A 56,636-nucleotide genomic window follows, 5' to 3' on the forward strand; every position below is an offset into this window, starting at 1 on the left:
AGCATCTCTGCCGATCCCTTGCCGCCGTCGCGCTTCTCAGCGGCCCCGGCGTCGTGGGAGCCGGGTTATAGGCCGGTCGGACTAGCTCGGCAAGAAGTTTTTTCACCGCAAAGCGTTTTTCCTCGGCGGGGTCGGACGGCCGATGGTGGAGATCGACGACGCGGCGGCGACGACCAGCGGGGCGAAACGCTCCTCCGCCTCCTGCGGGGTGAAGCGCGAGCGCGAGACGGCGATGTTGATGGCGCCGATGGGCGTGCCCGCCGGACCGACGACGGCCGCCGCGATCGACAGGTCGCCATGGTAATATTCCTCGAAGGCGGTGGCGTAACCGAGATCGGCGGACCGCTCGATCTTCGCCAGCAGATCCTCCCGCTTCCAGGTGGTGTTCGGCGTGTAGGGGTGCAGGTCCATGCGGTCGATCAGGGCGACGACCTCCTCCATCGGCATCCGCGACAGCATCGCCACCCCCGGCGCCGTGCAATAGGCCGGCATCCGCATCCCGATGACGACGTCGGTGTTCAGCACATGGCGGCTCATGAAGCGCGACACGAAGACGATCTCCGTGTCGTCCAGCATGGTGAGATTGATCGTCTCCTCGGTGGTCTTGCTGAGATGCATCAGGTAGGGCATCGAGCGTTCGAGCAGCCCGTTGCCGCGCAGGTAATGATGGCCGAGGTCGAGCGTCTTGACCGTCAGCTCGAACCGCTTCGTTTCCGGGTCCTTGTGCAGGTAGCCCAGCTTTTCCAGCGTGTGGGTGAAGCGTTGCGCCGCGCTCTTGTCCAGACCGACGATCGAGGCGATCTGGGTCAGGCTCATCGTCGGTCGCGCCGCGTCGAACGCGTTCAGCACGCGGAACGCCTTCTCCACGGACATCACCATCAGGGGATCGCCGGCGCGCGCGGCGCCGCCCTCCTTCACCGAGGCGTCCGCAACGGCGGTTGCGGATTCCGTGTCTGACTGTCGGGAAGACGGACGGCGCGGAGCCATGGCGATCGGTCCTGTGGTTCGTGTGCGAGAGATACCGTTGACAGGTCTAGCAAAGCAAGCCAAGCTATTCAATACCAAGTATCGTATTGCAATACGACGCGCCGCCCCGAGGGGCGCCGGAACGTCCGCAAGGCGCGCGAAACGCCCCGCTTACAGGAGTGGTCCCGTGTTCAAATTCATCCTCACCGAGGTCCGCGGCCCGGTCGGCATCATCACGCTGAACCGCCCGGAGATCCTGAACGCCTGGAACGCCGCGATGCGCGACGAGCTGGTCGTCGCCTTCGAGCAGTTCGAGACCCAGGACGGCGTGCGCGCGATCATCCTCACCGGCGCCGGGGACCGCGCCTTCGGCGCCGGGCAGGATCTGAACGAGACCAAGACCTTCGACGCCGACCGCGCCGAGGAGTGGGTGGCGGAGTGGGAGCGCCTCTACCACCGCATGCGCACCCTGTCGAAGCCGCTGATCATCGCGCTGAACGGCGTCGCCGCCGGCTCCGCCTTCCAGGTCGCCCTACTCGGCGACTTCCGCATCGGCCACGCCGGGGTGCGCATGGGCCAGCCGGAGATCAACTCCGGCATCGCCAGCACCACCGGCCCGTGGATCATGAAGGAGATGATCGGTCTGGCCCGCACCATGGACCTGACCCTGTCCGGCCGGCTGATGGACGCCGAGGAGAGCCACCGCATCGGCCTGATCAACCGCATCGTCCCGCAGGACCGCGTGATGGCCGAATCGCTGGCCCTGGCCGAGGAGCTGGCCGCCAAGCCGCCGGTCGCCATGCGCCTGGACAAGCAGCGCTTCCGCGAAATGACCGAAGCCGGCTTCCGCGACGCGCTGGCCGCCGGCGTGCGCATCCAGCGCGAGGCCTACGCGTCCGGCGAACCGGCCCGGATGATGGAGGAGTTCCTCGCCAAGCGCGCCGCGAAGCGCGCGTAACGCAGACATCTGAGTCCAAGGGCGCAACGATCCGCCCACCCGCGCCGCCACGGCGGCGCTCAACCACCGGGGCAACAGAGACGCCCCGGCCGCACAGAACAGGGAGTTTCACATGAGCAAGACCTCCGGCTTCTCCATGGGCCGCCGCAGCCTGATGAAGGGAGCCGCCGGCGTCGCGCTGGGCGCCACCCTGCCCGCCGGGCTGCTCCGCCCGGCCTTCGCCGCCACGCAGCAGATCACCGTCGCCGATCCGGGCGGCCCCTACAGCCCGGCCTTCCGCAAGGCCTTCTACGACCCGTTCGAGAAGGCCACCGGCATCAAGGTGGTCAACGTCGCCCGCGAGGCGGAGCCGACCGCCCAGTTCAAGGCCATCGTCGAGACCAAGTCCTACACCTGGGACGTCTGCACCCTGACCCTGTCGGCCCGCGACATCCTGATGACGCAGAATCTGCTGGAGCCGCTGAACTTCACCGCGGCGGACGCGCCCGGCCTGATGCCGGAGTCGCTGACCAGCCATTGGATGGGCACCGACGTCTATTCGACCATCCTCGGCTACCGCGCCGACAAGTTCGCCTCCAACGCCCCGCAGAGCTGGGCCGATTTCTGGAACGTCGAGAAATTCCCGGGCCGCCGCTCGCTGCGCAAGAACCCCATCGACACGCTGGAGCAGGCGCTGCTCGCCGACGGCGTGCCGCTCGACAAGCTCTACCCGCTCGACGTCGACCGCGCCTTCAAGGCGCTCGACCGCATCAAGCCGCACGTCGCCGTGTGGTGGACCGGCGGCGCCCAGTCCAGCCAGCTCATCCAGAGCGGCGAGGTCGACATGATCGCCCTGTGGAACGCCCGCGCCCAGGCGGTGATCGACGGCGGCGCCCCGGTGAAGATCAACTGGAACCAGGGCCTCTACTCGATCGAGGGCTGGGGCATCCCGCGCGGCAACCCGCGCGCCGACGCCGCCCGCCAGTTCATCAAGTTCTGCGCCGATCCGTCCCGTCAGGCCGTCTTCACCGAGGTGCTGGCCTACGGCCCGACCAACCTCGACGCCTACAAGAGCATTCCGAAGGAGCGCGCCCCGGCGCTGCCGACCTTTGAGGACAACCTCAAGGTGATGACCATCGCCAAGGAGGATTGGTGGGGCGCCAACCGGTCGAAGATGAACGAGCGCTTCAACGCCTGGATCCTCGGCTAAGCCCGCCTGTCGGAAAGGAGACCCGCCGCCATGCTCTCACCGCTCGCACAGGCGCGGACTGCGCCGGTCCAGGCCGGAGCCGCCGCCACGCCGAAGCTGCTGGTCGACGGCCTGACCAAACGGTACGGCGCCATCACCGCGCTGGAACCCACCCGCCTGGAAGTCCCGGCGGGCGAGTTCCTGACGCTGCTCGGCCCGTCGGGGTCCGGCAAGACCACGCTTCTGCAGATGATCTGCGGGCTGGTGGAGCCCAGCGGCGGGCGCATCCTGATCGATGGGCAGGACGAGACCCGGACGCCCGTGCACAAGCGGGACATCGGCCTCGTCTTCCAGCATTACGCCCTGTTCCCCCACCTGACGGTGGCGGAGAACATCGGCTTTCCCTTGCGCATGCGCGGCGTCGCCCCGGCGGATCTGGCGCGGCGCGTGAAGGAGGCGCTGGAGATGGTCCATCTCGGCCATCTTGCCGGGCGCTTCCCCAAGGAGCTGTCCGGCGGGCAGCAGCAGCGCGTCGCCCTGGCGCGCTGCTTCGTCTACCAGCCCTCGGTCATCCTGATGGACGAGCCGCTGGGGGCGCTCGACAAGAAGCTGCGCGAGCACATGCAGTACGAGATCAAGCGCCTGCACCGCGAGACGGGCGCCACGATCATCTACGTCACCCATGACCAGGAGGAAGCCCTGGCCATGTCCGACCGCATCTGCCTGATGAACCACGCCCGCATCGAGCAGCTCGGCACCCCGCACGACATCTACGCCCGCCCGAAGACCGCCTTCGCCGCCGACTTCATCGGCGTGTCGAACATCTTCCGCGGCCAGGTCCGGCGCGACGGCAGCGGGGCGCCCATTCTGGTCACCGGCAACGGCAGCTTCCGCCTGTCGGCCGACACCCCGGACCGTCCGGACGGCACGCTGGTCGTCCGTCCCGAGCAGCTCGACATCGACGGCGACGGCGACAACGAGGTGCGCGGCGAGGTGGTCGACACGGTCTATGCCGGGTCCGAGACCCGCGTGCTGGTGTCGCTCGGCGGCGAGGAGACGATCACCGTCCGGCTGCGCCGCGGCACCGCCCCGCCGCGGCTGGGCGAGGTGGTCGCGGTGCGCTGGCGGGCCGACGCCGGGGTGCTGGTGTCATGAGCGCCGCCACTCTGCATCACGACGGAGCCTTCGCGGCGGCGCGGCGGCGGCTGCGCTTCGGCCCGCTGTGGCTGGCCGCCCCCGGCCTCGCCTTCCTGGCCATCTTCTTCCTGTTCCCGGTGCTGCGGCTGCTCGGCCTCAGCGTCCAGGACCTGGAGACCTCGGCCTGGACTGGCGACCACTACGCCCGCATCGTCGCCACGGACGTCTATTTCCGCGTCCTGATGAGCACCTTCCGCATCGCCGGGCTGACCGCCCTGCTGTCGCTCCTGTTCGGCTATCCGCTGGCCTACTGGCTGGCGCAGCTGCCGGAGCGGCAGCGCGGGCTGGCGATCCTGGCGGTGATGGTGCCCTTCTGGACCAGCTATCTGGTGAAGACCTTCGCCTGGATGGTCATCCTGGGGCGGACCGGCGTCATCAACCAGATCCTGTCCGGCACGGGGATGTCCCCCCTGCCGCTGCTGCACAACGAGTTCGGCGTGATGGCCGGCATGGTCCACGCCATGCTGCCGCTGGCCGTGCTGACCATGCTGCCGGTGATGACCACCATCGACCGCCGGCTGGTCCAGGCGGCGGAAACCCTGGGCGCGCCGCCGGCCAACGCCTTCTGGCTGGTCTATTTCCAGCTGTCTCTGCCCGGCGTGGCCGCGGCGGGGCTGCTGACCTTCATCTCCTCGCTGGGCTTCTTCATCGTGCCGGCGCTGCTCGGCGGCCCGCAGCAGACGATGCTGGCACAGCTCATCATCACCCAGATCCAGGAGATGCTGAACTGGGCCTTCGCCGGCGCGCTGGCGACCTTCATGCTGGTGGCGGCACTGGTCACCTGCTGGGTCTACGACCGGCTGTTCGGCCTGTCCTCCCTGTCGGGAGAAACCTCCGGGCGGGCCGGCGGCGGCCAAGGGCACCTGCGCAGCGCCGGGATGAAAATCCTGTCGGCGCTCGCCAAGGCGTCGTCGGCGCTGGGCGGACCGGTCGGGCGCGCGCTGGGGCCGAAGATGATGGACCGGCTGCTGCCGCTCTACTCCGCGGCGGTGATCGTCTTCCTGGTCGCCCCGGCGCTGGTCGTCGTTCCCATCGCCTTCACCACCTCCCCCTTCCTCGATTTCCCGCCGCCGGGCTACGGGCTGGAGTGGTTCCGCGTCTACTTCAACTCCGACCTGTGGGTGTCGGCGACGATCCGCTCCTTCGCGGTGGCCTTCGCCACGGCGATCCTGGCGACGCTGGTGGCCGGTCTGGCCGCGCTGGCGCTCGCCCGCTCCTCCTCGCGCTGGCGGGGGGCGATCTTCGCCTTCTTCCTGGCGCCGATGATCGTGCCGCGCATCGTCATCGCGGTCGGGCTGTTCTACCTGTTCGCCCAGATCGGGCTGGTCGCCACCGACCTCGGCCTCATCATCGGGCACACGGTGCTGGCCCTGCCCTTCGCCTTCGTCGCCATCTCCGCGGTGGTCAAGGGGCACGACTGGCGGCTGGACCAGGCGGCGGCGACGCTGGGGGCGAACCGCTTCCGGACGCTGATGCTGGTCACCGTTCCGCTGATCCGCGGTGGTCTGGTGGCAGCGTTCCTGTTCGCCTTCATCACCTCCTTCGACGAGCTGACCGTGGCGATCTTCGTCAGCGGCGGCGTCAAGACCACGCTTCCCAAGCAGATGTGGGACGACATGATCCTCCAGTTGAACCCGACGTTGGCCGCCGTGTCCGTCGTGGTCTTCGCGATCGTGATGGCCCTGCTGCTGATGGCGGAGTGGCTGCGCCGTCCGGCGCGGTGATCCGCAACCCCTTTCGGCCGTAACCAACCGACCAAACGCATTCGAGATACGCATCATGTCCGATTTCGAAGAAGGGTTCGTCCGCCTGTTCACGCAGGCGGCCCGGACCGGACGCGCCCGCCTGTTCGCCCGCTTCAACGGCGAGGCGCTGAGCTTCGCCACGCTCGACCGCCAGTCCGACGGCGTGGCGGCGGAGCTGCGGCGGCTGGGGCTGAAGCCCGGCGACCGCGTGGCGCTCATGCTGCGCAACAGCCCGCTGGTGCTCTCCACCCTGTTCGGCCTCGCCAAGGCGGGGCTGGTCTGGGTGCCGATCAACGCCCAGCAGCGCGGCGAAGGCCTGCGCTACATCCTGGAGCATTCGGACCCCGGCGCCATCATCGCCGAGGCCGAGTTCCTGCCGGTGATCGCCGAGACGGGTGCGGTGCCCGCCGGCACGCCGCTGATCGTCCAGGGCGACCCGGCGGCGGCGCTGCGGCTGGAATCCCTGCTGGAGTCCGACGCCGCCTTCGAGGAGGCGCCGCCCGCCCCCGACGACATCTTCGCCATCATGTACACCTCCGGCACCACCGGGCGGCCCAAGGGCGTGCTGGTGTCGCACCGCATGATGCGGCTGGCCGGCGAGGCGGTGGCCCGCGTCTCCGCCGCCCGCGACGGCGACGTGCTGTTCGTGTGGGAGCCGCTGTACCACATCGGCGGCGCCCAGATGATCGTCATGCCGCTGATCCGCAGCGTGTCGCTGGCCATGGTCGACCGCTTCAGCGCCAGCCGCTTCTGGGATCAGGTGCGGGAGTACGGGGCGACCCACATCCATTACCTGGGCGGCATCCTGCAAATCCTGCTCAAGCAGCCGGTCTCCCCGCGCGACCATGACCACCCCGTGCGCATCGCCTGGGGCGGCGGCTGCCCCAAGGAGACCTGGACGCCTTTCGAAGAGCGGTTCGGCGTGCAGATCCGCGAATGCTACGGCATGACCGAGGCGTCGAGCATCACCACCTGCAACGACGAGGGCGTGGTCGGCGCGGTCGGCCGCCCGATGCCGTGGTTCAGCGTGGAGCTGCTGGACGGCGCCGGCCAGCCGGTGCCGAAGGGCGAGCGGGGCGAGATCGTCGTCCGCACCGACCGCCCCGGCGCCATCTTCGCCGGCTATTTCCGCAACCCGGAGGCGACGGCCCGCGCGCTCAAGGACGGTGCCCTGCACACCGGCGACCTCGGCTCGCTCGACGACAGCGGGACGCTGCTGTTCCACGGCCGGATGACCGACAGCGTGCGCTGCAAGGGCGAGAACGTCTCGGCCTGGGAGGTCGAGCATGTCGCGGCCACCCACCCCTCCGTCGAGGACTGCGCCATCATCGGCGTCGCCGCCGACGTCGGCGAGCAGGACATCAAGCTGTTCGTGAAGCCGAAGGCCGGGGCGGCGCTGGACATCCCGTCGCTGTCCGGCTGGCTCGGAAAACAGCTCGCTCCCTATCAGAATCCGCGTTACATCGCGGTGGTCGAGGAGTTCGAGCGCACCCCCAGCCAGCGCATCATGAAGCACAAGCTGTCCCCGGCCTTAGACGGCTGCTGGGATCGGCTGGCCGGCTGACGACGCGTCTCACCTCCCCCCGCACGCCGCAAGGCTGCGGGGGAATTTTTTGGAACCGGCTCCCGGCGCCCCTGCCGCCCCACCGATCGAGCCTGCTTTACTGGAAAGCCCTGGACATGCCGCTGCACCGCTGGTTCTCGAACCGCAAGTTATTGCACAAGATTCTCGTTCCGGTTCTTGTTCTGCTGATCGTCATCGCCAGCCTCGTCTGGACCGCCCGGAGCGCGATCTCCGATCTGACAAGCTCCACCGCCCGCATCACCGAGCTGGTCGCCGACCGGCTCGGCGCGACCATCGCCGTCCAATCGGCGCTGGGTGACGCCATGGACACCGAGGCGAACGCCATCGTCGCCTCGTCCCGCGAAGCCATCGACGCCGCCAACGCGCAGCTCACGGCCAACATCGCCAAGGCCCTGTCCGCCATCGACACGCTGGCTGAGGCCTATGACGATCCGGCGGAGCGCGAGAGCATCCAGGCCATCAAGTCGATCGTCGGGGAGTATGAGCGGGTCGCCCAGACCACCGTGCAACTGGCCCGCGGCTTCGACACCGACGGCGCCATCCGCGTGTCCATCGACGTCGGCCGCCCCGTCCGGCAGAAGCTGACCGCCGCGCTGGGCGAGCGGGTGGAGCAGAGCATGGCCGAGACTCGGGAGGCCGAGCGGCGCGCCACCGCCCTGTCCCAGCAGGTCATGACGCGGCTCTACACGGTCGCGGGCGCCGGCCTGCTGTTCGCCTTCGGCCTGCTGGGGTCCATCCTGCTGTTCTTTGTCGTTCGTCCGCTGCACCGCCTGACGTCGGAGATGACCTCCATCGCCGCCGGCGACCTGACCGTCGCCATCCAGGGCACCGGGCGCACGGACGAGGTCGGCCTGCTCGCCCGCGCGCTGCAAGTCTTCAAGAACAACGGGCTGGAGATGCGGCGGCTGCAGGAGGAGAGCGACGCGCAGAAGCGCCGGATGGAGGCCGACCGCCGGTCCGCCATGCTGGCGCTGGCCGACCAGTTCGACGCCAACGTGCAGGGCGTGGTCCAGGCCGTCTCGCAGGCCGCCCGCCAGCTTCAGAGCAACGCGCAGACGATGACCGGCGCCGCCGAGACGACGACGGAACAGGCCTCCTCGGTCGCCGCCGCGACGGAGCAGGCGTCGGCCAACGTCGCGACGGTCGCCGCGGCGTCGGAGCAGCTCGGCAGCTCCATCGGGGAGATCGGCCGCCAGGTGAACGGCGCCGCGACGGTCGCCCGCGACGCCGTGGCCGAAGGGGAACGGACCAACGCGCTGGTCGAGCGGCTGGCCAGCGCCGCCCAGAAGATCGGCGACGTCGTCAACCTGATCCAGAACATCGCCAGCCAGACCAATCTGCTGGCGTTGAACGCAACCATCGAGGCGGCGCGCGCGGGCGAGGCCGGCAAGGGCTTCGCCGTGGTGGCGGGCGAGGTCAAGGCGCTGGCCACCCAGACCTCCCAGGCGACCGAGGAGATTGCCAGCCAGATCACCGAGATCCAGGCGATCACCGAAGGCACCGTGACGGCCATCCGCAACATCGCCCGGACCATCGCCGACGTGGACGCCATCGCCGGCGCCATCGCCGCCGCCGTGGAGGAGCAGACCGCCGCCACGCACGAGATCGGCCGCAACATCCAGCAGGCGGCCCAGGGCACCCGGCTGGTGTCGGGCAACATCGGCGGCGTCAGCCAGTCGGCCACCGACGTGCGCGAGGCCGCCGCCGAGGTGCTGGATGCGGCGAACAGCCTGTCCCGCGACTCCGACCTGCTGCGCGACGAGATCCACGGCTTCATCGCCCGCGTCCGCGCCGGCTGATACCTCTGCACGAGCGTGACCCCCGCGTGACCATTGTCGCATCACGCGGGGGTGGCGCCCCCAACGGCCAAATTCGTGGTAGCATGACGCTCCACAGTCGGAAGCCTTTGGAACCCCATGCCGAGCCTGTCCAGCGGCCTCAACGCCCTCATCGCCACGGTCCTGCGCAGCCACCCGTCGCTGCGGGTGCTGCCGGTGTCCCGCTACACCCGGGATCAGGCCGCCGCCTACGCCGCCGTCAACGGGCGGGCCATCGCCCACGCCGTCGACGAGCGGGGGCGGCAATCGCTCCTGGTCGCCCTGACCGGGCTGGATTACGTCAGCGTCTGCGACCTCGACCACGACCTGACGGTCCCCGCCGAACAGCCGGTGTCGCTGATCGTGCCCGAGCTGCGCGGCGGGCTGCTCGCCCGCTTCACCCCGCGGACCGCCGGGGACGTGTGCCGGATCGTCGAGGCCGTCTGCCCCTGATCCGGTGAGACAGCTCTCGCGTCAAGCCCCCTCCCAGCCCTCCCCCGCTGCGCGGGGGAGGGCATCGCAACCTCAGACCGGCTGCATGCTGCCCGTCTGCTGGTAGCGCTGGTGCCAGGAGAAGGCCTCCTCCAGCAGATGCGGCGTGTGGCCGCCGCGCTGGAGCGCCCGGTGGTGATAGTCCAGCGCCAGCTCGCGGTAGCTGGGATGGACGCAGTTGCGGATGATCGTCTCGGCCCGCTCTCGCGGCGCGAGGCCGCGCAGGTCGGCCAGACCGGTTTCGGTCACCAGGACATCCACGTCATGCTCGTTGTGGTCGGTGTGGGTGACCATCGGCACGACGCTGGAGATCCGGCCGTCCTTGGCCAGCGACTTGGTGACGAAGATGGCGAGATGGGCGTTGCGCGCGAAGTCGCCGGAGCCGCCGATGCCGTTCATCATTTGCGTGCCGTTGACGTGGGTCGAGTTCACGTTGCCGTAGATGTCGCACTCCAGCGCCGTGTTGATGCCGATCACGCCCAGCCGGCGGATGACCTCCGGGTGGTTGGAGATTTCCTGCGGGCGCAGCAGCAGCCGTCCTTTGTAGCTGCCGATCTTCGGCAGAACCTCCGCGTATTTCCCGGCGCTCAGCGTGATGGAGGAGCCAGAGGCGAAGGTCAGCTTGCCGGCGTCGAACAGGTCGAAGGTGCTGTCCTGCAGGACCTCGCTGTACATGGTCAGGTCGTGGAAGGGGCTGTCGATCATGCCGTGCAGCACGGCGTTGGCGATGGTCCCGATTCCGGCCTGGAGCGGGTTCAAAGAGCGGCCCAGCCGGCCCTGCCGCACCTCGCGGTCGAGGAACTCGATCAGATGGCCGGCGATGTCACGGGTCTCGCCGTCCGGCGGCAGGATGGTGGCGCTGCTGTCCTGCTTGCGGGTCACCACGATCGCCGCGATCTTCGACGGGTCGATGGGGATGCAGGGCAGGCCGGCGCGGCTCTCCGCCGTCACCACCGGGATCGGCTCGCGGAAGGGGCGGCGCGTCGGGATGTAGACGTCGTGCATCCCCTCCAGGTCGAGCGGCTGGGTCAGGTTCAGCTCGACGATGATCTTCTCCGCCAGGATGGCGAAGGTCGCGGAGTTGCCGATGGAGGTGGTGGGGACGATCCCGCCCGTTTCGGTGATCGCGCAGGCCTCGATCACCGCCACGTCCACCGGCCCCATCTGGCGGGAGCGCAGAAGCTCGACCGTCTCCGACAGGTGCTGGTCGACGAACATCACCTCGCCGCGGTTGATCGCCTTGCGCAGCACCGGGTCGGCCTGGAACGGCAGGCGGCGGGCCAGAACCCCGGCCTCCGTCAGAATCCGGTCCACATCGTTGCCGAGCGAGGCGCCGGTCATCAGCGTGACCTTCAGCCGTTCCGTGGCGGCGCGTTCGGCCAGCGCCAGCGGAACCGCCTTGGCGTCCCCGGCGCGGGTGAAGCCGCTCATGCCGATGGTCATGCCGTCGCGGATCAGCAGGGCCGCCTCTTCCGGCGTCACCACCTTCCCCCACAGGGACTTCAGGCGAATACGGTCGCGGTACATGGTTATCCTTTGCACATTCTCGGGCGGGCGTTCGGCGGACGATTCACTCGTTTTATCGTTGAGGTCCGTCATAGGCCCCGCTTTCGCAGCGCTGCAATTGCCGGTCGGTCATATCAGGGTGTCCTAATGGGCATGAATGGCCGCCTTGCGCCGTCGCCCCTCAAACGCCCGGTTGTGCCCCGGCACCGCCCTGGGGCATATGGATGGGTCTTCCGCCGTGACCCTTGTCCGGCCAACGCGAAAGCCTGCCAGGGAGTCTCCGCCGATGCGTTTCTCGTCCCTCACCGACCGCATCCGCGGCGACCGCGTCGCCGCCTGGGACATCCATTTCGCCGCCTGGACCGCCAAGGGGCGCGGCGAGGACGTGATCGTGCTGAGCGTCGGCGACCCGGATTTCGACACGCCAGCCCCGGTGCGCGACGCTGCCATCGCCGCCTTGCACGCCGGCGACACCCACTACACCCCGATTCCCGGCCGTCCGGAACTGCGCGCCGCGCTGGCCCGCGACGTCGGCCGGCGCACCGGCCTGCCGGTCGAGCCGGAGAACGTCATCGTCTGCGCCGGGGCGCAGAACGGCCTGTTCAACGCCACCCTCTGCCTCGTCGAGGCGGGGGACGAGGTGCTGGTGCCGGAGCCGATGTACCTGACCTACGAGGCCTGCGTCCGCGCGGCGGGCGCCACGCTGGTCCCGGTGGCCCCGGACGCCGCCACGTTGCGGCTGGACCCGGCGGCGCTGGCCGCCGCGGTCACCCCGCGCACCCGCGCCATCTTCTTGGCGACCCCCGCCAACCCCACCGGCATCGTCATGTCGCCAGAGGAATTGGAGGCGGTGGCCGACCTCGCCCGCCGCCACGATCTGTGGGTGGTCGCCGACGAGGTCTACGCCAGCCTGACCTTCGACCGAACCCACGTCAGCATCGCCACCCTGCCCGGCATGGCGGAGCGCACGGTGACCATCAACAGCCTGTCCAAGTCGCACGCCATGACCGGCTGGCGCGCCGGCTGGGTGGTCGCCCCGGCGCCGCTGGTCGCCCATATGGGCACGCTGGCGCTGTGCATGCTCTACGGCCTGCCGGGCTTCGTGCAGCAGGCGGCGCTGGTCGCCGTCGAACAGGGCGACGAGGCGGTGGCGGCGATGCGCGAGGGCTACCGCCGCCGCCGCGACATCGCGCTGGAAGCGCTCGGCTCCGTTCCCGGCCTGCGCTGCCTGAAGCCGGAGGCCGGCATGTTCATGCTGGTGGACGTGCGCGGCACCGGCCTGCCGACCATGGAGTTCGCGTGGCGGCTGTTCCGCGAGACGGGCGTGTCGGTGCTGGACGCCGGCGCCTTCGGCCCGGCGGCGGCGGGCTGCGTCCGCCTGTCCTTCGCGGTCGGCGAGGCGGAGCTTGCGGAGGCCTGCCGCCGCATCGCCGCCTTCGTGACGGGGTTGCAGCCGGCGGCGTGAGTCAAGCCCGCCGCGCTCACCCGCGCGGCAGGTAACCGAGCTGGTGCGAGATCGCGTCCGCCGTCTCCACCACCTTGGCCCGCAGATGGTCGAGCGTGGCGGGCTGGTCCATCACGGCGCTGGGGCCGGACAGGTTGATGGCGGCGATGACCTCGCCCCGGTGGTCGCGGATGGCCGCCGCGATGGCAACGATCCCCGACACGAAGGAGGAGCGGTTCATCGTCCAGCCGCGCTTGCGGTCCTCCGCCACCTCCTGGATCAGCGAGGTCAGCGTGACCGCCGTGGTGTCGCTGTAGCGGTCCAGCCGCACGCCGGTGTAGAGCTGCGCGATGGCCTCGTCACTAAGGCCGCTCAGCAGCATCCGCCCCATCGCGGTGGCGTGGGCCGGCAGGCGGTAGCCGACCGCGATGTTGCTGGACAGCGTCATGTGCGAGTGCGCGCGGTAGACGTAGACGATCTCCGTCCCGTCGCGCACCGCCATGTGGGCGGAGATCTGCGTGCTGTCGCGCAGCCCGTCGATGTAGGGGATCGCCACCTCGATTCCGTCCAGCCCAGACAGGTAATGGTAGCCGAGCTGCATCGACCGCGGCGCCAAGCGGTAGGACTTACCGTCCCCCGCCCGCCCGATGTAGCCGAGATGCTCCAGCGTGAAGACCAGCCGGTAGGCCGAGGCCCGCCCGATCCCCAGCGCCTTGGCGATGTCGGTCAGGGACAGGGTCCGGCGCTGCGGCGTGAACAGCTCCAGGATGGCCAGCCCGCGCTGCAGCGCCGGGGCGATGTAGGTGTTCGGATCGGTCTCGCTCATGTGTCCCGGCGCAACCCCTCGATGGCGCGCCGGTAGGCGGCCCGGATGGCGTCCTCCCGGACATGGCGGCCCTCGCGCACCACGGTCCGCCCCGCCGCGACCACGTCGCGCACGGCGTGCCCGTCGCTGGCGAAGACATAGGCGTCCAGGAGGCTGTCGTCGGTCCGACAAAGCAGTTTCGGGTTGTCGGCGTCAAGCACCACGAGGTCGGCGGGCTGGCCCACCCGGATGCCGCCGCGGGTCACCGGCTGGCCCAGCGCCTGCGCGCCGCCGGCCACCGCCGCCCGGTAGAGGCCGCCGCCGATGGACGGTCCGTCCCCGGCGCGCAGCACGTTGCGCCGCCGCTGGACCAGCCGCTGGCCGTATTCCAGGACGCGCAGCTCCTCCGCCGCGGACACGCTGATGTGGCTGTCCGAGCCGACGCCGAACCGCCCGCCCTGCGCCAGGAAAGGAATCGCCGGAAACAGACCGTCGCCCAGATTGGCTTCGGTCGTCGGGCAGAGGCCGGCCACCGCGCCGCTCGCCGCCAGTCCGTCGACCTCCACCGGGGTCAGGTGCGTGGCGTGGACGAGGCACCAGCGCGGCCCGACCGGCGCGTTCTTCAGAAGCCATTCCACCGGGCGCTTGCCGCTCCAGGCGACGCAATCGTCCACCTCCGCCGTCTGCTCGGCGATGTGGATGTGAATGGGCGCGCCGGGGTCAAGCGAATCGAGGCCGACCAGCGCGTCGCGCATCTCCTCCGGCGTCACCGCGCGCAACGAATGCAGGGCGAGGCCGACGCGGCGACCCGCCCGCTCCGCGCCCATCGCCTTCTGCATGGCGGAGACGATGGACAGCAACCCGTCCACGTCGTTGATGAAGCGCTTCTGCCCGTCGGACGGCGGCTTGCCGCCGAACCCGCTGTGGGCGTAGAGCACCGGCAGATGGGTCAGCCCGATCCCCGCCGTGTCGGCGGCGGCCAGGATGCGGCGCGACATCTCCGCCCGGTCGGCGTAGGGGCGGCCATCGGCATCGTGGTGCAGGTAGTGGAACTCCGCGACCGCCGTGTAGCCCTGCTTCGCCATCTCCATATAGAGCAGCGCCGCGACGGCCTCCGCCGCCTCGGGCGTCATGCGGCGGACGAAGCCGTACATGGCGTCGCGCCACGTCCAGAAGCTGTCTTCCGACGGGCCGGCGTGCTCGGTCAGCCCGGCCATGGCGCGCTGGAAGGCGTGGCTGTGCAGGTTGGGCATGCCGGGGATGACCGGACCGGCGGCCTGCGGGAGGCCGTCCGCGGAGGCGTCGCGCTCCACCGCCGCCAGCGTGCCCCGCGCGTCGAAGCGCAGCGCCACGTTCGAGGCCCAGCCCTCGGGCAGCAGCGCCCGCTCGCAGAACAGTCCGCTCATGCCGTCCCCCGTCGCGCTGTCCATCACCGCCTCCGTCACGCCCGGTTCTCCGCCCAATCGGCCATGGCCCCGATGAAGCGCCGCAGATGCGGGCGAATCCGCGCGGCGCGCGCCTCGTCGAAGGCGAAGGGCGTCTCCTCCTCCATGTAGGTCACCTGCGCCATTTCGAGCTGCACGGCGTGCCAGCCCTCGGCCGGGCGCCCGAAATGGCGGGTGATATGACCGCCCTTGAAGCGCCCGTTGAGGACGTGGGTGAAGCCGTCGACCCCGGCGTCCGCGCCGACCGCGACCAGCCGGTCGCTCAGCGTGGGGTCGGCGCTGCGCCCGTCGTTGGTGCCGATGTTCAGGTCGGGCAGCCGCCCTTCGAACAGCCGCGGCACGACGGAGCGGATCGAATGGGCGTCGAACAGGACCGCCCGCCCGAACCGGTCGCGCAGCCGGGTCATCTCCGCGGTGATGGCGTCGTGGTAGGGCGCCCAGTAGCGGGTGACCCGCTCCGCCACCTCCGCCGCGTCCGGTTCGGCGCCCGGCCGGTACAGCGGCGCCCCGTCGAACAGGGTGGTCGGGCACAGGCCCGTGGTGGCGCCGCTGTAGAGCGGCGTGTCGTTGCTGGGGCGGTTCAGGTCGACGACGTAGCGCGAGAAATGCGCCTGGATCACCCCGACTCCAAGCTCCTCCAGGAAGTCGTAGAGCCGCGGCAGGTGCCAGTCGGTGTCGGGCAGGCCCTGCGCCTCCGGCACCAGCCGGCCGATGAATCCATCCGGCAGCGCCGTGCCGACATGGGGCAGGCTGACCAGCACCGGACGGCGCGCGGCGCGAAACCCGAAGACGTCCATATCCTCTCTCCCCTGCGACATCTGTTTTGTCAGCAAAACTTTTTGCATCCCTGTTGTGGCGCCCATGGCCGTCGCGGCGATCGCGGCGCGCAACCGCATCAGCGGCGTTGCCATAAGGCGTCCGTCATGCTCCAGTATGACAAACGGCGTTGACGCGGCTGTTTTCCCTGGGCAACATATGTTTTATAGGCAAAACACGGCGCTGCCAAGCCGGTCGCTGCGCCGGGGGTCTCCCCGGCTTTCGAACCCGGCGCCGCGGGCGCAACGAACAGGGAAATTCCAAGCCATGAAGTCCTTCGGTAAGTTTCTCGCCGCCGCCTCCTTTGCCGCCGCCGCGGTCGTCACCATGGTTGGCGCCGGGTCCGTCCCGGCCCGCGCCGAGGACGCGGTGATCGCCTCGATCAAGCAGAACGGCACCTTCCGCGTCGGCGTGGACGCCACCTTCGCGCCTTTCGAATTCTCGCAGGACGGCAAGAAGACCGGCTTCGACATCGAGCTGGTCGAGGCCATCGCCAAGGAGCTGGGCGCCACCAAGGGCGTCGAGTGGGTGGACATCGACTTCAAGGGACTGATCCCCGGCCTGATGGCCAACCGCTTCGACATGATCGCCTCGGCCATGTACATCACCGAGGAGCGACGCAAGGTCGTCGCCTTCTCCGACACCTACTATCCGGGCGGCCTCGTCATCATGGTCAAGGCGAACAACGCCGCCGTGAAGGGTCCGGCCGACCTCGAAGGCAAGACCGCCGCCGTGCAGATCGGCACCAAGTCGGTCGTCCATCTGAAGGAACATTTCCCGAAGACGAAGATCGTCGAGGTCGAGACCAACGCCGAGATGTTCGGGCAGGTCGAGACCGGCCGCACCGACGTCGCGGTGACCGGCAAGCCCGCCGCCAAGCTCTACGCCCAGACCCATCCGACCGTGAAGGTGCTGGACGAGCAGCTCACCACCGAGGACTACGGCTTCGCCATGCGCAAGGAGAACACCGAGCTGGTCACCAAGGTGAACGCCGCCATCGCCAAGCTGAAGGCCGACGGCACCTACCAGAAGCTCGTCGACAAGTGGTTCGAAGCCAAGAAGTGATCGCTCTTTTTGTGAACGGAGGACCCCTCCCGTGACGCTCGACTTCGCCCCCGTCTGGGGAGGGTTGCCGGAGCTGCTGAAGGGCACCGTGGTCACCATCGAGGTGACCGCGGCGGCCTTCCTGCTCAGCGCCGTGCTCGGCCTGCTCGTCGGCATCATCCGGCTCAACCCGGCGCGGCGCGTGCTGTACGGCATCGCGTCGGCCTACGTCGCCTTCATCCGCGGCACGCCGCTGCTGGTGCAGCTCTTCCTGCTGTTCTTCGGCCTGCCGCAGTTCGGCATCCTGCTGCCGGCGTGGCTGTGCGGCGTGATCGGGCTCGGCATCTACAGCGGTTCCTACGTGTCGGAGGTGGTGCGCGGCGCCATCCAGTCGATCGACCGCGGCCAGATGGAGGCCGCCCGTTCGCTCGGCATGTCCTACCGCGAGGCGATGTGGGAGGTGGTGCTGCCGCAGGCCTTCCGCCGCATGCTGCCGCCGCTGGGCAACGAGACCATCGCGTTGATCAAGAACTCGGCTCTGGTGTCGCTGCTGACCATCGACGACGTGATGCGCGAGGGCCAGCGGATCATCTCCACCAGCTTCCGTGCGCTGGAGGTCTACATCGCGGTGGCGCTGATCTATTTCGTGCTGACCAACGCGGCCACCTGGATCCTGCGCCAGATCGAGAAGCGCATGACCGTGGAAAGAGGGTAAGCCGGTGATTGAGATCCGCAACGTCTACAAGAGCTTCGGCAGCACCGAGGTGCTGAAGGACGTCAGCCTGACCGTACAGCCGTCGCGCACCACCGTGGTCATCGGCCCGTCCGGTTCGGGCAAGAGCACGCTGCTGCGCTGCTGCAACTGCCTGGAGACCGCCGACCGCGGCGAGATCCGCATCAACCACCGCACCATCATCGCCGACGGCAAGCCGCTGCCCGACAAGGAGCTGAACGCGCTGCGCGCCGAGACCGGCATGGTCTTCCAGTCCTTCAACCTGTTCCCGCACATGACCACGGTGGAGAACGTCATGCGCGCCCCCGTCGTGGTGCGCGGCATGGCCAAGGCCGAGGCTCGGGAGCTGGCCATGGGGCTGCTGCGCAAGGTGGGGCTGGACGACAAGGCCGACGTCTACCCGTCCACCCTGTCGGGCGGGCAGAAGCAGCGCGCCGCCATCGCCCGCGCGCTCGCCATGAAGCCCAAGGTGATGCTGTTCGACGAGCCGACCTCCGCGCTCGACCCCGAACTCGTCGGCGAGGTGCTCCAGGTCATGAAGACGCTGGCCGAGGAAGGCATGACCATGATGGTGGTGACCCACGAGATGGGCTTCGCCCGCGAGGTCGCCGACACCGTCGTCGTCATGGCCGACGGGCGCATCGTCGAGTCCGGTTCGCCGGAGCAGATCTTCACCAACCCGACCCAGGAGCGCACCCGCGGCTTCCTGCGCGCGCTGGTGGACGGCCATCTGGCCGGCGCCCGCCCGCAGCCGGCGGCGGACGACCCGCTGGACGCCCTGCCCGGCAACCACTGACCTTCCCGCGATCTTGCCCCACACCCAACGGGCGCCCGCCTCGCCGCTTCTGGTGCTGGCCGCGCTGATCCTCGGCGTCTGCGTCATCCAGGTCGCCAACGGCATCCTGCAAATCCTGCTGCCGCTCCGCCTCGCCGAGGCGGCGGCCCCGCCGCTGGTCGTCGGGGCGGTGGCCTCGGCCTATTCGGTCGGCTTCGTGCTGGGCTGCTGGGCGGCACCCTGGATGATCCGCCGGGTGGGCGGGGTGTGGTCCTTCGCCGCCTTCGGGTTGCTCGCCGCCGCCGCCACGCTGCTGCTGAACCTGCTGCCCGACGCGTGGGCCTGGGTGGGGCTGCGGGTGCTGATGGGGGTGTCCTATGTCGGGATGCTCACCGTTGCGGAAAGCGGGCTGGCCACCCTGTCGCCGCCGGGATCGCGGGGCAGCGTCTTCTCCCTCTACATGATCGCCTGCAAGGTGGCGGTGATCGGCGGCCAGATGCTGCTCGCCAGCCCGAACCTGTCGGCCTTGTGGCTGACCGTGCTGGCGGCGGGCTGCTACGGCCTGTCGCTGGTGCCGGTGGCGGCGGTCCGCGCGCCGGCCAGCGCCGCGCCGAAGGGACCGGCGCCTTCGCCCTGGCAGTATGTTCGGCGGGCGCCGGTGGCCTTCGCCGGCTGCCTGATGGTCGGCCTGTGCAACACCGCGGTCACCGGCATCGGCCCGGCCTGGCTCGCCGGGCTGGCCCTGCCCGCCGCCGGGGTCGCGCTGATCATGTCGGGCATCCAGGTGGGCAGCGTGGTGCTGCAATGGCCGATCGGCCGCGTCTCCGACCGCCATGACCGGCGGCTGGTGATCTTCGCGGTGTCCGCGGTGGCGACGGTCGCCGCCTTCCTGATCGCCGCCTTCGCCAACCCGCCCGGCGGGGCGGCGCCGCAGACCGTCCTGCTCGGCCTGTTCACCCTGTGGGGCAGCGCGGCCCTGTCGCTCTACGCGATCTGCGTGGCCCATGCCAACGACCATGTGACGGTGGAGGAGACGGTCCCGCTGGCCAGCGCGCTCCTGCTCGCCTGGGCGCTGGGCGCCGCCCTCGGCCCGCTGCTGGCGACGGCGGCCATGGAATGGTTCGGGCATGACGCGCTGTTCGTCTATGTCGGGGTGGTGTCGGGCGGGCTGACCCTGTTCGCCGGCCTGCGCCGTCTCATCAGCGGCCCCTTCCGCTCGGAGCCGTAAGGCTTGGCCGCGGGCGGCCCGGCGGGCTATTGTGGCCCGCCCGGCAGCCCCCTCCCCGCGCTCCATGCCCAGCACCACCGACACCCCGACCGACGAGCAGTTCCGGGCGATCCAGGCCATCGACGCCTGGTACGCCGACCCCGCGGCCCCCCAGATGTTCTGGCTGGCCGGCGAGGCCGGGACCGGCAAGACCAAGACCACCGTCTTCGCGCTCGATCATCTCCAGGACCGCCGCAACCTGGAGAATTTCGTGGTCGGGGCGCCCACCGGCAAGGCGGCGCAGGTGCTGCGCCGCAAGGGCATCGACCGGGCGGCGACCCTGCATTCGCTGATCTACGCGCCGCGGCAGGACGACGACACCGGCGAGCTGTTCTTCGCCCGCAAGTCGGAGGGCAAGTTCGCCGAGGCCGACCTGATCGTCTGCGACGAAGGCTCGATGGTCGGGGACGACGTGGCGGGCGACCTGCTGCGCTCCGGCAAGAAGATCCTGATGATCGCCGACGACTACCAGCTCCCCCCGGTGACCGGCCAGGGGACGCTGACCAAGGGCGAGCCGGATTTCCGGCTGGTCGAGCCGCACCGCACGGCGCGGGAGAGCCCGGTGATCCGGCTCGCCCATTTGCTGCGCCGGCAGGAGCTGCCGCGCCGCTTCGGCACCGCCGGGAACGCCCACCTCCTGCCGCTGAACCGGGTGACCGAGCCGCTGGCCCTGCGGGTGGACACCCAGACCATCTGCGGCACCCACCGCGTGCGCACCGACTTCACCCGGCGCATCCGCACCCGCCACGGCTTCGACACGGTGATGCCGCAGGCCGGCGAGCGGGTGATCTGCCGCCGCAACGACCGCGAGGAGGGGCTGTTCAACGGCATGATCGGCACGCTGACCCGCCCGGCGGCGGAGGGGCGGGGCCGCCAGGACGGGCTGTGGTCGCTCGGCGTCCATATGGAGGACGAGGTGAAGCCCCGCAGCAAGCTGATGGTCCACCCCTGGATGTTCCAGGCCCATTACAGCGGCGAGACCAAGGCGCCGCGGGTGGAGCGCGACGTGCAGCAGTTCGATTGGGCCTGGATGATCACCTGCCATTCCGCCCAGGGGTCGGAGTTCCCCTCCGTCACCGTGCTCGACGATTCCGCCGCCTTCCGCGAGCACAAATGGCGCTGGCTCTACACCGCCGTCACCCGCTCGCAGGACGAGCTGTTCCTGCTGCTGCGCAACGCCGATCTGGGTGGGAACTGGCGGATGCCGGATCTCGACGGCGTTGCGGGGTGACATTCCCCGGGGCGGGGGAAGGACTTGGTGACACGTCAGAGCAGATGGGCCTGGGCCAGCACCTCGTTGCCGCCGCGCCAGATCATGTCGAGCGCCACATAGGTGATGATGGCGAGGCCGATCCAGCCAATCCAGCGGTGCTTGTGCAGCACATGGGCGATCACGTTGGCCGCGGCGCCCATCAGGACGACGGAGAGCAGAAGGCCGATGACCAGGACCGTCGGATGGTCCTTGGCGGCCCCGGCCACCGCCAGCACGTTGTCGAGCGACATCGACACGTCCGCCACCACGATCTGCCAGACCGCCGCCCCGAAGGTGGTCGTCGCCACCGCCGCACCGATCGCGGCGTCCCCGGAGCCGGAGCCGGTCGCGGCCAGCGCCTCGTCGGGCGTCACCTCGTCCGCCCCTCCGGAGCGCAGCTCGCGGTACATCTTCCAGCAGACCCACAGCAGCAGCACACCGCCGGCCAGGGTCAGCCCGATGATGGCGAGAAGCTGGGTGGTGATCAGGGCGAAGAAGATGCGCAGGATGATGGCGGCGCCGATGCCCCAGAAGATCACCTTGCGGCGCTGCTCCAGGGGAACGGCGGCGGCGGCCATGCCGACCACGATGGCGTTGTCGCCGGCGAGAACGAGGTCGATGGCGACCACCTGCCCAAGGGCGGTGAGCTGCGACCAGAGATCAAGGCTTTCCATATGAGAATCTCTTCGAAGGCTTCGGTTGGGCTCAATAGCGGTGTGCGGTCATCTTTTTTGTTGGGGCTTGCGCTTGAAACAGCGGCCCTGGGGGTTCTGTCGCACGAATCCAACCACGGCGCAGCAGGTTTAGCGTGCAGCGGTGGGTTGCAACGGATGTGGGTGCGGGATCAATCCGGCGCGCGCAGCCGGTAGCCGACGCCGGTCTCGGTCAGGATGTGCGAGGGGCGCTCCGGCTCCGCTTCGATCTTCTGGCGGAGCTGGCGGATGTAGATGCGCAGATACTGCACGTCGGTGTCCGCACCCCACACCTCCCTCAGGATGAAGCGGTGGGTCAGAACCTTGCCGGCATGGGCGACCAGCAGGCGCAGCAGGTCGTACTCGCGGGGCGACAGCTTCACCTCGGCGCCGCGGACCGTCACGATCCGCCGGACCAGATCGACGGCGAGGTCGCCGCTGCGGAACAACGGGCGCTCCCCCTGCTGCTGCAGGCGGTGGCGCAGGGCGGCGCGGATGCGGGCGAGAAGCTCGTCCATGCCGAAGGGCTTGGTCACATAGTCGTCGGCGCCAAGGTCCAGCGCCTCCACCTTCCCCGCTTCGTCGGCGCGGCTGGACAGGACGATGATCGGGGCGGCCACACCGTCGGCGCGCAAGCGGCGGATCACCTCCAGCCCGCCGATCCCCGGCAGGCCGAGGTCGAGCACCAGCAGGTCCGGCGGACGCCGCCGCACCGCCTCCAGCGCGCCCGCGCCATCCTCCGCCTCGGCGATGTCGTAGCCCTGGGCGGACAGTGTGGTGCGCAGGAAGCGGCGGATCGGCGGCTCGTCGTCCACCACCAGGACGCGCAGCGGCAGGGTGTCCGACCTCATGGCGTCTCCTCTTCCTCAAGGCCAGGCCCCTCAAGACTAGGCAGGTCGGCGGCGGCGGGCATGGTCAGTGTGAAGACGGCGCCGGAACGGTCCTTGCGGTTGCCGGCGGCGATGGTGCCGCCCATCGCCTCGACGAAGCCGCGGCAGATCGCCAGCCCCAGCCCGGTCCCGGCGCGCTGCCGGTCCTGAGCCTGGACGCGGTAGAACTTGTCGAAGATGCGCTCGACATCCGCCGCCGGGATGCCGTCGCCCTCGTCCCGCACCTCGATGCGCACCCGACCGCCCTCCCGCGACGCTCCGACCTGGATCAGCGAGCCTGTTGGCGCGTATTTGGCCGCGTTGTCCAGCAGATTGAAGAGAACCTGTTCGAACAGCACGTCGTCCGCCTCCAGCATCGGCAGGTCGGCGGCCAGATCGACGTCCACCCGGTGCCCGGCCAGGATGCGGCCCGCCCGCCCCAGCGCGCTGCCCACCGTCTCGGCCAGATCGACCGGGCCGGTGCGCGGGCGGATCGCCCCCGACTCCAGCCGCGTCATGTCCAGAAGGTTGGCGATGAAGCGGTTCAGCCGCTCCGCCTCCTCCTGGATGGTCGCGGCGAGGTCGCGGCGCGACGCCTCGTCCATCCCGGCGCCGTAGGCGGTCAGGCTGGTCGCCGACCCCAGGATGGAGGCCAGCGGGGTCCTCAGATCGTGGGAGATCGAGGTGAGCAGGGCCGAGCGCAGCCGCTCCGTCTCGGCGGCCAGACGGGCGCGATCGACGTCCTCCGCCAGGGTGACGCGCTCGATGGCGAGTGCCGCCTGATCGGTCAGCGCGTCGAGCAGCCGGCGCTGGTCGGGGGTCAGCAGGGCGCCGGGCTTGCCGGTGCGGGCGGTGTCGGTGTCGATGCCGACCACCCCGACCGGGCCGCGCCCGGTGCGCAGGGGAAGGAACAGCCACTTGGCGCCGGGCAGCGTGTCCGACCCGCGCCCGGCCGGCCGGTTGTTCTCCCAGGCCCAGACGGCGGCGGCGAGGTCGGCCTCGCGCAGCTCGTCCTCCGGCGGGTAGCCGGCGCGGACGGAGACGGTGCCGCCCTCGGGCAGCAGCAGGACCACATGCACCTTCAGCATCGCCGCGATCTGGTGAGCGGTCGCCCACAGCAGGTCGTCCATGGTGACCACACCGGCCAGCTTGCGGCTGAAACCGTACAGGTCTTCGGTCGTCTTGGCGCGCAGCCGGGCGGTGACGGCCTGGGCGCGCACGCGGGCGGTCAGGTTGCTGGCGATCACCGCGACCACCGCGAAGAAGAACAGCGCGACGATGTTCTCCGGGTCGGCGATGGAGAAGGTGTAGAGCGGGTTCAGGAAGAAATAGTTGAAGGCCAGGACGCTGGCGACGCAGGCGTAGAGCGACGGCCCCAGCCCGCCGGTCACCGCGCTGGCCAGCACCGCCGTCAGGAACACCAGCCCGATGTTGCCGACGTCCAGGATCAGATGCAGCAGGTGCCCGACGCCCAGCGCCAGGGCGACATAGCCGGTGGCCGCGGCGTAGGGCCACCAGGACAGCGCCGGGCGGCGGGGGGCCGCGGTGCGCACCGTCTTGGGCGGGATCGGCTCCTCGGCGTCGTCGGCGATGACATGGACGCTGATGCCGCCGGCCTGCCGGATCAGCCGAAAGGCGATGGAGCTGCGCAGCAGTTCCGCCCAGGGGCCGCGGTGGGACTTGGCGATGACGATGTGCGCGACGTTGTTGGCCCGCGCATACTCGACCACCGTGCCGGCCACGTCGCCGCCGGGGATGGTCACCGCCTCGCCGCCCAGCTTCTCGACCAGCCGCAGCGCGTCGGCGATGCGGTCGCGCTCGGCCTCGCTCAGGCGCAGGCTGCGCGGAGTCTCGACGTGCAGCGCGGTCCAATGAGCGCGCAGCCGGTCGGCCTGCCGGCGAGCGTAGCGGACGACGGCGGCGCAGGCGGGGTCCTCGTTCACGCAGACCAGCAGCCGCTCCCCCGCCGCCCAGGGGCCGGCGATGGCGTGGGCCTGCATGTGGGTGAGAAGCTGGTCGTCCACCCGTTGGGCGGTGCGGCGCAGCGCCAACTCGCGCAGCGCCGTCAGGTTGCCGGGGGAGAAGTAATGGCGGATGGCCCGCTCGGCGGTGCGCGGGATATAGACCTTGCCGTCCTTCAACCGCTGGATCAGGTCGTCCGGCGTGATGTCGATGACCTCGATGTCGTCGGCGCGGTCGAGGATCGAGTCCGGCACCGTCTCGCGCACGCGGACGCGGGTGATCCGGGCGACGACGTCGTTCAGGCTCTCCACATGCTGGATGTTCATCGTCGTGTAGACGTCGATCCCGGCGGCGAGGATCTCCTCCACGTCGAGGTAGCGCTTGGCGTGCCGGCTGCCGGGGGCGTTGGTGTGGGCCAACTCGTCCACCAGCACGATGGCCGGGCGGCGGGCGAGGATGGCGTCGAGGTCCATCTCGTCGAGCCGGCGGCCCTTGTACTCGACCTTGCGGCGGGGGATGACCTCCAGTCCGGCGAGCAGCGCCTCGGTCTCGCGCCGGCCATGGGTCTCGACCACGCCAACCACCACGTCCACCCCGTCGCGCCGCTTGGCCTGGGCGGTCAGCAGCATCTCGTAGGTCTTGCCGACGCCGGGGGCCGCACCCAGGAACAGCTTCAGCCGCCCACGCCCCTCCCGCGCCGCCGCGCGCAGGAGCGCTTCGGGCGAAGGCCGGGCAGCGGCGGCGTTTCGATCGTTCGGCATCGGGGGCGGCTTTCGGAACGGATCGACGGCCCCGCCCCTCCCCCGCCCGCAAGGGAGAACGGACGGGAGAACGGACGGGGCCGCCTGTTGACCTTCAGCTAATGCGTCGCCGTGGCGGCGTCGAGGGCGAGATTGAGCCGCAGCACGTTGACCACCGGCTCCCCCAGCGGTCCGAGCAACGAGGGTTCGGTGCTCATGGTGACCAGGGCGCCGACCTGGGCCTCCGACAGACCGCGGGCGCGGGCGACGCGGGGGACCTGGAAGTCGGCGGCGGCGGGCGACAGATGCGGGTCGAGGCCGCTGGCCGAAGTCGTCACCAGCTCGACCGGCACCGGGGCGTTGGGATTCTCGGCCTTCAACCGCTCCGTCTCCTCCCGCACCCGGTCGGCCAGCGCCTGGGCGGTCGGACCCAAGTTGGAACCGCCGGAGGCCGCGGCGTTGTAGGGCGCCGGCACGCTCTTCGACGGATCGGCCGGGTCCGGCCCCAGCGTGGCGGAGGGCCGCCCGTGGAAATAGCCCTCCCCGGCGAAGCCCTGGCCGATCAGGGCGGAGCCGACGACCGTCCCGTTCCGCTCGATCAGGCTGCCGTTGGCCTGATGGGGAAAGACGGACTGGGCGATGCCGGTGACGGCCAGCGGGTAGATCAGCCCGGTCACCACGGTCAGCGCGACGATCATGACGAGGGCGGGACGCAGTTCCTTGATCATGGCGGGTTTCCTCACACGAGTCCGATGGCGGTGACGATCAGGTCGATCAGCTTGATTCCGACGAAGGGCACGATCAGGCCGCCCAGCCCATAGATCAGCAGGTTCCGGCGGAGCAGCCGCGCCGCGCCCACCGCGCGGTAGGCGACGCCGCGCAGCGCCAGCGGGATCAGCGCCACGATGATCAGCGCGTTGAAGATGATCGCCGACAGGATGGCGCTCTCCGGGCTGGCCAGCCCCATCACGTTCAGGGCGCCCAGTTGCGGGTAGAAGGCCAGGAACATGGCCGGGATGATGGCGAAATACTTCGCCACGTCGTTGGCGATGGAGAAGGTGGTCAGGGCGCCGCGGGTCATCAGCAGCTGTTTGCCGATCTCCACGATCTCGATCAGCTTGGTCGGGTCGCTGTCAAGGTCGACCATGTTGCCGGCCTCGCGGGCGGCGACGGTGCCGGTGTTCATCGCCACGCCGACGTCGGCCTGGGCCAGCGCCGGGGCGTCGTTGGTGCCGTCGCCGCACATGGCGACCAGCTTGCCCCGCGCCTGCTCGTCGCGGATCAGCCGCAGCTTCATCTCCGGCGTCGCCTGGGCCAGGAAGTCGTCCACCCCGGCCTCCGCCGCGATGGCGGCGGCGGTCATGGCGTTGTCGCCGGTGATCATCACCGTCTTGATGCCCATCTGGCGCAGCGCCGCGAAGCGCTCCCGGATGCCGCCCTTGACGATGTCCTTCAGGTGGATGACGCCGAGCAGCCGACCGTCGCGGGCAACGACCAGCGGCGTGCCGCCGGACTTGGCGACGCGCTCCGCGATGGCCTGCACCTCGCGCACCGCCGCTTCCAGGGAAGGATCGGGGCGGAGCGCGGTGACGGTGTTGCCCTGGTGGGCGGCGCCCGCACCGAGCGCCCGCACATGGGACAGCACCGCGTCCACGGCGCCCTTGCGGATGGTCACGCCGTCGCTGTCGATGCCGCTCAGCCGCGTCTGGGCGGTGAAGGGCACGAAGCGGGCGTGCAGCCCGGCCATATCGCGGGCGCGGATGCCGTATTTCTCCTTCGCCAGGACGGTGATGGATCGGCCCTCCGGCGTCTCGTCGGCCAGCGAGGCGAGCTGGGCGGCGTCGGCGAGGTCGCGGTCGGCCACGCCGGAGATCGGCAGAAACTCCGCCGCCTGACGGTTGCCCAGCGTGATCGTGCCGGTCTTGTCGAGCAGCAGCGTGTCCACGTCGCCCGCCGCCTCCACCGCCCGGCCCGACATGGCCAGCACGTTGAAGCGCACCAGCCGGTCCATGCCGGCGATGCCGATGGCCGACAGCAGCGCGCCGATGGTGGTGGGGATCAGCGTGACGAACAGCGCCGCCAGCACCAGCACCCCGACCGAGCCGCCGGCGTAGGCGGCGAAGCTGGGGATGGTCGCCACGGCGATGACGAAGATGACCGTCATGCCGGCCAGCAGGATGTTCAGCGCGATCTCGTTGGGCGTCTTCTGCCGCTGCGCGCCCTCCACCAGCCCGATCATGCGGTCGAGGAAGGTGTTGCCCTGCGCCGCGGTGATCCGCACCTTGATCCAGTCGGAGATCACCTGCGTGCCGCCGGTCACCGCCGAGCGGTCGCCACCGGATTCGCGGACGACCGGGGCGGACTCGCCGGTGATCGCGGCCTCGTTGACGCTGGCCACGCCCTCCACCACCTCGCCGTCGGAGGGGATGAGGTCGCCCGCCTCCACCAGAACGAGATCGCCGGGCTTCAGGAGGGTTGCCGGAACGCTCTCCCAACCCTCGCCAGCCAGCCGCTTGGCGGTGGTCTCGGTGCGGGTACGGCGCAGGCTGGCCGCCTGGGCCTTGCCGCGGCCCTCCGCCACCGCCTCCGCGAAGTTGGCGAAGAGCAGGGTGAACCACAGCCACAGCACGATCTGCAGGGAGAAGCCGATCCCCCCGGCGCCGCTAAGCAGGTCGCGCAGGAACAGCGGCGTGGTCAGTGCCGCCACCACCTCCACGCAGAACATCACCGGGTTGCGGGCCATCAGCCGCGGGTCGAGCTTGCGGACGGAGCCGGCGACGGCGGGCAACAGGATGGCCGGGTCCAGCAGCGTGGAGGCCGGAGTCCGGGTGGCGGTTTTCGAATGGGTGTCCATGGAGGGTCCCCGGTCAGAAGAGGAGGCCGGCGCGCATCGCCAGATGCTCGGCCACCGGGCCGAGGGCGAGCGCCGGGAAGAAGGTCAGGCCGCCGACGATCAGGATGACGCCGGCCAGCAGCCCGACGAACAGGCTGCCATGGGTCGGGAAGGTGCCGGCCGAGGCCGCGCTGCGCGTCTTGGCGGCGAGCGAGCCGGCGACCGCCAGCATCGGCACGATGACCAGGAAGCGGCCCACCAGCATCCCGGCCGCCAGCGTCAGGTTGTACCAGAGCGTGTTGCCCGACAGCCCGCCGAAGGCGCTGCCGTTGTTGGCCGCCGCCGATACGTAGGCGTAGAGCGCCTCCGAGAAGCCGTGCGGCCCGGCGTTGGCGAGCGAGGCGAGGCCGGTGTCCAGCACCACGGCGAAGGCGGTGCCGCCCAGCATCATCAAGGGCAGGCAGAGCACGGCGAGCATGGTCATCTTGACCTCCTTCGCCTCCAGCTTCTTGCCCAGATACTCCGGCGTGCGCCCGACCATCAGCCCGGCGACGAACATGGTGACGATGGCGAACAGCAGCATGCCGTAGAGGCCGGCCCCGACGCCGCCGACGATGATCTCGCCCAGCATCATGTTGACCATCGGCACCATGCCGCCCAGCGGCATGAAGCTGTCGTGCATGGCGTTGACCGCGCCGCAGGAGGCCGCCGTGGTCACCGCGGCGAACAGGGCGCTCATGGCGATGCCGAAACGGGTCTCCTTGCCTTCCATGTTGCCGGCGCTTCCGTCCAGCCCGAAGGCGGCGAAGGCCGGATTGCCCTGGGCTTCCGCCCAATAGACGGCGGCGGCGGCGATGAAGAACAGCAGGCCCATGGCGGCCAGGATGGCCCAGCCCTGCCGCTCGTCCCCGGCCATGCGCCCGAACAGGTTGGTCAGCCCGGCGCCGATGGCGAAGATCGACAGCATCTGCACCAGATTGGTCAGGGCGTTCGGATTCTCGAAGGGATGGGCGGAGTTGGCGTTGAAGAAGCCGCCACCGTTGGTGCCCAGCATCTTGATCGCCTCCTGCGAGGCGACGGGGCCGAGCGCGATGGTTTGCTTGACACCCTCCAGCGTGGTGGCGTCCACCGTCCCGGCCAGCGTCTGCGGCACGCCCTGCCAGACCAGGAACAGCGCGTAGAGCAGGCTGAGCGGCAGCAGCAGGTAGAGCGTGCCGCGGGTCAGGTCGGTCCAGAAATTGCCGACCGTCCGCGCCCCGTTGCGGGTGAAGCCGCGGACCAGCGCCACGGCCAGCGCGATGCCGGTCGCCGCGGAGACGAAGTTCTGCACGGTCAGCCCGGCCATCTGCACGAGGTGGCTCATCGTGCTTTCACCGCCGTAATTCTGCCAGTTCGTGTTAGTGACGAAGCTGGCGGCGGTGTTGAAGGCGAGATCGGCGGGGACCGCCGCCATGCCCGTAGGATTCAGGGGCAGGACGCCCTGCAGGCGCTGCAGCGCGTAGAGCAGCAGCAGGCCGGCGACGTTGAACAGCAGCATGGCGACGGCGTAGGTCACCCAATGCTGTTCGGCCTTCGCGTCCACCCCGGCCAAGCGGTAGAGCCCGCGCTCGACGGGGCCGAGCAGCGGCGACAGCAGCGTGCGCTCACCATTGAACAGCCGCGTCATGTAGCCGCCAAGCGGGCGCGCCACGGCGGCCACGAGGGCGGCGAAGAGCAGAATGTTTATCCAGCCGCTGACGGTCATGGGAGTCTCCTCAGAACCGTTCGGGGCGGATCAGGGCGTACACGAGGTAGCCCAGCAGCCCGGCGGCGACGAGGCCGCCGAGCGCGTAATCGACGAACATGGCGCAGCCCCCCTCACAAGCGGTCGCAGGCGTGCACATAGGCGATGGACGCGGCGAAGAAGGCCGCGGTGATCGCCAGCGCGATGATGTCCAGCATGGTTGCCTCCGGTGCGCGTCCGGAGAGCCGGGCGCGCGTCAGCGTGAATCGGATGCCGGCACGGCTGTGTCCGGCACGATCAGGCTGCGCCCGAAGCGCGTATAGATTCGAGGGGGGTGGTGGGGGGCGTGGAATATAGGCGGCGTATATGGTGGGCTGGCAAGTGCGTGAAATGGTGAGGTTCTTGCCCCCACCCCGGCCCTCCCCCGCTGCGCAGGGGAGGGAGAATCAAGTCCCCTCCCCTGCGACAGCGGGGGAGGGTTAGGGAGGGGGCACCGTCAGCACAGCGACACGCCCCCCTCACCTGCCCGGCGTTTCCTCCATCCGGCGGATAAGCAAGTCGCACGGCCCCTGGAGATGCTCCCGCATCAGGAACTCCACCCGCCCGCTCTGGCGGCGGGCGATGGCGTCGAGGATGCGGCGGTGCTCCTCGTTGTACTGGCGCAGGGTTGGGCCGTCCTTCTCCATCTCGAGGACGTCGTAGATCTTCGGAACCCGGTAGACGGTCTGGAAGGAGCGGTTGAACAGTCCGCTCGGCACCAGCCCCATCAGGGTGGTGTGGAAGCGCTGGTTCAGCAGGCGCCACTGCTCCAGCGCCTCCCCCTCCAGCGGGCTGTCGCCGGCGATCAGCGCCTCGGCACGGTCGAGGCCGTTGCGCAGCGCCCGCTCCACGTCGAGCGGCAGGCCGCGCTCCGCCACGATGCGGCAGCCGTGCCCCTCCAGCAGGGCGCGCATCTCGTAGCTCTCAAGAAGGTCGCGCCGGGTGAACTGGCGCACCGTGTAGCCGCGGTTGGTCTCGTAAGTGACCAGCCCTTCCCGCTCCGCCGCCACCAGCGCCTCGCGGATCGGGGTCCGCGACACGCCGAACTGGGCGGCCAGCTCCGCCTCCTTCAGCTTGGTGCCGGGGAGCAGCTTGCCCTCCAGCACCCGGTTGCGCAGGGTGGTCATGATGGAGCCGACCTGTTCGGACCGGACGGTCCCGGTCGCTTTCTCATCGCTGAACGGGGTCACGGTGTCCTCCGGCCGGGGTTTCGGGCGCCGGCGGTTGGAAAAGGGCGGGGCAAGGGATTGCGTTCTATCGGCGGCGCAGGAATCGCACAAGCAGAACGCTCATCAGGATCGTCCCGAACAGCCGAAGCGTTTGCAGGGTGAGTATGAAGGGCACGTCGGCGGCGCTGCCCAGCGCCACCACCGTCACCGAATCCAGCCCGCCCGGGCTGGTCGCCAGATAGGCGGTCAGCAGGTCCTTGCCGGTCAGCGTGACCAGCAGCCAGGCGGAGCCGAGCGACATCGTCACCAGACCGAAGGTGGACAGCAGCATCAGCGGCACCGACGCCACCAGATCGCGCAGCAGTTCCCGCCGGAAGCGCAGGCCGGTCGTCCAGCCGATGATCGTGAAGGCGACGGCGATCAGCCAGGACGGCGAGTCCAGCACCACCAGCCCGGTCATGTTGAGCGTGCCGCCGAGCAGGATCGGCCCCAGCAGTGCCCCCGCCGGAAGCCGCGTCACGGTCCCAGCCCAGCCGCCGGCCAGCGCGACCGCCACCAGCGCCAGTGTCGAGGCGACGGAGGCCGACGGCGCGGGAACGGCGCCGGGAACGGCGATCGGCACGGGAACGCTGCCCAGAAGGAAATGGCAGACCAGCGAGGCCAGGACGACGACCACGATCACCCGCAGATACTGCATAACGGCGACGAAGCGCGGGTCGCCGCCGAAATCGCCGGCCATGGCGATCATCGCCGGGGCGGCGCCCGGCATGGTCCCCCACAGGGCGGTGCCGCCGGGAAAGCGGCCCGACCGTTCCAGCAGCCAGCCGACCAGCACCGCGCCGGCCAGCATCGTGGACAGCGCCATCAGCATGGGAAACCAGTGCAGCGCCACGTCGTGCAGGATGGTCACGTCCATGGACCGGGCGACGACGCCCCCCGTCAGCGCCTGGGCCAGCCAGGAGAAGCGCTTGGGCAGTTCGATGGAAGCGCCGCGCACCCCCAGCAGGATCGCCGCCGCCATCGGGCCGAGCAGCGTCGCGCCGGGAAGGCCGGCCACCATGAACAGGGCGGTGAACAGGAGGGTCGCCCCCACCAGCAGGCACCATTGGAGGGGATTGGAAAGGGGCATCATGTCGGCAGATTGCTCAGGGGCGCGCCCGCCGGTCGGCCGCAGGCGCGCCACCGCTCCATAAAGTTCGGATGGGGTCAGAGGCGGACGGGTGGGATCAGGCGGCCACGGCCTCGGCCTGCTTCTCGACGTAGGCCATCACCTCCGCCACCGGCAGCACGTCGCCGTACTTGGCGTTCATGTCGAACAGGGCGGAATCGTGCGGGGCTTGGTGGCGGTCGCCCACGCATTCGGCGGGGACGATGACCCGGAAGCCGTGGGACACCGCGTCCACCGCCGTCGCCCGCACGCAGCCGCTGGTCGAGCAGCCGGTGAGAATCACCGTGTCGCACTCCATCACGCGCAGCATGGTGCTGAGCGGCGTGCCGAAGAAGGCGGAGGAATGGTGCTTGACCAGCACGACGTCCTGCGGCTCCGGCGTCACGCGGGCGTCGAACTCGGCCAGCGGATTGTCGGCGGTGAAGGCGCGCAGCGCCGGGATCTTTTTGACGAACATGCCGCCTTCGGTCCCGGCCGCGTCATAGACGACCTTGGTGTAGATGACCGGCAGGCCGGCGCGGCGGGCGGCGGCGTAGAGCGGCACGCTGGCGATCGTCGCATCCACCACACCCTGCCCGAAGAAGGGGGCGCCGGGCTGGGTGTAGAAGTCGATGAAGTCGATGGAGATGATGGCGGCCTTCCGCCCGAAGCCGATGCGGTTCTGGAAGACGCCGGAATAGTTGTCCTTGAGTTCGTCGGTGACGCTGAACATGGAGTGATCCTCAGGCTGATTGCAGGGGGATGGGACGGATGGGCGGATAGCCGATGTCCTGAAGGACCGCCGTGGCGACCTCGGACCGGGTTTCCGGGGTTTCGGGGAAATGACAGGCGACTTGGTCGGTGCCGCCGCAGGCTCTCAATGCCGGCTGGTCGATCAGGCAGGCGCGCGGCAGCAGGGCGTCGCCGCTGCGCTCAGTGGGCACGCCGCCCGCCGCCGCGACGAGCCGCGCCCGGTAGCAGCGCGGGTGGAAGCGGCAGCCCGGCGGCACGTTGGTGGCCGAGCCGATCTCGCCCATCGTCACCGAGGTGCGGCGGCGGTTGCGCATCCGCACGTCGGCGATGGGCACCGCCGCCAGCAGCGAGACGGTGTAGGGGTGCAGCGGCCGGCGGTAGAGGTTGTCGCGCTCCGCCATCTCCACGACCTTGCCGAGATACATCACGGCGATGCGGTGGCTGACATGGCGGACCACCGCCAGATCGTGGGCGATGAACAGGTAGGACAGCCCGCGCTCCCGCTGGATGCGCTGGAGCAGGTTGATGATCTGCGCCTGGATCGACACGTCGAGCGCCGACACCGGCTCGTCCAGCACCAGGATCTTGGGGTCGAGCGTCAGGGCGCGGGCGATGCCGATGCGCTGGCGCTGGCCGCCGGAGAACTGGTGCGGGTAACGGTCGGCGTGCGAGGGGTCGAGCCCGACGAGGCTCATCACCCCGGCGACCTTCTGCGGCCCGTCGCCGTCCCACAGGCCATGGACCTTCAGCGGCTCGGCGATGCTCTGGCCGATGGTGACGCGCGGGTCGAGCGATCCGTAGGGGTCTTGGAAGACCATCTGGATGTCGCGCCGCATCGCCTGCATCTCGGCCTTCGACACGCCGGTCACGTCGCGCCCGTCGACCAGCAGCCGCCCGCTGGTCGGCTCGACCAACCGCAGGGCGAGGCGGCCCAGCGTGCTCTTGCCGCTGCCGCTCTCGCCGACCAGCCCCAGCGTCTCGCCGGCGCGGATGGTCAGCGACACGCCGTCCACCGCCCGCACCGCCTTGCCGGCCGCCTTGAACAGGCCGCCGCGGCGGGTGAAGACGCGGGTGGCGTCGACGAGTTCCAGGGCCGGAGGCGGTGCGGAGAGGGTATCGCTCATCGGGTGGCCTCCTTCCGGTCGGGCAGGTCTTCGTGGAAACAGGCGCTGCGGTGGCCGGAGCGGTCGCCGGCCAGCGGCAGCGGCCGCCGGGTGCAGCAGTCCGCCCGCCCGCGGCCGACCGTGCAGCGCGGCTCGAAGGCGCAGCCGGGCGGCAGGCGGGCGACGTTGGGCGGCTGACCCTCGATGGCCGGAAGCTCCTCGTCCACCGGGCCGTCGAGGCGGGGGATGCTGCGGAACAGCGCGCGGGTGTAGGGGTGGCGGGGCTTGGTGAAGACCTCCTCCATGGAGCCGGTCTCGACCAGCCGCCCGGCGTACATCACCGCCACGTCGTCGGCGTATTTGGCGACCAGCCCCAGGTCGTGGGTGATGAGGACCAGCGCCATGCCGGTCTCCGCCTGGAGGTCGGCCAGCAGGTCGAGGATCTGCGCCTGCACCGTCACGTCGAGCGCCGTGGTCGGCTCGTCGGCGATCAGGATCTTCGGCGACAGGGCGATGGCCATGGCGATCAGCACGCGCTGGCGCTGCCCGCCGCTGAGCTGGTGCGGGTAGTCGTCCACCCGCCGCGCCGGGTCGGGGATCTGGACGCGGGCCAGCAGCTCGATGGCGCGGGCGCGGGCGGCGGCCCGGCCGATGCGCTGGTGGGCCCGCAGCACCTCGACGATCTGCTCGCCGATGGTGAAGACGGGGTTCAGCGCGGTCAGCGGGTCCTGGAAGATCATCGAAATGACCGCCCCGCGCAGGCGGCGCAGCCGCTCCGGCGGCTGGTGTAGGATGTCGGCGCCGTCGATCCGCACCTCGCCGCGGCGGACGCGGCCCGGTGCGGCGACGAGGCCGAGCGCGGAGAGGAAGGTCATCGACTTGCCCGATCCGGACTCGCCGACCACCGCCAGCGTGCCGCCGGCCCGCACGGCGAGCGACACGCCGTCGATGACGGTGACCGGCCCGTCGTCGCCGGGAAAGACCGTGGTCAGGTCGCGCAGCTCCAGCGCGACCGGGCGGGGGGCCGTGGCGGGGGCGACCGGAGCCGCCGGGGCCACGGGATGAAGGTTGGGCATGGGCATTCTCACAGCACGCGTCCGGAGGAGCGGCGCATCTGCGGGTCGAGCGTGTCGCGCAACCCGTCCCCCAGCAGGTTCAGGGCGACCACCATCACCGCGATGCAGATCCCCGCCGACAGCGAGATCAGCGGGTTGGAGGCCAGGAAGCTCTGCCCGTCGGCGATGACGTTGCCCCAGGTCGGGGCCGGCGGCTGGACGCCGAGGCCGAGGAAGCTCAGGCCCGCTTCGGCCAGGATGGCGGTGGCGGCGCTGACCGTGGCGACCACGATCACCGGCGGCAGGCTGTTCGGCACGACGTGCAGGAACAGCAGCCGCATCGTGCCCATGCCGATGGCCCGCGACGCCTCGACGTAGGTGCGCGGCTTGATCGTCAGGACGACCGCCCGCATCACCGCGGCGACCCGCGGCGTGAAGGCCAGCGCCACGGCGATGATGACCGACTCCAGCGAGGAGCCGCGCGCCGCCACCAGGGCGAGCGCCAGCAGGAAGCCGGGGAAGGCCAGCAGGATGTCGATGATCGAGACGGTCACCCGCTCGATCCAGCCGCCGAAGAAACCGGCGACCGCGCCGATCACCATCCCCAGCGACAGCGAGAGCGCCATCACCGCGACGGCGACCTGGAGCGAGATGCGGGTGCCCCAGATCAGGCGGGACAGCACGTCGCGCCCGAACTGGTCGGTGCCCAGGAGATGCGCGGCCGAGGGCGGGGCCAGCGTGTTGGCGAGGTCGGTCTCAAGCGGCGACATCGGGGCGATCCAGGGGGCCGCCACCGCCACGATCAGCAGCAGGGTCAGCAGGATCACGCCGATCAGGAAGCCCGGATGGCGGAAGTAGCGCATCAGGGACGACCGCCGCGCCGAAGCGGACGCGGAGAGGGGTGCTGTGGCTGCCATGGGTCACCGTGTGGACAGGCGCGGATCGACCAGCCCGTAGGCGAGGTCGAGCAGGCTGTTGACGAGGACGACGGCGACGGCCAGCACCAGCACGCCCGCCTGGACGAGCTGGTAGTCGCGGGCCGAGACCGCCTTCAGGATCATCGAGCCGATGCCGGGCCGGCTGAACACCACCTCGATCAGGATGGCGCTGCCCAGCGACCAGGCGAAGGTCACCCCGACGATGGCGAGGATCGGCACCAGCGCGTTCTTCAGCGCCAGCCGCCACACCACCCGGCGCTCCGGCACGCCCATCGCGCGGGCGACGCGGATGCAGTCCTGGCCCAGCACCTCCAGCATCGCCGAGCGGGTCAGGCGGGTGATGTAGGCGGCGACCGAGATGCCCAGCACGCCGGCCGGAAGCACCAGATGGTGCAGGTGGGTGAGGAGCCCGCCGCCCGAGCTGGCCCCCAGCGCCGGGAACCATTTCAGCTCCTGCGAGAACAGCAGGACGGAGGCAAGGCCGAGCCAGAAGACCGGGAAGGAGATGCCGAACAGCGCGACGATCATGATCAGCATGTCGCTCCACGACCCCTGCCGCTCCGCCGTGAGGATGCCGAGCGGGATGCCGATCGCCACCGCCACCGCGAGGCCGGCGAAGGCCAGGATCGCGGAGTCGGGAAGGCTGAACAGGATCTCTTCCAGCGCCGGGCGGCCGGTGACCACCGACGACCCGAAATCCCCGGTGACGGCGCGCAGCACGTAGAGCCCGTACTGCACATAGACCGGCTGGTCGAGGCCGAGCTGGGCGCGCAGCGTGGCGAGCGCCTCCTCGGTGGCGTAGTCGCCCAGCATGTACTGGGCGGGGTCGCCGGGGATCATCCGAACCAGGAAGAAGGTCACGGTCACGATGCCGAACACCGTGATCGCGAGCTGAGAGAGTTGGCGAAGAAGCCGGTCCATCGTCACGCCTCCAGCAGCGAGACCGGATAGGCGCTCATCGTGAACAGGGAGTTCTGGACGAAGCCGGAGACCTTCTTGGTGTGGGCGATGAACAGGTGATCGGCGTACAGCGGGATCACCGGCACGTCGCCCATGACCTTGGCCTGGATCTTCCCGTAGACCTCCTTGCGGGCGGCGTCGCCCTGGGCCTGCCGGGCGGCGGCGATCAGGTCCTCGACGCCCTCGTAATGGGCGGTGTTGAGGCCCGGCGGGAAGGAGGACTTGGCGAACAGCGACAGGATCGGGCTGTCCGGGTCCGGCGCGCCGACGACGCCGGTGATGCAGGTTGGCACCGTGCCCTTGTTGCGCGCCTGGAGGTAGGCGCCGCGCTCCAGCACCTTGATCTTGGCGTCGATGCCCACGGCGGCGAGGTCGCTGGCGATCGGCACGACGATCTTGTCGTAGGGGTTGGCGCCCGGCGCCACGAGGTCGAGCGAGAAGGACCCCACACCGGCCTCCTTGAGCAGCGCCTTGGCCTTCGCCGGGTCATAGGGGAACAGCGGGACCTGGTCGGTGAATTCCTGGAAGGAAGACGTCAGGAAGCCGCTCGCCTCCGACTTGGTGCCCTTGAAGAAGCCGTCGATCAGCGCCTTGCGGTTGATGGCGTGGTAGATCGCCTGCCGCACCCGCACATCGCCCAGCGGCTTGATCGAGGTGTTGAGGACGAGGTTGATCGTGTGGTTGGCGTCGCGGTCGTGCACGGTGACCAGACCGCCGCCCTTCAGACGCTGGATGACCTCCGGCTGCTGCAGGCCGAAGAAGATGTCGATCTCGCCGTTCTCCAGGGCGATGGCCGCCGCCGTCTCGTCCTTGATGACGCGGAACTGCACCTCCTCGACCTTGGGAGCGCCCGCGAAATAGTCCTTGTTGGCGGACAGCTTGACCTCGCGGCCCGGCGCCCAGTTCTGGAACACGAAGGGGCCGGTGCCGATGGGGTTCAGCGCGAAGGCCTTGTCGCCGATCTCGCCCAGCGCCTTGCGGCTGACGATCCAGCCCTGGTTGAAGGCCGACACCTTGTGCAGGAAGCCGGAGTTCGGCTCCTTCAGCGTGATGACCACCGTGTCGGGGGCCGGCGTCTCGATGGACTTGATGGAGGCGAGCTGCCCGCTGTAGCTGCTGCCGGTCTGCGGGTCGAGCACGCGTTCGAACGAGAATTTCACGTCGTCGGAGGTGAAGGGACCGAAGCCCTTGTGCCAGGTGACGCCGCTGCGCAGGGCGAAGCTGTAGACGGTGCCGTCGCCGGAGATGTCCCAGCCGGTGGCGAGGTCGGGGACGATGGCGTTGCTCGCCTCGTCATACTTGACCAGCCCGTTGAAGATCTGGGTGGCGACCGTCTGGTTCTCGATCTGGAAGATGCGGGCGGGATCCAGGTTGCCGATGTCGCTGCCGATGCGCACCCGCAGGACCGGCGGCGCCGCCGACGCCGGCAGAGGCCAGCCGCTGCCCGCCACCAGGGCGCCGGCGGCCAGCAACGTGCCGAACTGGCGGCGGTTGACGCCGCTCCGCTCGATCCGGCCGGCCCGTTCCTTGCGATTGATCCCGTCCATAAGCCTGCTCCTCTGTGTCCAAGATTTTACGGGCAGCGCTGATATTTGTCCGGTCTATTTTTGCACACAATCTGCGCTGGACCCTTATGTCCGACCAAATTCGCAGGAATCGTGCCACCCTGCGGCAGGCTGTCGCAGGCCGCCTATAAATCATTTTATATCAGCTGTTTAATGTTGAGTTTCGTGGCATTGCTTAGGAATACAGCAATATGCATATCTGCGCAAAAGGCGGGCAGAGGCGGATTTGAAATGGTGAAACTATGGACTTTGAATGCAAAAAAACCTCGTTGTATGCTGACTGGGCGCCCGTGACGCGGCGCTGCAGCGGAAGAAGGAACCTCCTGAAATGAGCGATCTTTCCATCTACGACCGCCAGGGCATCGGCAAGCCGCTCGGCTTCGGCCGCAAGTGCGCCCTCCTCGTTATCGATTTCCAGATCGGGTTCACGCGCGAGGACGCCTTCGGCGGCTTCAACATCAACAGCGCCATCACCGCCACGGGAAAGTTGCTCGGACATGTCCGCCCGCTGGGCATGCCGATCGCCCACGCCTGCTTCATTGCGCCGGAGGCGCCGGGCGGCATCGGCCCGTTCGGCGAGAAGATTCCGTCGCTGCTGACGCTGACCGCCGACTCGCCCGACGTCGCCTTCGCTCCGGAGGTCGCGCCGCTGCCCAACGAGTTCATCGTGCGCAAGCAGCACGCCTCGGCCTTCTTCGGCACCGCCCTGTCATCCTGGCTGCGGGCGAACGCGGTCGACACGCTGCTGGTCACCGGCTGCACGACCTCGGGCTGCGTGCGGGCCAGCGTGATCGACGCCTCCGCCCACGGGCTGCGCCCGATCATCGTGGAGGAGTGCGTCGGCGACCGGGCAGAGGAGCCGCACCGCGCCAACCTGTTCGACATGGGCAAGAAATACGCCGACGTGATGCCGCTGGAATCGGTCATCGCCCATCTGGCGCTGGCGGACGCCGCCTGACCCGGCGGCCCCACAGCTAAGCGCAACGAAGCGACTTCAACAGGCCGTCGCCGGAGCAGTTCGTCCGAAGCCATCCGGCACGCGAGCGGAAAGCAGCAACGCATGTCCGAACTTTCGACAACGCATCCGGCCCGGTCCGGCGGCGGCAGCCCATCCATGCCCGGCGCCAGCGAGGCGGAAACCCGTGCCCGCCTCGCCCGCATCGAGAGCCTGAACCCGATCGTCAACGCCCTGCTGGCGGTGGACGCCGACGGGGCGATCCGCCGGGCGCGGGCGCAGGACGAGGCGCGGGCGGCGGGGGACTGGCCCGGCCTGCTCGACGGGGTGACGGTCACCGTCAAGGACTGCTTCGAACTGGCCGGGGAGACGACCAGCTACGGCTCGTCCGCCCGCTTCGCCCGGATGGGGCAACAGGACGCCCCAGTGGTGCGCCGCCTGCGCGACGCCGGGGCCATCCTGGTCGGGCGCAACAACCTGTCCGAATTCTGCCTGGGCTCGACGAACCAGAACGAGCATCACGGCCCCTGCCGGAATCCCTGGGACACCGGCCGGGTTCCCGGCGGGTCGAGCGGCGGGTCGGCGGCGTCGGTCGCCGCCGGGCTGTGCCGGGTGTCCATCGGCACCGACACCGGCGGCTCCATCCGCATCCCGGCGGCGCTCTGCGGGGTGGTCGGGCTGCGGCCCAGCGTCGGCCGGGTGTCGAACACCGGCGTGATCCCGTGCAGCGTCGATTTCGACACCGTCGGCCCGCTGGCCTACTCGGTCGCCGATGTGGCGCGCGCCTTCGCCGCCATCGCCGGTTACGACCCGGAGGACCCGAATTCGGTCGACGTGCCGCTCGGCAACTTCCTTCCGGATGTGAAGGCGGGGATCGCCGGCACGCGCATCGGGCTGCCGCGCAACTTCTACTTCGACAGTCTCCAGCCCGCGGTGGCGGAGCGGGTGCGCGCGGCGGCGGCGGTGCTGGAGAAGGCCGGCGCTGTTCTGGTGGACATCACCATCGAGGACGCGGAGGTGGCGCAGGCCCGCACCGCCTTCTCGCTGCTCGTCGCCGACATGGCGCAATACCACCTCGACAAGATGGAGACGGCGCCGGAGTCCATCGGGCCGGAGGTGCTGCGCCGCCTGCAGCTCGGCCTGCCGGTGTCGGGCGTGCAGTACGCGGACTCCCGGCGCTGGCTGGCCTCCTGGAAGCTGCGCTTCCGCGCGCTGTTCGAGCGGGTGGACCTGATCCTCACCCCGACCACCCCCATCGTGGCGCCGCGCATCTACGACAGCGCCGACATGATCGAGGCGACGCGGGCGGTCAGCCGCTTCACCTACGGCTTCGGCGCGCTTGGCCTGCCCGCCATGTCGGTGCCCTGCGGCTTCGACGGCGACGGGATGCCGGTGGGCATGCAGATCGTCGGGCGCTGGTTCGACGAGCCGCTGGTCTTCCGCGCCGGGGCGGCCTTCCAGGCGGCGACCGACCACCACCGCCAGCGCCCCGCCCTGCCCGCCTGATGCCTCCCGCCTGATTTCCCGAAAGGACCCGCCATGGAACCGTTCGAACTCACGGCCAGCGAGGCCGCCCACGCCATCCGCGACGGCCGCCTGACCAGCGAGGCGCTGGTCCGCTCCTGCCTGGAGCGGATCGAAGACCGCGATCCGGAGGTGCGCGCCTGGATCACCGTCGATCCCGCCCTGGCGCTGGCCGCCGCGCGGGAGGCCGACAAGCGCCCTGCCGCCGGCCCGCTGCACGGCCTGCCCTTCGGCGTGAAGGACGTGATCGACACCGCCGACCTGCCAACCACCCAGAACTCGCCGATCTTCCAGGGCCACCGGCCCGCCCGCGACGCCGCCTGCGTGGCCATCGCGCGCAGCGCCGGGGGAATCCTGCTGGGCAAGACCGACACGGTGGAGTTCGCCTCCGGCGGGCGCAAGGCGGCGACGCGCAACCCGATCAACCCCGCCCACACGCCGGGCGGCTCCTCCTCCGGGTCGGGGGCGGCGGTCGGCGACCGGCATGTGCCGCTGGCCTTCGGTACCCAGACCGGTGGTTCGCACATCCGCCCCGCCGCCTTCAACGGCATCTACGGCTTCAAGCCGACCTGGGGCGTCGTCAGCCGCGAGGGGATGAAGCATTACGCGGTGTCCCTCGACACGCTGGGCTGGTACGGGCGTTCGGTCGCCGACCTCGCGCTGATGGCCGAGGCGTTCCAGTTGGAAGGCATGGGCAAGACTCCGCCGATCAAATTGGCCGGCCTGCGCGTCGGGCTCTGCCGCTCCCCCGTCTGGTCGCGCATCGAGCCGGCGGGCGAAGCGGCGCTGCTGCTCGCCGCCCGGCGGCTGGAGGAGGCCGGCGCGGTGGTCGTGCCCTTCGAGCTGCCGGACGCCTTCTCGACCCTGGCCGAGGTGCAGGACGTGATCCGCCGCGGCGAGGGGCGGGCCTCCTTCCTCGACCTCTACATCAGCGACCGCCATCGGCTGCACCCCGAACTGGCCGACCATTGCGAGCACAACCACGGCATCACCACGCGCACCCTGACCGAGGCCTACGACGTCGCCGACACCTGCCGGCCGCGCTTCGCCGCCCTGTTCGAGTCCATCGACGTGATCCTGACCCCGCCCGCGCCCGGCGAGGCGCCGGAGGGGCTGCACACGACGGGCGACCACATCTTCAACTCGATCTGGACGGTGCTGCACGTCCCCTGCCTCGCCATGCCCTGCGGCCGCGGGCCATGCGGGCTTCCGGTCGGGGTGCAGCTGGTGGCGCCGCGTTTCCAGGACGCCGCCCTGCTGGCGATGGCCGAAGCCATGGCCCCGGTGGTCGACGTGTGAGAGTGGCGTCCCCCCGGAAACTTTCCCGGACCGGGCGGGTTGGACGGGTGCGGCGCCGCAGCCGGGCGCCCGAGGACGGGAGGAGAGGACGGATGAAGCTGGACGGGTCCTGCCACTGCGGGGCGGTGCGATTCTCGGTGGACGCCTACGCGCCGGTCCCCTATTTGCGCTGCTACTGCTCGATCTGCCGCAAGACGGCGGGCGGGGGCGGCTACGCCATCAATCTGGGGGCCAAGGCCGACACGCTGGCGGTGACGGGGGCGGAGCACATCACCGTCTTCCACGCCCGCATCGACGGCGAGGAAAGCCCCGGCGAGCGGCGCTTCTGCGCGCGCTGCGGCTCCGCCCTGTGGGTGAGCGACCCGCGCTGGCCGGAGCTGGTCCACCCCTTCGCCAGCGCCATCGACAGTACCCTGCCGGAGGCGCCGGCCCACGTCCATATGATGCTGGGATCGAAGGCCAACTGGGTCCCGGTCGAGGCCAAGCCGGGGGATGAGCGCAGCGACGACTACCCGCCGGAATCGCTGGAGGAGTGGCACCGCGCCCACGGATTGCTGGACGATGGGAAGCAAGACGGCGGGGCATAACCCCCCGCCGTCCGTGCCGGTCAGTTCTTCAGCTTGTAGCCGGTGCGGAAGATCCACCAGACCGCCGTCAGGCAGAGCGCCAGGAACAGCGCGGTCATGGCGAGGCTGATCCCCACCGGCACGTCGGCCTGTCCGTAGAAGCTCCAGCGGAAGCCGCTGACCAGATAGACGACCGGGTTGAACAGGGTGATCTTCTGCCACAGCGGCGGCAGCATGCTGATCGAGTAGAAGCTGCCGCCGAGGAAGGCCAGCGGCGTGATGACCAGGATCGGCACGATCTGCAGCTTCTCCCAGCCGTCCGCCCAGACGCCCAGGATGAAGCCGAACAGGCTGAAGGTGACAGAGGTCAGCACCAGGAAGGCGACCATCCAGACCGGGTGCTGGATCGAGTAGTCGACGAACAGCCGGGCGGTCAGCAGGATCAGCACGCCGAGGATCATCGACTTGGTGGCCGCCGCCCCGACATAGCCGAGCACCGTCTCGAAGGCCGAGATCGGGGCCGACAGCACCTCGTAGATCGTGCCGGAATAGCGCGGCATGTAGATGCCGAAGGAGGCGTTCGACACGCTTTCCGTCAGCACCGACATCATGACGAGGCCGGGCACCAGGAAGGCGCCGTAGCTCACCCCGTCCACCGCCGTGAAGCGCCCACCGATGGCCGCCCCGAAGACGATGAAGTAGAGCGAGGTCGAGATGACCGGCGCCGCGATGCTCTGGAACAGCGTGCGCCAGGTGCGGGCCAGCTCGAACAGATAGATGGCCTTGACCGCATGAAGGTTGATGGGGGAGGTCATGCCCGCTCCTTCACAAGGCTGACGAAGATCTCCTCGAGGGAGCTTTCCTCGGTGTGCAGGTTCGTGAAATCAATGCCGTGGTCGCCGAGCTTGCGGAGAAGCCGGGCAATGCCCGTCTGGTCCTCCTGCGTGTCGAAGCTGTAGACCAGTTCCCGCCCGTCGCCGGACAGGGTCAGGGGGTAGCCGGCCAGCTCCGCCGGAATGGCCTCCAGCGGGTTCTGGAGCTGCAGGGTCAGCAGCCGTTTGCCGAGCTTGCGCATCAGCGCGGCCTTGTCCTCGACCAGCACGATGCGGCCGTTGGAGATGACGCCGATGCTGTCGGCCATCTCCTCAGCCTCCTCGATGTAGTGGGTGGTCAGGATGATGGTCACGCCGCTGTCGCGCAGCCGCCCGATCATCTCCCACATGCCGCGGCGAAGCTCCACGTCCACCCCGGCGGTCGGCTCGTCGAGGAAGAGGATGCGCGGCTCGTGGGACAAAGCCTTTGCAATCATCACGCGGCGCTTCATGCCGCCGGACAGCGCCATGACCTTGCTGTCCTTCTTGTTCCAGAGGGACAGGTCCTTCAGCACCTTCTCGATGTGGGCGGGATCGGGCGGCTTGCCGAACAGCCCGCGGCTGAAGCTGACGGTGGCCCAGACGCTCTCGAACGCCTCGGTCGTCAGTTCCTGCGGGACGAGGCCGATCAGCGAGCGCGCGGCGCGCCAGTCGCGCACGATGTCGTGCCCGTCCACCGTCACGGTGCCCGCGGTGGCGTTGACGATGCCGCAGACGGTGCTGATGAGCGTCGTCTTGCCGGCCCCGTTCGGTCCCAGAAGGGCGAAGATCTCGCCGCGGCGGATGTCGAGATCGACCCCCTTCAGCGCCTGGAAGCCGGTGGCGTAGGTCTTTTCCAGCCCACGCACCTGAATGATCGGCTGCATGTCTCCCCTCTGCCTGTCGGTCGGCCCGTTCCGGGCGGGCGTCACCTTAACGGCGGGACGGCGCTTGGTCATCGGGCATTCGGCGCGACGCAACCATTCCGGATAAGGGGGACCTGATTTGGGAGTCCCGATTCGGGGTGGGGGATGCCCGCCCACAAATGATTTCGGGACAACAGCCCTGCCCATCCCCATATTATGTAAAAAGCACGAAAGAGGACGAGCGCTCATGCCAAAAGATGTTGTGCTCAGCGATGTCGATGTTTGGGAAAGCTCCATCACCACATGGCTGCGTTCCAACGCGGCCGAGGACCCGGCCCATGACATCGACCATCTTCTTCGCGTTTGGCGCACCGCCAAGGCCCTGGCCGCGGCGGAGGCCGAACGGGAGGGCGGACCGCCGCCTGACATGCTCGTCGTGCTGGCCGCGGCCCTGCTCCACGACATCGTGAACGTGCCGAAGGACCATCCGGACCGCAGCCGCGCCTCCCGCCTGTCGGCGGACCGGGCGGAGGAGGTTCTGCGCGGCATGGGCTTCCCGGACGCGCTGATCCCCGCCACCCGCCACGCCATCGAGGCGCACAGCTACTCCGCCGGCATCCCGCCGCTGACCATCGAGGCGAAGCTGGTCCAGGACGCCGACCGGCTGGAAAGCCTGGGGGCCATCGGCATCGCCCGCTGCTTCGCCACCTCCGGCCTGATGAAGCGGGCGCTGTTCCACGGCGAGGACCCGATGGCCGAGACCCGCCCGCTGGACGACCTGCAATACGCGCTGGACCATTTCAAGGCGAAGCTGCTGCTGCTTCCCAACACCATGCAGACCCCGGCCGGCCGGGCGCGGGCGCAGGAGCGGGCGGCCTTCCTGCTGTCCTTCCAGGTCCAGCTTCTGGCGGAGATCGCCGGGGACGCCTGACGGTCCCGGCACGGCCTGCGTGTGGAAGCAGGTCCGACGACAACGCTCTCCTCCCCGGGGTGGCGCCGCGTTAGCATAACCTTATGGAGCGCGTCGCGATGGCGGTGCCGCTCGCACGAACCGGACTGCGGCAAGCGCGGCCCGGTTCGGTGTGTTGCGTGAACCGAAGCAATCCGGGTTGTATCGACCATGAACAAGAACAGGCAGTCCGGCGGTCTCTCCGCGCCGGACATGCGCAAACTGTCGGACGCACTGGCCTTGGCCCAGAAAGGCGATCTGGGGCGCGCCGTCACGTTGTTCGAACAGGCGACAAGGGGCGCCGGCCTGACTCCGCAGATCGCGGGGTTCGGGCGGGACCTCCATGCGGCGGTCGGCAACGCCGCCTTCGGAAGCCAGCGCTACGACGATGCCTTGAGCGCGTTCGAGCGGGCGCGTCTTTGTGACCCGCATCACCCCGGAATCCTGCTCAACATCGGCAACACCCTGTTCCGGATGGCCGCCTACGACCGGGCCGCCGGCGCGCTCGAACAGGCGCGGGTGCTGCACCCGGCCACCCCGGACACGCTGCTCAGCCTCTCGGCGGCGCTGTTCCAACTGGGACGCCTTGCGGAGGCGGAGCGTCTGGCCCGTCAAGCGGCGGCATTGGCGCCGAACGCCCCGGCGGTGTGGTTCAATCTGGGGACCGCCCTCAAGGGGCAGGACAAGCTGGCCGCCGCCGCAGAAGCCTACCGCCGCGCGCTGAGGATCGCGCCCGGAAACCCGACCGCGACGGTCGGGCTGATCCAGACCAAGCAACGGTCCTGCGACTGGTCCAGCTTCGACGACGACGCGGTTACTCTGGACTCCATCGCGTCGCAGGGCGTGCCGGTCCAGGCCTCCATGATGCTGTCCCACCGCGTTTCCGCCCGGTCGCTCCTGGCGGCGGCGCGGGCGCACGCGCAGACGATCCGGTCGAAGCCGGTGCGGCTGAAGGCGAAGCCCGGCAGGACGGGCGTCGCCACCATCGCCTACCTGTCGAACGATTTCCGCCAGCATCCGGTCGCGCAACTGCTGGCCGAGGTGCTGGCGCTGCACGACCGGTCGCGCTTCCGCGTGCTCGCCTACAGCTACGGGCCGGACGACGACAGCGTCGAGCGCCGTCGCATCCGCGAAGGCGTCGACCGCTTCATCGACATCGACTCCCTGACCGCGGAGGAGGCCGCCGAGACGATGCGGCGGGATGGCGTCGACATTCTGATCGACCTCAAGGGCTACACCGGCCACCCGCGGCCACACATCCTCGCCGCCCGGCCGGCGCCGGTGCAGGTCCAGTTCCTGGGCTATCCCGGCACCATGGGAGCGCCCTGGATCGACTACATCGTCGCCGATCCCGTCTCCCTGCCGCCGGAGTTGGAAAGCGGCTTCACCGAGGCGGTCGCGCGGATGCCGCGCTGCTTCCTGCCGCGGGACCGGCGTCATGGAGTTCCGCCGCCGCCGCCGCGGCCGGCCTGCGGTCTTCCGGCGGACGGCTTCGTGCTCGCCTGCTTCAACAACGCCTACAAGATCACGCCCGAGATCTGGGCCGTCTGGATGGCGTTGCTGCACAAAATCCCCGACGCGGTGCTCTGGCTTGCCAATGCGACGGCGGAGGCCGAGCGGAACCTGCTTCAAGCCGCCCAATCGGCAGGGATTGCCACGGACCGCATCGTCTTCGCGCCTTGGGCTCCGACCTTGGACGATCACCTGTCCCGGCTCCAGAACGCCGACCTGATGCTGGACACTCTGCATTACGGCGCCCACACGACGGCGAGCGACGCGCTGTGGGTGGGGCTTCCGCTGGTGACGTGCCCGGGACACACGCTGCAATCGCGCGTCGCCGCCAGTCTGCTCCACACCACGGGCCTTCCCGACTTCGTGACGGAATCCCTGGCGCACTACGAAAGCGCGGTTCTTCATTGGGCGAACAACCGCGCCGGTCTGGAGGCGGTTCGGAACCGACTGCGCGCCGAGCGCGACGGCGGGCCGCTGTTCGATATGAACGCCTACACGCGCCATCTCGACCAGGCGTTGCTGACGATGCTGGAGCGCCAGCGGCGCGGCGCGCCTCCGGCGACGTTCACGGTCGCCGGGTAAAACAGCGCGCAAAACGAAAAAGGACCGCTCCGGAGGAGTCGGTCCTTTTTTCCGGCCCGGATGGACGGGCCGCCGCGTCGTGGGGCCGGAAGGCCCTGGCGCCGGTCATTCGCGCATCAGCGTCGGCAGGTCGAGCGTCGAGGTGCCGGCCGCCGGGGCGCAGGTGCCGGACGACACAGCTTGGTATACAATATACAACGGAGTGGCCGAGAACCAAGCGCTGGCGAATTCCGTAACACCCTTGGCGATGCTCGACAGAAGGCCGTCGTGATGGCTGTGATGGGCGGAAGCGTAAGCCATGATATGTCTCCTCTTTGCTGATGGGGTTATTGTGCCGTGGTATACCCGATACCAGAAGCGCTATGCCCGCAGAGCAGCAAGACCGAAAAATTACAGCTTCCTCAAGCGTTTAGGATCAAAACAGTCGGCTTGGCGAACCAAAAAAAATGGATACTCCGGTATGACTCCTGCCACATGATTGCGTATGTGTTTGCCGGGGAATCACGTACTCTCCCATCATTACCCCCGGAGATAATCTGGAGAGCCGTCTGTGCCGGTGCATGAGTGGCCGCAGATCGTGCGCGCGTTGCGAAGGCTGCACGGCCTGACCGCCGCGCAGTTCGCCGTCATGCTGGCCACCACCGAGGAAACCGTCGCCCGCTGGGAGTCCGGCACCACCCTGCCCGACCCGCGGGAACAGGCGCTGTTGCGCGACGTGCTGACCGGCCATTTCCGGCACCACCCCACCTTCCTCGGCCTGAAGGCGATGGTGCGGAGCATGGGCGAAAAATGCACCCTCTACACGCCCGGCCTGATCGCGCAGACCGTGTCCCCGCCGCTGGCGCAATGGCTCGAGCGGCACCGGTTCGACATCGTCGGTTCCTCCCTGCTGCCACGCATCGACGGTCTGACCGCGGAAATGATGGAGCGCTACGCCCTGCCCATGCTGGATGGGACGAGCGACGTCCTGTCGGTCACCTACAACGACCGGGCCGTGGCCTTCCGCAACGCCGTCATCAATCGGCGGCTGAGCGTCGTCCCCGTGGACGGCGTGCGCGTCCTCGTGCTGGTGGACCGGGTGCTCTATCTGGACGACGGTCACGACACGCCCGACCCGGATCTCCACATGCTCACCGCCGACGAGTTGGCCAACGACTGACCAAGCCCTTCGAAAGTCCGGCTTGCCCCCGGCGGCGTTGTCTGCTCCATGGACGCCGGAACGGAGGGGAGCCAAAGCCTTGAGCACGGGACTGATCGCACTGTTGGACGATGTGGCCGGGTTGGCGAAGGTTGCCGCCGCCTCGCTGGACGACGCCGCGGGGCAGGCGGCGCGGGCGGGAGCCAAAGCCGCCGGAGTGGTGGTGGACGACGCCGCGGTGACGCCGCGCTATGTGGTTGGCTTCACCGCCGACCGCGAATTGCCGATCATCGGCAAGATCGCGCTGGGCTCGCTGAAGAACAAGCTGATTTTCCTGCTGCCCCTGGCGCTTGCGCTCAGCCTCGTGGCGCCTTGGGCGATCACGCCGCTGCTGATGCTGGGCGGTGGTTTCCTCTGCTATGAGGGGGCGGAGAAGGTGTGGGAGGCTCTGCGCCCCCACGCGGCGCATCATGACACCGATGGACAGTCAACTGCCGGACAGGACGCCGCGCAGTTCGAGCGGGAGAAGATCAACAGCGCCATCAAGACGGATCTGATTCTGTCGGCGGAGATCATGGCCATCGTCCTGTCCACCGTCGCTGCGGAGACCTCGTCCTTCTGGATGCAGGCTGCCGTCCTTGCGATCGTCGGGGCGGGCATCACCGGGCTGGTCTATGGTGCTGTGGCGCTGATCGTGAAGGCGGACGATGTCGGCCTGTCGCTGGCGCAGAACGGCCGCCCGGCGGCGAGCCTGCTGGGATTGCGCACCCCCTCCCCCGGCGCGCCGGGCGGCGCCGACCGGACGCTCGCGCCGGTGACGCAGGCGATCGGGCGCGGACTGGTCAAGGGGATGCCGGTCTTTCTGAAGCTGCTGGCGCTGGTCGGCACCGCCGCCATGCTGTGGGTGGGCGGCGGCATCGTCATCCATGGGCTGGAGGGCTTCGGCCTGACCGCGATCGGCCACGCGATCCACGGCGCCGCCGTGGCGGCGGGAGAGGCGGTGCCGGCGGCGAAGGCCGCGGTGGAATGGCTGGTCGGAGCGGCGGGGGCCGGGGTGTTCGGGCTGCTGCTGGGCGCCCTGCTGATCCCCCTGGTGCACAAGGTGATCGAGCCGCTCTGGGGCATGGTTTTGCGAAAGTAGCGCGCCTCATGCTGAAGCGCCAAGGGGCGGCCCTGCCCGGACCGCCCCTTGGCGTTTGCCCTTCACACGCGGCCCTGCCCCGTTTCCACAATGACAAGGACGCTCCATGGACGGGGCTTGGTGTGCCCGGACCGGCCGTGGGTCCGCCGAGAGATCGGAGCGCCATATATTAATATATCAGCGCCCCGTCCCTTGGCAAGCCTCCTGCCCTCACATCAGCATGTTCGGCAGGAACAGCACCAGCCCCGGCCACAGTGTCAGCACGGCGACCAGCAGGACGATGGTGCCGACGAAGGGCAGCGATTCGACGATGTATTCCTCGACCGGGCAGTCGAGCAAACTGCACACCGTGTACATGGCGACCCCGACCGGCGGCGTCATCGAGCCCAGCGTGACGATGGTCATCATCAGGATGCCGAAATGCACCGGATCGACGCCCAGCGGCGTTACGATGGGCAGGAAGATCGGGGTCAGCAGCAGGACCAGCACCGTGCTTTCCACGAACAGCCCGGCGATGAACAGGAAGATCAGGATCAGCGCCACCACCAGCAGCGGGTTGGTGGTCAGTTGGGTCATCGCCTCGGCGATGGTCTGGGGCGCCTGCTCGAAGATGATGGCGTAGCCGACCATGCCCGAGAACAGGATGATGAGCATGATCAGGCCGGTGTCCACCACCGCTTCCTGAAGCGCCTCGGCCACCGCGGCCCAGGTCAGCTCCCGGTGCAGCAGGAAGCCGACCACCGCGGCGTAGACGACGGCGAAGGCGCCGACCTCCGACGGGGTGAACAGGCCGCCGCGGATGGCGAACAGCAGGGCCACCGGGAACAGCAGCGCCCATTTGGCGTCGGCCACCGCCCGCCACACGGCGCGCAGGGTCGGACGCTCCGCCATTTCGGGACGGTAGCCGCGGCGGCGGGCGATCAGCCAGACGGTCAGCATCAGCCCGGCCATCATCATGAAGCCCGGAATGACGCCGGCCAGGAACAGCCGCCCGATCGACACGTTGCCGACGAAGCCGTAGAGGATCAGCCCCAGGCTGGGCGGGATGGTCGCGGTGATCAGCGAACCGACCGCGATGGCGGCGGCGGTGAAGCCCTTCGAATAGCCGCGGGCGATCAGGCTGGGGCCGAGGATGCGCGCCTCCATCGCGGCGTCGGCCACCGCCGAGCCGGAGACGCCGCCCATCAGGGTGGACAGCACGATGCAGACCTGCGCCAGCCCGCCGGACATCCAGGACACCAGCACGTTGGAGCAGTTGATCAGGCGGCTGGTGATGCCCGTCCGGTTCATCATGTGCCCCGCCAGCACGAAGAAGGGCACGGCCAGCAGCGGGAAGCTCTGCGAGGCCGAGGCGACCTGCTGCACCCCGATGGACATCGGGATGATGTCGTTGGTGGCGAAGAAGGAAAAGCCGGCAATGCCGATGGCGAAGGCGATGGGAAGCCCGAAGGCCATCAGCGCGAAGAAGGTGACGGCAAGAAGGGTCACGGCACGACCTCCTCGATGTCGCCGGCCTTGGGGGCCGGCGCGAAGACCGGTTTGGGGTGGCTGCGCAGTTCGCGCAGCGTGTCCAGGATCTGAGCGGTCAGCGTGATGGCGAGCAGCAGGCAGCCCACCGGCACCGCGGCGGTCACGAAGGCGTAGCTGATGCCGCTGTCGCCGAACTGGCGTTCCAGGTTCAGCATGGTCAGCCGGTAGCCCATCACCGTCATGGTGACGAGGAAGGCGAGGACCAGCACGCCCAGCACGAGATCGAGCACGGCCCGGGTGGAGTTCGGCAGGCGCTTGACCAGATAGTCGATGCCGATGTGGGCGCGCTTGCGCAGCGCCATGTCGGCGCCGAGGAAGGCGACCCAGACGAACAGGAGCTGCGCCACGTCCACCGACCAGACCAGGGGATGGCCGAACCAGCGCATGACGCCGGCGGCGAAGACGAGCAGAACGATGGCGGCGAGGAGAAGCATCGCCAGGACGGCTTCCCCCTTGTGAAACAAGGACGACATGATGGCGGTCCCTTGATGGCGGCGGAAGGTGACGGCGGACGGCGGTGATTTTGAGAGGTGCTTGCCCCCACCCCGGCCCTCCCCCGCTATCGCAGGGGAGGGAGATTTGTCCCCTCCCCTGCGAAGCGGGGGAGGGTTAGGGAGGGGGCACGATCAACACGAACCGATCCCCGCGTCAGTTCTGCAGCAGCTTTTCCACGTCCTTGTGAAGTTCGGCGTAGCCCAGCTTCTCATAGACCGGCGCGGTGGCCTTGCGGAACGGCGTCACGTCGATCTCCTCGATCGTCACGCCCTTCTCCTTCATCTGCTTCTCGAAGTCGGCGAGCGACGCCTGGGTGGCGCGCGACGCGCTGTCGCCGGCCTTCAGCGCCTCTTCCTTCAGGATCGTCTGCTGCTCCGGCGGCAGCTTGTCGAACCAGGCGGCGCTGGTGACGAGCCCGGTGATCAGATTGATGTGGCCGGTCTTGGTGACCCGGTTCGTCACCTCGTAGAGGCGGGCACCGAAGCTGGCCGGGTGCTGGGCCTCGACGCCGTCGATCACCTTCTGCTGCAGGCCGGTGTAGACCTCCGACCAGCCCATCGGGGTCGGGGTGGCGCCCATGGCGCGGATCGTCTCCATCCACACCGGGGCGCCCGGCGTGCGCATGCGGATGCCGGCGAGGTCTTCCGGCCCCTTCACCGACTTGTTGGTCAGCAGGTGGCGTTCGCCCTGCCACCAGTTGAAGGACAGCACCTGATGGCCCGACGCCTTGCGCAGCTTGTCCGACCACTGGTCGAACATCGGCGAGGTGACGACCTTGCGGATGCCGTCGTAGCCCTGGGCGAGGTACGGGCCGCCCAGGACGCCGAACTCCTTCACGAAGACGGCGAGCCGCCCGCCGTCCACGACGACCGCGACTCCGGCCCCGGCACGGGCCTGCTCCAGCACGTCCTCGTCCTTGCCGAGCTGCGAGCCGGGGAACAGGCGGACGGCCATCTTGCCGCCGGACCGCGCCTCGACGTTCTTCTTGAACTCCTCCAGCCCCTTGTAGAGCGGGTCCTGCTGGGCCAGCGCCGTGTTGACGCTGAGCGTGTAATCGGCGGCCAGCGCGCCGCCGGCCACGGTGGCCAGCGCAAAGCCGAGGGCGGCCACGCGCCACGTGCGGGTGATGATGCTCATGTTTCCTCCCTTTGAGGACAACGCCCCTTGCACGGAGGCGATTGTTCGGTACGCGACTGGTATGGTAGTATACAAGAATGGTGTTGTCCATGGGCTTGCGAACGGTGCAGGATGAATCCGCCGCACAGGATCGTCCGGGCGGGCACCGGCGGGGCGGACGGAGAAAAGAAGGGATTGGGGGGAGCATGTTGAGGAGGATCGAACCGGATTCGACGGAGCCTGTGGCACGCCGCGTCTTTCGGGAATTGCGCCACGCCATCGTGACGATGCAGTTCCAGCCCGGCCAGCCGCTGTCCGAGCAGGAGGTCGCCGGCCAGCTCGGGGTCAGCCGCCAGCCGGTGCGCGAGGCCTTCATCAAGCTGAGCGAATCCGGGCTGGTCGTCATCCGCCCGCAGCGCGGCACCTTCGTCGTGAAGATCTTGGCCAAACAGGTGATGGACGCCCGCTTCGTCCGCGAGGCGGTGGAGTTGGCCGTGGCCCGCAAGGCCGGCGAGGGGTTGCCCGCCCGCGCCGTCGCGGAACTGGAGGCCAACCTGAAGGCGCAGCGCGAAGCCGCCCAGAGCACCAACCCGGCGGCCTTCCTGGAACTGGACGAAGCCTTCCACCGCACCATCGCGCTGGGGGTCGACTGCGAGTACGCCTGGCGGGTGGTGGAGGAAACCAAGGCCCAGATGGACCGCGTGCGCTACCTCAGCCTGCCGCAGGCGACCCCGCTGGACCGGCTGATCACCCAGCACGAGCAGATCGTCGAGGGCATCCGGGCGCGCTGTCCCGACGCCGCCGAGGCCGCCATGCGCGTGCATCTGCGCGAGATCCTGAATTCCCTGCCCGAACTGGCCCAGCGCTTCCCCGACCTGTTCGACAGCGATTCCGCTCCGGCCGAACCGATCGCCGAATCCGCATGAACACAGGGATCGCAGCGCTGCAAGATATCTCATAGCAGCGCTGTGAAGAGCGCTGCGAATACTTCTGTTCAACAAGGCTACGACTTATAACAGCGCTATGTTGCGCTGCAATATCGATATGGAAGGCATGCGGATTGCGCGGTTTGTCTTTGCCGCGCGCGGTGCGAGCATTGGCTCAACCCAACAACGGGGCTTGCCCCACCGCCCGCCAAAGCCAATCGGAGCCTTGCCATGAAGACCCACATCATCGCCCGCCTCGTCATCGTCAGCGGCTTCGCCCTCGCCTCCCTGCTGACCGCCGCCATCCAGTAAACCGCCCCTTCCACATGACAAAAGGGCCGCGCGGCCGGGGTCTTCCCGGATCGCGCGGCCCGATGGTGTGAGACGAGAGGGGACGCCGGGGTCAGTCGGCGTGGGCGCCGCTCGGCACCGCCGGAGGCGTGACCTTGTTCCGGCCCCACTGGCCGAGAACCACCAGCACCACGATGAAGGCCGTGATGTCGAAGACCGACAGGCAGACGAACAGCGGCTCGTAACCGATCGTGCTGGCGAGCTGGCCGATGACCAGCGAGAAGATCATGCCGCCCATGTAGCCGGCCATGCCGCCGAAGCCGGTCGCGGTGGCGACGTCCTGCTTCTCGAAGGTGTCGGTAACCAGGGCGTAGAGCAGGCTCGACAGCATCTGGTGCGCGAAGGCGCCGACCGAGAACAGGAAGATGGCGGTGATCGGGCTGCTGGTCAGGCCGATCAGGGCCGGGCCGATCATGCACACCGCGCCGATGCCGATGCCGGCGATGCGCGAGTTGACCAGCGACATGCGGAAGCGCTTGGCGAAGAAGGGCGACAGGTAGCCGCTGAGGACGCAGCCGATGTCGGCGAACAGGAAGGGCAGCCAGGCGAACAGCGCGAACTGCTTGATGTCCATGCCGCGCGTGCTGACCATGTAGAGCGGGATCCAGAAGCTGAAGGTCTGCCACGCCGGCTCTGTCAGGAAGCGGGCGGCGGCGATGCCCCAGAACTTGCGCATGGTGACGACGCGCTTCATCGAGGGCTTGGGAAGCTGGACCTGCTCCTGGCCGTCCAGGATGTAGGCGTGCTCCTCCTTGGTCAGGCGCGGGTGGTTTTCCGGGTTGCGGTACAGCGCCAGCCACAGCATCGACAGGCCGACGCCCAGCAGGCCGGTGACGACGAAGGCGATCTGCCAGCTCCAGGTCACGGACAGCCAGATCACCAGCGGCGGGGCGATCATGGCGCCGACGGAGCTGCCAGTGTTGAACCAGCCCGTGGCGATGGAGCGCTCCTTGGCCGGGAACCACAGGGTGGCGGTCTTGGCGCCCGATGGCATGGCCGCCGCCTCGCTGACGCCCAGCAAGCCGCGGAAGAAGGCCATCGATTGCCAGCCGCCGGAGAAGGCGTGCAAGGCCGCGGCACTGCCCCAGACGAAGGCGAACATCGCGTAGCCGAACTTCAGGCCGATGAGGTCCGTCACATAGCCGGCGATCGGCTGCATCAGGCTGTAGCAGAGCTGGAACACGCTGACGATGTAGGAATACTGCTCCGTCGTGAAATGCAGTTCCTCCTTGAGCATCGGCGCCAGAATGCCCAGCGTGTTGCGGTCGATGTAGTTGATGATCGTTCCCAGCATGATGAGCGCCAGGACCTTCCATCTCAGGCCACGCACTAACTTCATGAGTTCCTCACTTGCCTGTTCATCGGCAGGCATGGGCGCACGCCTTTCCCTTCCGGGAAACTTCTGGCGATTGCAATTATTGGATGGGGCCCAGGGCTTGAACGCTGATACGCGGTGGGCTCCGCATATGCGGCATATATTAATATATCAGTTTAACGCGCAAGCGCTAACTCGGGCGGCGCGCCGCGCCCGACAATATGTCGCATACCAAATGGCAGAAAAAGCAAAGGGCGCGGTCCTTTCCGGCGCCGCGCCCCTGTTCCCCAACCCGTTGACCGGGAATTAGAATTGGCTTTCCGCCACTTTCCGGACCAGGAAGTCGCGGAAGACCGCGATGCGCTTGGAGTGGCGCAACTCCTCCGGATAGACGAAGAAGGCGTCCACCTTCGACCCGGACTGGTCCGGCAGCACCCGCACAATATCGCCAAGCCCGGCCACCAGATAATCGGGCAGCGCGCCGACGCCCAGCCCGCTCTCCACCGCGCGGAAGATCGCGTACAGGTTGTTGACCTGAAGGACGGTCCGGTCGCGAGCCACCGCATCGGTCACCAGATCGCGCAGCCAATGGGTGTTGGCGAAGGGCGGGCGCAATTCCTGAGGATAGGTCACCAGATCGTGGGAGGCGAGATCGGCCACCGTCTGCGGCTCCCCCTTCCGGTCCAGGTACCGGCGGTGCGCGTAGAGGTGCGAGCGGAAGGTCATCAGATGCCGCTGGATCAGGTCCGGCTGGCGCGGCGGGCTGACGCGGATCGCCACGTCGGCCTCGCGCATGCCCAGGTCCAGTTCCGTGTCGGTGATCAGCAAGGTGAGTTGGATGTCCGGATAGAGCGCCAGGAACTCCCCGATGCGCGGAGTCAGCCATGTCGAGCCGAAGGCCGCCGTGGCCGTCACCTTCAACGGTCCCTTGGCGGCGTCCTTGCTCTCGCTCAGCAT

The 56,636-nt window shown here is 69.2% G+C and carries 50 protein-coding genes (1 of these 50 cut by a window edge); 22 read left to right on the forward strand and 28 right to left on the reverse strand.

The annotated features are described in order from the left end of the window. Positions 1 to 102: 102 nt before the first annotated feature. Positions 103 to 987, reverse strand: coding sequence for an IclR family transcriptional regulator (locus tag ACFPMG_RS28095; protein ID WP_376998490.1), 885 nt, complete (start codon positions 985 to 987; stop codon positions 103 to 105). Positions 988 to 1,153: 166 nt separating this feature from the next. On the opposite strand from ACFPMG_RS28095, the gene ACFPMG_RS28100 reads away from it, so the two are divergent. From ACFPMG_RS28100 to ACFPMG_RS28130, 7 genes are all read left to right on the forward strand, one after another. After that, positions 1,154 to 1,924: an enoyl-CoA hydratase/isomerase family protein gene (locus tag ACFPMG_RS28100; RefSeq protein WP_145674237.1), complete on the forward strand. Its 771-nt coding sequence runs from the start codon at positions 1,154 to 1,156 to the stop codon at positions 1,922 to 1,924. A gap of 112 nt (positions 1,925 to 2,036) precedes the next feature. Continuing rightward, positions 2,037 to 3,113, forward strand: a complete 1,077-nt coding sequence (locus ACFPMG_RS28105; RefSeq protein ID WP_376998491.1) for a polyamine ABC transporter substrate-binding protein — start codon at positions 2,037 to 2,039, stop codon at positions 3,111 to 3,113. Between the two features lie 30 nt (positions 3,114 to 3,143). Then, on the forward strand, positions 3,144 to 4,247 hold the full coding sequence (locus ACFPMG_RS28110; RefSeq protein WP_376998492.1) for an ABC transporter ATP-binding protein: 1,104 nt from the start codon (positions 3,144 to 3,146) through the stop codon (positions 4,245 to 4,247). Beyond that, positions 4,244 to 6,013 (forward strand): ABC transporter permease subunit, encoded by a 1,770-nt coding sequence (locus ACFPMG_RS28115; protein WP_376998493.1) that lies wholly within the window; start codon positions 4,244 to 4,246, stop codon positions 6,011 to 6,013. Before ACFPMG_RS28110 ends, ACFPMG_RS28115 begins: the two co-directional genes overlap by 4 nt. Positions 6,014 to 6,068: 55 nt before the next feature. Next, on the forward strand, positions 6,069 to 7,598 hold the full coding sequence (locus ACFPMG_RS28120) for an AMP-binding protein (protein ID WP_376998494.1): 1,530 nt from the start codon (positions 6,069 to 6,071) through the stop codon (positions 7,596 to 7,598). Between the two features lie 116 nt (positions 7,599 to 7,714). Continuing rightward, positions 7,715 to 9,418, forward strand: coding sequence for a methyl-accepting chemotaxis protein (locus tag ACFPMG_RS28125; RefSeq protein ID WP_376998495.1), 1,704 nt, complete (start codon positions 7,715 to 7,717; stop codon positions 9,416 to 9,418). Between the two features lie 117 nt (positions 9,419 to 9,535). Then, positions 9,536 to 9,889, forward strand: a complete 354-nt coding sequence (locus ACFPMG_RS28130; protein WP_376998496.1) for a hypothetical protein — start codon at positions 9,536 to 9,538, stop codon at positions 9,887 to 9,889. 72 nt (positions 9,890 to 9,961) lie between these two features. On the opposite strand, the gene ACFPMG_RS28135 is transcribed toward ACFPMG_RS28130, so the two are convergent. Continuing rightward, positions 9,962 to 11,455, reverse strand: a complete 1,494-nt coding sequence (locus ACFPMG_RS28135; RefSeq protein WP_376998497.1) for an acetyl-CoA hydrolase/transferase family protein — start codon at positions 11,453 to 11,455, stop codon at positions 9,962 to 9,964. 265 nt (positions 11,456 to 11,720) lie between these two features. On the opposite strand from ACFPMG_RS28135, the gene ACFPMG_RS28140 reads away from it, so the two are divergent. After that, positions 11,721 to 12,899, forward strand: coding sequence for a pyridoxal phosphate-dependent aminotransferase (locus ACFPMG_RS28140; protein WP_376998498.1), 1,179 nt, complete (start codon positions 11,721 to 11,723; stop codon positions 12,897 to 12,899). Positions 12,900 to 12,915: 16 nt separating this feature from the next. Here ACFPMG_RS28140 and ACFPMG_RS28145 read toward each other — a convergent pair whose 3' ends face one another. The 3 genes from ACFPMG_RS28145 to hutG are packed head-to-tail and all read right to left on the reverse strand — an operon-like array spanning position 12,916 to position 15,925. Next, complete coding sequence (locus ACFPMG_RS28145) at positions 12,916 to 13,704, reverse strand: IclR family transcriptional regulator (RefSeq protein WP_149469707.1); 789 nt, start codon at positions 13,702 to 13,704, stop codon at positions 12,916 to 12,918. Beyond that, positions 13,701 to 15,113 (reverse strand): formimidoylglutamate deiminase, encoded by a 1,413-nt coding sequence (locus tag ACFPMG_RS28150; RefSeq protein WP_376998499.1) that lies wholly within the window; start codon positions 15,111 to 15,113, stop codon positions 13,701 to 13,703. Before ACFPMG_RS28150 ends, ACFPMG_RS28145 begins: the two co-directional genes overlap by 4 nt. Before the next feature lie 11 nt (positions 15,114 to 15,124). Next, the gene (hutG, locus tag ACFPMG_RS28155) at positions 15,125 to 15,925 is read right to left on the reverse strand and encodes an N-formylglutamate deformylase (protein ID WP_376998500.1); all 801 of its coding nucleotides are present in this window, start codon (positions 15,923 to 15,925) and stop codon (positions 15,125 to 15,127) included. Between the two features lie 286 nt (positions 15,926 to 16,211). On the opposite strand from hutG, the gene ACFPMG_RS28160 reads away from it, so the two are divergent. The 5 genes from ACFPMG_RS28160 to ACFPMG_RS28180 all read left to right on the forward strand — a co-directional run bounded on the left by ACFPMG_RS28160 (position 16,212) and on the right by ACFPMG_RS28180 (position 20,994). Further along, complete coding sequence (locus ACFPMG_RS28160) at positions 16,212 to 17,009, forward strand: transporter substrate-binding domain-containing protein (RefSeq protein WP_376998501.1); 798 nt, start codon at positions 16,212 to 16,214, stop codon at positions 17,007 to 17,009. Positions 17,010 to 17,040: 31 nt separating this feature from the next. Next, positions 17,041 to 17,703 carry an amino acid ABC transporter permease gene (locus tag ACFPMG_RS28165; RefSeq protein ID WP_035679436.1) on the forward strand — a complete coding sequence of 221 codons (663 nt, stop codon included), beginning with the start codon at positions 17,041 to 17,043 and terminating at the stop codon, positions 17,701 to 17,703. Positions 17,704 to 17,707: 4 nt separating this feature from the next. Next, the gene (locus tag ACFPMG_RS28170; RefSeq protein ID WP_376998502.1) at positions 17,708 to 18,517 is read left to right on the forward strand and encodes an amino acid ABC transporter ATP-binding protein; all 810 of its coding nucleotides are present in this window, start codon (positions 17,708 to 17,710) and stop codon (positions 18,515 to 18,517) included. 13 nt (positions 18,518 to 18,530) lie between these two features. Then, a complete protein-coding gene (locus ACFPMG_RS28175) occupies positions 18,531 to 19,724 on the forward strand; it encodes an MFS transporter (protein ID WP_376998503.1) in 1,194 nt (397 codons plus the stop codon). A gap of 64 nt (positions 19,725 to 19,788) precedes the next feature. Beyond that, positions 19,789 to 20,994, forward strand: a complete 1,206-nt coding sequence (locus tag ACFPMG_RS28180) for an ATP-dependent DNA helicase (protein WP_376998504.1) — start codon at positions 19,789 to 19,791, stop codon at positions 20,992 to 20,994. A gap of 35 nt (positions 20,995 to 21,029) precedes the next feature. Here the strand turns inward: ACFPMG_RS28180 and ACFPMG_RS28185 are convergent, their stop codons facing one another. The 15 genes from ACFPMG_RS28185 to ACFPMG_RS28255 form a co-directional block, all read right to left on the reverse strand. Next, positions 21,030 to 21,689: a TerC family protein gene (locus tag ACFPMG_RS28185; RefSeq protein ID WP_376998505.1), complete on the reverse strand. Its 660-nt coding sequence runs from the start codon at positions 21,687 to 21,689 to the stop codon at positions 21,030 to 21,032. A 170-nt stretch (positions 21,690 to 21,859) separates the two neighbouring features. Further along, positions 21,860 to 22,558, reverse strand: a complete 699-nt coding sequence (locus tag ACFPMG_RS28190) for a response regulator (RefSeq protein WP_376998506.1) — start codon at positions 22,556 to 22,558, stop codon at positions 21,860 to 21,862. Beyond that, positions 22,555 to 25,299, reverse strand: coding sequence for a DUF4118 domain-containing protein (locus tag ACFPMG_RS28195; RefSeq protein ID WP_376998507.1), 2,745 nt, complete (start codon positions 25,297 to 25,299; stop codon positions 22,555 to 22,557). Before ACFPMG_RS28195 ends, ACFPMG_RS28190 begins: the two co-directional genes overlap by 4 nt. Before the next feature lie 98 nt (positions 25,300 to 25,397). After that, entirely contained in the window at positions 25,398 to 26,006 is a 609-nt protein-coding gene (locus ACFPMG_RS28200; RefSeq protein WP_376998508.1) for a K(+)-transporting ATPase subunit C, read from the reverse strand. Positions 26,007 to 26,017: 11 nt separating this feature from the next. Further along, positions 26,018 to 28,132: a potassium-transporting ATPase subunit KdpB gene (kdpB, locus tag ACFPMG_RS28205; RefSeq protein WP_376998509.1), complete on the reverse strand. Its 2,115-nt coding sequence runs from the start codon at positions 28,130 to 28,132 to the stop codon at positions 26,018 to 26,020. Positions 28,133 to 28,145: 13 nt separating this feature from the next. After that, positions 28,146 to 29,855, reverse strand: a complete 1,710-nt coding sequence (kdpA, locus tag ACFPMG_RS28210) for a potassium-transporting ATPase subunit KdpA (RefSeq protein WP_376998510.1) — start codon at positions 29,853 to 29,855, stop codon at positions 28,146 to 28,148. A gap of 10 nt (positions 29,856 to 29,865) precedes the next feature. After that, entirely contained in the window at positions 29,866 to 29,955 is a 90-nt protein-coding gene (locus ACFPMG_RS28215) for a K(+)-transporting ATPase subunit F (RefSeq protein ID WP_014242079.1), read from the reverse strand. 397 nt (positions 29,956 to 30,352) lie between these two features. Next, a complete protein-coding gene (locus tag ACFPMG_RS28220) occupies positions 30,353 to 31,063 on the reverse strand; it encodes a GntR family transcriptional regulator (RefSeq protein WP_376998511.1) in 711 nt (236 codons plus the stop codon). Positions 31,064 to 31,127: 64 nt separating this feature from the next. Continuing rightward, positions 31,128 to 32,174, reverse strand: a complete 1,047-nt coding sequence (locus ACFPMG_RS28225) for an AbrB family transcriptional regulator (protein WP_376998512.1) — start codon at positions 32,172 to 32,174, stop codon at positions 31,128 to 31,130. A gap of 94 nt (positions 32,175 to 32,268) precedes the next feature. Next, complete coding sequence (locus ACFPMG_RS28230) at positions 32,269 to 32,922, reverse strand: isochorismatase family protein (protein WP_040136979.1); 654 nt, start codon at positions 32,920 to 32,922, stop codon at positions 32,269 to 32,271. Positions 32,923 to 32,932: 10 nt separating this feature from the next. Beyond that, on the reverse strand, positions 32,933 to 34,066 hold the full coding sequence (locus tag ACFPMG_RS28235; RefSeq protein WP_376998513.1) for an ABC transporter ATP-binding protein: 1,134 nt from the start codon (positions 34,064 to 34,066) through the stop codon (positions 32,933 to 32,935). Beyond that, the gene (locus tag ACFPMG_RS28240; protein WP_376998514.1) at positions 34,063 to 35,121 is read right to left on the reverse strand and encodes an ABC transporter ATP-binding protein; all 1,059 of its coding nucleotides are present in this window, start codon (positions 35,119 to 35,121) and stop codon (positions 34,063 to 34,065) included. The genes ACFPMG_RS28235 and ACFPMG_RS28240 overlap by 4 nt, the downstream gene beginning before the upstream one ends. An 8-nt stretch (positions 35,122 to 35,129) precedes the next feature. Continuing rightward, positions 35,130 to 35,963, reverse strand: a complete 834-nt coding sequence (locus ACFPMG_RS28245) for an ABC transporter permease (protein WP_376998515.1) — start codon at positions 35,961 to 35,963, stop codon at positions 35,130 to 35,132. Between the two features lie 57 nt (positions 35,964 to 36,020). Beyond that, entirely contained in the window at positions 36,021 to 36,959 is a 939-nt protein-coding gene (locus ACFPMG_RS28250; RefSeq protein WP_349619848.1) for an ABC transporter permease, read from the reverse strand. A gap of 2 nt (positions 36,960 to 36,961) precedes the next feature. Further along, positions 36,962 to 38,545, reverse strand: a complete 1,584-nt coding sequence (locus tag ACFPMG_RS28255) for an ABC transporter substrate-binding protein (RefSeq protein ID WP_376998516.1) — start codon at positions 38,543 to 38,545, stop codon at positions 36,962 to 36,964. Positions 38,546 to 38,891: 346 nt separating this feature from the next. On the opposite strand from ACFPMG_RS28255, the gene ACFPMG_RS28260 reads away from it, so the two are divergent. The 4 genes from ACFPMG_RS28260 to ACFPMG_RS28275 all read left to right on the forward strand — a co-directional run bounded on the left by ACFPMG_RS28260 (position 38,892) and on the right by ACFPMG_RS28275 (position 42,928). Further along, positions 38,892 to 39,521: an isochorismatase family protein gene (locus tag ACFPMG_RS28260; RefSeq protein ID WP_376998517.1), complete on the forward strand. Its 630-nt coding sequence runs from the start codon at positions 38,892 to 38,894 to the stop codon at positions 39,519 to 39,521. A gap of 102 nt (positions 39,522 to 39,623) precedes the next feature. Then, positions 39,624 to 41,024 carry an amidase gene (locus ACFPMG_RS28265; protein ID WP_376998518.1) on the forward strand — a complete coding sequence of 467 codons (1,401 nt, stop codon included), beginning with the start codon at positions 39,624 to 39,626 and terminating at the stop codon, positions 41,022 to 41,024. A 33-nt stretch (positions 41,025 to 41,057) separates the two neighbouring features. Continuing rightward, positions 41,058 to 42,341, forward strand: a complete 1,284-nt coding sequence (locus ACFPMG_RS28270; RefSeq protein ID WP_376998519.1) for an amidase — start codon at positions 41,058 to 41,060, stop codon at positions 42,339 to 42,341. Positions 42,342 to 42,433: 92 nt separating this feature from the next. Next, a complete protein-coding gene (locus ACFPMG_RS28275; protein ID WP_376998520.1) occupies positions 42,434 to 42,928 on the forward strand; it encodes a GFA family protein in 495 nt (164 codons plus the stop codon). Positions 42,929 to 42,948: 20 nt separating this feature from the next. Here the strand turns inward: ACFPMG_RS28275 and ACFPMG_RS28280 are convergent, their stop codons facing one another. Next, on the reverse strand, positions 42,949 to 43,722 hold the full coding sequence (locus tag ACFPMG_RS28280) for an ABC transporter permease (protein WP_200478491.1): 774 nt from the start codon (positions 43,720 to 43,722) through the stop codon (positions 42,949 to 42,951). Continuing rightward, complete coding sequence (locus ACFPMG_RS28285) at positions 43,719 to 44,645, reverse strand: ABC transporter ATP-binding protein (protein ID WP_376998521.1); 927 nt, start codon at positions 44,643 to 44,645, stop codon at positions 43,719 to 43,721. Before ACFPMG_RS28285 ends, ACFPMG_RS28280 begins: the two co-directional genes overlap by 4 nt. A 226-nt stretch (positions 44,646 to 44,871) precedes the next feature. Here ACFPMG_RS28285 and ACFPMG_RS28290 point away from each other — a divergent pair, with 226 nt between their 5' ends. Together ACFPMG_RS28290 and ACFPMG_RS28295 are read left to right on the forward strand one after the other, a co-directional pair. Beyond that, positions 44,872 to 45,555, forward strand: a complete 684-nt coding sequence (locus tag ACFPMG_RS28290) for an HD domain-containing protein (protein ID WP_145704657.1) — start codon at positions 44,872 to 44,874, stop codon at positions 45,553 to 45,555. A gap of 189 nt (positions 45,556 to 45,744) precedes the next feature. Further along, a complete protein-coding gene (locus ACFPMG_RS28295; protein WP_376998522.1) occupies positions 45,745 to 47,667 on the forward strand; it encodes an O-linked N-acetylglucosamine transferase, SPINDLY family protein in 1,923 nt (640 codons plus the stop codon). 105 nt (positions 47,668 to 47,772) lie between these two features. On the opposite strand, the gene ACFPMG_RS28300 is transcribed toward ACFPMG_RS28295, so the two are convergent. Continuing rightward, positions 47,773 to 47,967 carry a hypothetical protein gene (locus tag ACFPMG_RS28300; RefSeq protein ID WP_376998523.1) on the reverse strand — a complete coding sequence of 65 codons (195 nt, stop codon included), beginning with the start codon at positions 47,965 to 47,967 and terminating at the stop codon, positions 47,773 to 47,775. A 250-nt stretch (positions 47,968 to 48,217) separates the two neighbouring features. Between ACFPMG_RS28300 and ACFPMG_RS28305 the strand changes: the two genes are divergently transcribed. Together ACFPMG_RS28305 and ACFPMG_RS28310 are read left to right on the forward strand one after the other, a co-directional pair. Next, positions 48,218 to 48,826, forward strand: coding sequence for a helix-turn-helix domain-containing protein (locus ACFPMG_RS28305; protein WP_376998524.1), 609 nt, complete (start codon positions 48,218 to 48,220; stop codon positions 48,824 to 48,826). A gap of 79 nt (positions 48,827 to 48,905) precedes the next feature. Next, positions 48,906 to 49,946, forward strand: a complete 1,041-nt coding sequence (locus ACFPMG_RS28310) for a DUF808 domain-containing protein (RefSeq protein ID WP_376998525.1) — start codon at positions 48,906 to 48,908, stop codon at positions 49,944 to 49,946. A 210-nt stretch (positions 49,947 to 50,156) separates the two neighbouring features. Here ACFPMG_RS28310 and ACFPMG_RS28315 read toward each other — a convergent pair whose 3' ends face one another. The 3 genes from ACFPMG_RS28315 to ACFPMG_RS28325 form a co-directional block, all read right to left on the reverse strand. Next, positions 50,157 to 51,434, reverse strand: a complete 1,278-nt coding sequence (locus tag ACFPMG_RS28315) for a TRAP transporter large permease (protein WP_376998526.1) — start codon at positions 51,432 to 51,434, stop codon at positions 50,157 to 50,159. After that, positions 51,431 to 51,949, reverse strand: a complete 519-nt coding sequence (locus ACFPMG_RS28320; protein WP_376998527.1) for a TRAP transporter small permease — start codon at positions 51,947 to 51,949, stop codon at positions 51,431 to 51,433. The genes ACFPMG_RS28315 and ACFPMG_RS28320 overlap by 4 nt, the downstream gene beginning before the upstream one ends. Before the next feature lie 175 nt (positions 51,950 to 52,124). After that, a complete protein-coding gene (locus ACFPMG_RS28325) occupies positions 52,125 to 53,108 on the reverse strand; it encodes a C4-dicarboxylate TRAP transporter substrate-binding protein (protein WP_376998528.1) in 984 nt (327 codons plus the stop codon). 221 nt (positions 53,109 to 53,329) lie between these two features. Here ACFPMG_RS28325 and ACFPMG_RS28330 point away from each other — a divergent pair, with 221 nt between their 5' ends. Beyond that, positions 53,330 to 54,013 (forward strand): GntR family transcriptional regulator, encoded by a 684-nt coding sequence (locus ACFPMG_RS28330; RefSeq protein WP_376998529.1) that lies wholly within the window; start codon positions 53,330 to 53,332, stop codon positions 54,011 to 54,013. A 403-nt stretch (positions 54,014 to 54,416) separates the two neighbouring features. Here ACFPMG_RS28330 and ACFPMG_RS28335 read toward each other — a convergent pair whose 3' ends face one another. Together ACFPMG_RS28335 and ACFPMG_RS28340 are read right to left on the reverse strand one after the other, a co-directional pair. Further along, on the reverse strand, positions 54,417 to 55,703 hold the full coding sequence (locus ACFPMG_RS28335) for an MFS transporter (protein WP_376998530.1): 1,287 nt from the start codon (positions 55,701 to 55,703) through the stop codon (positions 54,417 to 54,419). Between the two features lie 282 nt (positions 55,704 to 55,985). Further along, positions 55,986 to 56,636, reverse strand: partial view of a LysR family transcriptional regulator gene (locus ACFPMG_RS28340; protein ID WP_376998583.1) — the 3' portion only. Its footprint extends 240 nt past the window's final position; 651 of the gene's 891 nt are visible here — the last part of the coding sequence; its start codon lies beyond the right edge, outside the window — the gene reads right to left on this strand; its stop codon occupies positions 55,986 to 55,988.

Source organism: Azospirillum himalayense (assembly GCF_042657465.1).
In the GTDB taxonomy this organism is placed as follows: domain Bacteria; phylum Pseudomonadota; class Alphaproteobacteria; order Azospirillales; family Azospirillaceae; genus Azospirillum; species Azospirillum himalayense.

Coding starts and splice junctions, on each gene's coding strand:
- ACFPMG_RS28335 (WP_376998530.1), bottom strand. CDS start 55,703: ATGAAGTTAGTGCGTGGCCTGAGATGGAAGGTCCTGGCGCTCATCATG.
- ACFPMG_RS28300 (WP_376998523.1), bottom strand. CDS start 47,967: ATGGCTTACGCTTCCGCCCATCACAGCCATCACGACGGCCTTCTGTCG.
- ACFPMG_RS28130 (WP_376998496.1), top strand. CDS start 9,536: ATGCCGAGCCTGTCCAGCGGCCTCAACGCCCTCATCGCCACGGTCCTG.
- ACFPMG_RS28120 (WP_376998494.1), top strand. CDS start 6,069: ATGTCCGATTTCGAAGAAGGGTTCGTCCGCCTGTTCACGCAGGCGGCC.
- ACFPMG_RS28190 (WP_376998506.1), bottom strand. CDS start 22,558: ATGAGGTCGGACACCCTGCCGCTGCGCGTCCTGGTGGTGGACGACGAG.
- ACFPMG_RS28110 (WP_376998492.1), top strand. CDS start 3,144: ATGCTCTCACCGCTCGCACAGGCGCGGACTGCGCCGGTCCAGGCCGGA.
- ACFPMG_RS28215 (WP_014242079.1), bottom strand. CDS start 29,955: ATGTTCGTCGATTACGCGCTCGGCGGCCTCGTCGCCGCCGGGCTGCTG.
- ACFPMG_RS28095 (WP_376998490.1), bottom strand. CDS start 987: ATGGCTCCGCGCCGTCCGTCTTCCCGACAGTCAGACACGGAATCCGCA.
- ACFPMG_RS28145 (WP_149469707.1), bottom strand. CDS start 13,704: ATGAGCGAGACCGATCCGAACACCTACATCGCCCCGGCGCTGCAGCGC.
- ACFPMG_RS28180 (WP_376998504.1), top strand. CDS start 19,789: ATGCCCAGCACCACCGACACCCCGACCGACGAGCAGTTCCGGGCGATC.
- ACFPMG_RS28140 (WP_376998498.1), top strand. CDS start 11,721: ATGCGTTTCTCGTCCCTCACCGACCGCATCCGCGGCGACCGCGTCGCC.
- ACFPMG_RS28275 (WP_376998520.1), top strand. CDS start 42,434: ATGAAGCTGGACGGGTCCTGCCACTGCGGGGCGGTGCGATTCTCGGTG.
- hutG (WP_376998500.1), bottom strand. CDS start 15,925: ATGGACGTCTTCGGGTTTCGCGCCGCGCGCCGTCCGGTGCTGGTCAGC.
- ACFPMG_RS28250 (WP_349619848.1), bottom strand. CDS start 36,959: ATGGACCGGCTTCTTCGCCAACTCTCTCAGCTCGCGATCACGGTGTTC.
- ACFPMG_RS28235 (WP_376998513.1), bottom strand. CDS start 34,066: ATGAGCGATACCCTCTCCGCACCGCCTCCGGCCCTGGAACTCGTCGAC.
- ACFPMG_RS28230 (WP_040136979.1), bottom strand. CDS start 32,922: ATGTTCAGCGTCACCGACGAACTCAAGGACAACTATTCCGGCGTCTTC.
- ACFPMG_RS28325 (WP_376998528.1), bottom strand. CDS start 53,108: ATGAGCATCATCACCCGCACGTGGCGCGTGGCCGCCCTCGGCTTTGCG.
- ACFPMG_RS28245 (WP_376998515.1), bottom strand. CDS start 35,963: ATGCGCTACTTCCGCCATCCGGGCTTCCTGATCGGCGTGATCCTGCTG.
- ACFPMG_RS28295 (WP_376998522.1), top strand. CDS start 45,745: ATGAACAAGAACAGGCAGTCCGGCGGTCTCTCCGCGCCGGACATGCGC.
- ACFPMG_RS28240 (WP_376998514.1), bottom strand. CDS start 35,121: ATGCCCAACCTTCATCCCGTGGCCCCGGCGGCTCCGGTCGCCCCCGCC.
- ACFPMG_RS28195 (WP_376998507.1), bottom strand. CDS start 25,299: ATGCCGAACGATCGAAACGCCGCCGCTGCCCGGCCTTCGCCCGAAGCG.
- ACFPMG_RS28225 (WP_376998512.1), bottom strand. CDS start 32,174: ATGATGCCCCTTTCCAATCCCCTCCAATGGTGCCTGCTGGTGGGGGCG.
- ACFPMG_RS28125 (WP_376998495.1), top strand. CDS start 7,715: ATGCCGCTGCACCGCTGGTTCTCGAACCGCAAGTTATTGCACAAGATT.
- ACFPMG_RS28320 (WP_376998527.1), bottom strand. CDS start 51,949: ATGTCGTCCTTGTTTCACAAGGGGGAAGCCGTCCTGGCGATGCTTCTC.
- ACFPMG_RS28265 (WP_376998518.1), top strand. CDS start 39,624: ATGTCCGAACTTTCGACAACGCATCCGGCCCGGTCCGGCGGCGGCAGC.
- ACFPMG_RS28105 (WP_376998491.1), top strand. CDS start 2,037: ATGAGCAAGACCTCCGGCTTCTCCATGGGCCGCCGCAGCCTGATGAAG.
- ACFPMG_RS28290 (WP_145704657.1), top strand. CDS start 44,872: ATGCCAAAAGATGTTGTGCTCAGCGATGTCGATGTTTGGGAAAGCTCC.
- ACFPMG_RS28115 (WP_376998493.1), top strand. CDS start 4,244: ATGAGCGCCGCCACTCTGCATCACGACGGAGCCTTCGCGGCGGCGCGG.
- ACFPMG_RS28160 (WP_376998501.1), top strand. CDS start 16,212: ATGAAGTCCTTCGGTAAGTTTCTCGCCGCCGCCTCCTTTGCCGCCGCC.
- kdpB (WP_376998509.1), bottom strand. CDS start 28,132: ATGGACACCCATTCGAAAACCGCCACCCGGACTCCGGCCTCCACGCTG.
- ACFPMG_RS28185 (WP_376998505.1), bottom strand. CDS start 21,689: ATGGAAAGCCTTGATCTCTGGTCGCAGCTCACCGCCCTTGGGCAGGTG.
- ACFPMG_RS28150 (WP_376998499.1), bottom strand. CDS start 15,113: ATGGACAGCGCGACGGGGGACGGCATGAGCGGACTGTTCTGCGAGCGG.
- ACFPMG_RS28270 (WP_376998519.1), top strand. CDS start 41,058: ATGGAACCGTTCGAACTCACGGCCAGCGAGGCCGCCCACGCCATCCGC.
- ACFPMG_RS28285 (WP_376998521.1), bottom strand. CDS start 44,645: ATGCAGCCGATCATTCAGGTGCGTGGGCTGGAAAAGACCTACGCCACC.
- ACFPMG_RS28135 (WP_376998497.1), bottom strand. CDS start 11,455: ATGTACCGCGACCGTATTCGCCTGAAGTCCCTGTGGGGGAAGGTGGTG.
- ACFPMG_RS28280 (WP_200478491.1), bottom strand. CDS start 43,722: ATGACCTCCCCCATCAACCTTCATGCGGTCAAGGCCATCTATCTGTTC.
- ACFPMG_RS28255 (WP_376998516.1), bottom strand. CDS start 38,545: ATGGACGGGATCAATCGCAAGGAACGGGCCGGCCGGATCGAGCGGAGC.
- kdpA (WP_376998510.1), bottom strand. CDS start 29,855: ATGACCGTCAGCGGCTGGATAAACATTCTGCTCTTCGCCGCCCTCGTG.
- ACFPMG_RS28260 (WP_376998517.1), top strand. CDS start 38,892: ATGAGCGATCTTTCCATCTACGACCGCCAGGGCATCGGCAAGCCGCTC.
- ACFPMG_RS28200 (WP_376998508.1), bottom strand. CDS start 26,006: ATGATCAAGGAACTGCGTCCCGCCCTCGTCATGATCGTCGCGCTGACC.